Source organism: Pseudomonas sp. 18175 (assembly GCF_050432925.1).
Taxonomy (GTDB): Bacteria; Pseudomonadota; Gammaproteobacteria; order Pseudomonadales; family Pseudomonadaceae; genus Aquipseudomonas.
Genome location: NZ_JBKFTO010000003.1, coordinates 113,531 through 166,791, shown reverse-complemented (window position 1 = coordinate 166,791; position 53,261 = coordinate 113,531). Strand labels below are relative to the sequence as shown.

The window sequence follows — 53,261 nt, the reverse complement described above, 5'->3', positions numbered from 1 at the left end:
ATCAGTAGGTGAACAGCGTGTTTATTCATAGTCATCAATCGCACAATTGCAGGACATTGGCTCGAGTCTTTTCGCTGGGCGCGTTCTGGTCCTGTTGCAACCAGAACTGGCATTTGGGGTTGGACAGGTTGCGCGCGTTGTTGCGGGCCTGGTCCAGGGTTTGCTGTTGTTCCTGTTTGTGCAGGTTTTGCTGGTATTGCTCAAACATTGTGTTGGGCGGTTCAGGGGCCACAACGGTTGGTTTGCCCAATTGCTCAACCGCTTGGGCCACAGGCGCCAGGCTTTGCGGGAACAAGTAGCGCGAAGCCAGCCATGTGGTCAGTGCAATGGCGATAAACCCCAGCCAAACGCCCAGGGCGACGGCGATACAGAGCTTGAGCAGCGACAACGGACGATCAGACATGGCGGCATCCTGGCAGGCATTTACGGTGTGGTGGCGATTGTCGCACAGCCACTGTGCAGAATAATCGCGATCAAGCCTTCTGCATCCGCGCATTTATGCGGACAATCGAGCCTTTGAGTGTTGGAGCCCGGAATGAAAGCCCGCTGGGATATTTTTTGCAGCGTCGTCGACAACTACGGCGACATCGGCGTGACCTGGCGCCTGGCCCGGCAATTGGTGGCCGAGCACGGCTGTGAAGTGCGCTTGTGGGTCGATGACCTGCGCGCCTTCGAGCGTATGTGCCCCGAAATTGATGTGCACCTGAGCCAGCAAGGGCAGGAGGGCGTCGAAGTACGGCACTGGCCGGCCGAGTGGGAGAACGCGCCGGCGGCGGATGTGGTGATCGCCGCGTTTGCCTGCCAACTGCCGCCTGAGTATATGGAAGCCATGGCCGAGCGCGAACGCGTGCCCTTGTGGATGAACCTGGACTACCTGAGTGCCGAAGACTGGGTAGTGGGTTGTCATCGGCTGCCGTCGGTGAAATTCAAGGGTGTGCAGAAGTACTTTTTCTTTCCAGGCTTTCGCCCGGGTACCGGTGGCCTGCTGCGCGAGGCGGGGTTGTTGGAACAGCGTCGGGCGTTTCAGCAGGATGGGGCTGCACAGCGACGATTCCTGCAAACCCTTAGTGTGTTTCCTGCCGAGGGCGCACAGCTGATCTCACTGTTTGCCTACGAAAATGCCGGGCTGGCCGGTTGGTTGGACGTGTTATCGACGGACGGGCGTGCCACTCATCTATTGGTGCCGGAGGGGCGCATTCTCGGTGATGTGGGGCGCTGGCTCGGTGTCGAAGGGTTGGTGGCGGGTGATATCCACCAGCGCGATGCCTTGACCGTGCAGGTGTTGCCGTTTGTACGTCAGGAGCAATACGACCGCCTCTTGTGGTGTTGCGACTTCAACGCGGTGCGCGGCGAAGACTCGTTCGTGCGCGCCCAATGGGCCGGCCGGCCGTTGTTGTGGCACATCTATCGCCAGGATGAAGACATCCACCTCGACAAGCTCGATGCCTTTTTGGAGCTGTACACCGCCGCATTGTCGCCTGCGGCCAGCGCTGCATTGGTTACGCTTTGGCAGGCCTGGAACACGGAGGGCGATATGGCTCAAGCGTGGAAAATGCTGCTGGAGCACTGGCCGGAAGTGAACCAACACGCTGAAAACTGGTGTCTGGAACAGGCCTTGCAGGCCGATCTTGCGACGGCGCTGGTACAGTTTTATGAAAGTTGGATATGATACGCCACCTTGAATTTTGTAAATCCCATCCAAATTTCGGATATATGCAATGAAAACTGGTAAAGAACTGAAACCCGGTACAGTGATCCGTCTCGACAACGACCCTTGGCTGGTTCAGAAAGCTGAGTTCACCAAGTCTGGTCGTAACAGCGCAATCATGAAGACCAAGCTGAAGAACCTGCTGACCGGTTACAAGACCGAGATCGTTTACAGCGCCGACGACAAACTGGACGACGTGATCCTCGACCGCAAAGAAGCGACCCTGTCCTTCATCAGCGGCGACACCTACACGTTCATGGACACCACCGACTACACCATGTACGAGCTGAACGCCGAAGATATCGAAGCCGTTCTGCCGTTCGTTGAAGAAGGTATGGAAGACGTCTGCGAAGCTATCTTCTTCGAAGACCGTCTGGTTTCCGTAGAGCTGCCGACCACCATCGTGCGTCAGGTTGACTACACCGAAGGTTCCGCTCGCGGTGATACCTCCGGCAAAGTGATGAAGCCTGCCAAACTGAAAAACGGTACCGAACTGGCCGTTGCAGATTTCATTGAAATCGGCGACCTGATCGAGATCGACACCCGCGAAGGCGGTTCGTACAAAGGCCGCGCCAAGAGGTAATTCTGGCCCCGCCGATACGAAAAAAACCCGACCTTGAGTCGGGTTTTTTTATGGGCGTCTATCTGATCAGACGGTCACGTGCAGGCGCACATCCACATTGCCACGGGTGGCGTTGGAGTACGGGCACACTTGGTGAGCGGCGTCGACCAAGCTCTGTGCGTCGTCCTGATCCAGGCCCGGCAGGCTGATGTGCAGGTCGATATCCAGCCCGAAACCGCCGGGGATTTGACCGATGCCAACGTGGGCAGTGATCGATGCGTCATCCGGGATCTTGCGTTTGGTCTGGCTGGCGACGAATTTCAGCGCGCCGATAAAGCAGGCCGAGTAGCCGGCAGCAAACAGTTGTTCAGGGTTTGTAGCCTGGCCACCAGCACCGCCCAGTTCTTTAGGGGTGGAGAGTTTGACGTCGAGGATGTTGTCGCTGGAAACGGCACGACCATCACGGCCGCCGGTTGCGGTAGCTACTGCGGTGTAGAGAGTTTGCATGGTGGGGTCCTCTTGGGTGTTTTGCGCTAAATGTTTGCGCGCTAAGTAGTTGGTGAGGTGAATGTATAGCGCTAATGTTTAGTGCGCAAGATAAATTTATAAATATTTTCCTGTGCTGTGCAGAACCTAATGTGGGAGCGGGCTTGCTCGCGAAAGCGGTATATCAGTTCCCGATATTTCGACTGATCCACCGCATTCGCGAGCAAGCCCGCTCCCACATTTAGCTATTTGTCGGCTGGGCTACAGCGTCAGACGCTGGCCTGCAGATTGCCCCGCAAGGCAATCAAATCAGCCTGCAGCTTTCGCAGTTGATCCAGCTCCAGCCCGCTGGCACCCAAAATACACTGCGGAATCCCCATGGCCTTGTCTTGCAGTGCGCGCCCAGCGTCAGTCAATTCCACCACCACCACCCGTTCATCCTCCCGGCTGCGAGTCCGGCTCAGCAGACCTTCGGCCTCCAGACGCTTTAGCAGTGGCGTGAGCGAGCCCGGATCAGTCAACAGCCGGCTGCTGATTTCGCCGACGGTCAAACCATCCTCTTCCCACAACACCATCATGGCCAAGTACTGCGGGTAGGTCAGGCCAAGGGCTTGCAGCAGCGGCTTATAAACCTTGGTCATCAGCAGTGACGTGGAGTGCAGGGCGAAACATAGCTGGTTGTCCAGCATCAGGGATTCGCAGGGGGCGGGGTTCTTGCTCATGGTGGTACCTCGGGAAAGCGTGTCTGGGCTGGAATCTAGCGGGCAAATGTTTAATGCGCCAGATAATTCTGTCCGCGTGGTCAGATCAAGCCGCTTTGCAATGCCAGATCCCAGGGCGGCACCGGGCTGAAACGGGTTTTCAGGTATTCCAGCAATAACCGGCTGCGGGCGTTGGGTTGTTGTTCCAGGCGTAGGGCATAGATGCCGGTGGTTTCCGGGCTGGGTAGGCCATCTTCGCAAAACAGCGGGAGTAACTCGCCGCGCACCAAATATTCGCTGGCCAGCCAGGTGGGTAAGTGCGCGATACCCAGCCCGGCTAAAGCACCGGACAGCAAGGCTTCGGCGTTGTTGGCACTCATGCGGATGCGTTGCGGGCGATAAGTGGCACGGCGTCCGTCCAGCTCAAAGCGCCAGGCGAACATCGGCGCCAGGCCATCCCAGTCCAGGCCGTCGTGCTCGCTGAGTTCACGAGGGTGGGTGGGGGTGCCACGGCTTTTCAGGTAGGCCGGGCTGGCGCAAGCGATACGCACGATGCTGGCCAAGGGCGTGGCGATCAAGCGCGTATCGACGATATGCCCGGCCCGCAACACCAGGTCGACTTTACCCAGGTGCGCGCCCTGCATATCGACAAAGCTGTCGATCAAGTGCAAGTGCACATCCAGCCCCGGGTATAGGCTGAGGAAATCCGCAATCACCGGCGCCAGGTGCCGGCGGCCGAAGGCTGCGGGCGCATCCACGCGGATCAGGCCTTCCGGCGCATGGCTCAGCGACACCGCCTCGGCCCGCGCCAATTGCAACTCGTTGACGATACGTCGCGCCCGTTCGGCAAATGCCAGGCCTGCGGGGGTCGGCACCACCGCGTGGGTACTGCGCTGGAACAGGCGGCTGCCCACCGAGCTTTCCAGGCTGTCGATACGCCGTGCTACCGCCGAAGGTGTCAGCGGGTGGCGACGTGCGGCGGCGGAAAAACTGCCGGTTTCCAGTACATCCAGGAACAAGCTGAGTTGATCGGTCAAGGTATTGGGGTTCATCGAATACACGCTTATGCGAGATTGGCACAGCCATTGTGCGTTGCTGTGCGTTTCCATGCCATAGGCGACTGCGTAGCATGCAGGCCTTGGGATCGTGGAGTAGAGACAAGTGTTGGATTTAGCGCTGTACCTGGTATTGGGCGTGGCCTTGGGCACCGTCGGTGGCCTGTTCGGGATTGGCGGCGGGCTGATCGCGATCCCGGTGCTGGGGGTGTTTTTTGGTTTGGATCAACAGATCGCCCAAGGCACCGCATTGGTGATGGTGGTGCCCAATGTGATGTTGGCGCTGTGGCGTTATCACCAGCGTAACCCTATTTACCTGCGTCACGCGTTGCCGCTGGCGGTCATGGGGTTCAGCTTTGCGTGGTTGGGGTCGATCTGGGCAGTGGGCCTGGATGCGGGCCTGATGCGCATCGGTTTTATCGCCTTTCTTGTCGCGCTGTCGGCTTATAACCTGCTGCGCATGTTCACCCGCAATGCGCCGCCCAGCGCTGAGATGCGCTATTCCTGGCCCTGGCTTGGCGTGCTTGGGGCGGCGTCCGGGTCCATGGGCGGTTTGTTCGGCGTGGGCGGCGCGGTGATCGCCACGCCAGTGCTGACCAGCCTGTTCGGCACCACCCAGGTGGTCGCCCAAGGCTTGTCGCTCGCGCTGGCGCTGCCGAGCACTGGTGTAACCCTGGTCACTTACGCCTGGCACCACGAGGTGGACTGGCTGATCGGTGCGCCCCTCGCCGTGGGTGGCCTACTGAGCATCAGTTGGGGCGTGAAAGTCGCCCATGCTTTGCCGGAGCGGACCTTGCGCGGCCTGTTTTGCGCGTTCCTGATGGTGTGTGCGGTGATGCTGACGTTTAAAGTTTGAAGCCTTCGACGATGTAGTCCGCCAGGCACTCGGTGATCGGCGAAGCAATCCCGAGGTTGCGCAGCAAGCGCAGATTCATTGACGGCAGTGGTGGGAAGTCCTCATCGCGACCGAGTACCCGCAGGTCGGGAGTCACCAGGCTTTCCATGCTGATCATCACCGCAAGGCCCGCACTCACTACCGCCTGGATCGCCGCCCCGTTGGAGCTGTGATAGGCCAGGCGATAATCCCGCCCAGCCATCTCCAGTGCGGTACGTGCCCACTGTGTGTAGAGGCAGTCGGCGCCGGAAATCGCCAGGGGCAGAGCATCGTGTTCGTCCACGCAGAAGCTCGGTGCCGCGGCCCACACCATGCGTTCGGTGCGCAACAATTCGCCGATATCATTGCCGGGCTCGCGGCTGATTACGGTCAGCGCCAGGTCGCGTCGCTGCATCAGCACGGTGGAGGCCTCGCAGTGCATTTCGATCTGGATCAGCGGATACGCCTTGGAAAACTGCTTGAGAATCCCCGGTAAGAAACGCATCACGTAGTCATCCGGCGTGCCGATGCGCACCAGCCCCACCATATGCGGCTCGCGCAGGGTGTTGAAGACTTCGCTGTGCAGTTTCAGGATGCGCCGCGCATACCCCAGCAGCACCTGGCCTTCGGGTGTCAGCCGCACCTGGCGGCCATCGCGTTCGAACAGCTTGCGCTGCAACACGTCCTCCTCCAGGCGCTTCATCTGCATGCTCACCGCCGATTGGGTGCGGTTGACCTGCTCGCCGGCGCGGGTAAAACCGCCCTGGTCGGCGATGGCGACGAAGGTGCGCAGCACTTCAGTGTCGATGCTTGGGAAGCTGGTCAATTGATCAATCTCAGAGATGTATTGCATAAGAAACATTCGTTGGATTGATCTTAAGCCCGCGCTCAAACTTGCGCCATCCCCATGGGAGGGCGAGAAGATGAAAGGTCAAAGAGGTTTTGTATTGATGGCGAAGCGGCCGTTCACTGGGCTGTTGAACGCACTTTGCCGCTGGCACGAGCGCCAACTGCTGGCGAACTTGAGCGACGATGCGCTCAAGGATATCGGGCTCAATCGGGTCGATGTGGAACAGGAACGTCGCCTGCCTGTGTGGCAAGACCCCCTGCGAAAGTGACCCGGATGCAGTAGGGTGGTCGGCGCCCCCCCCCAGGAAGAATTCCATGCTCGCCGACCTGTCTTTTTCACTTAAACAAGCTCGACGCATGGCGCTGGCGGCCCAGGGATTTTCTGGGCGCCAGGCGCCAGCACAGATCAAGGCTGCGCACCTCAACCGCTTGATCGAACGCCTCGGTGTGTTGCAGATCGACTCGGTCAACGCGGTGGTGCGTTCTCACTACCTGCCGTTGTTTTCCCGCCTGGGCAATTACGCTCCCTTGATGCTTGAACAGGCGGCCTGGAGCCAGGGCCGACGGCGTTCGCTGTTCGAATATTGGGGGCATGAAGCCTCGCTGCTACCGATGGCGCTTTACCCGCTGATGCGCTGGCGCATGGAGCGGGCCAAGTTGGGGCAGGGGATTTATTCGCAGATGGCGCGTTTTGGGCGTGAGCAGCAGACCGTCATTCAGCGCGTGTTGAAGGCGGTCGAACAGCAAGGCGCGCTGGGAGCGGGCAGTTTGTCGACCCGCGAAGAACGCGCCGGCCCCTGGTGGGACTGGAGTGATGAAAAACATGCGCTGGAATGGCTGTTCGCGGCAGGCCTGGTGACGGTTGCCGGTCGGCGTGGGTTTGAGCGTTTGTATGATTTGCCGGAACGGGTGATCCCCGGCGACTTACTGCAAGCCTCTATCGGTGAAGCCGAAGCCCAGCGCGGGCTGTTGCTGCACAGCGCCACTGCATTGGGCGTGGCCACCGAAAAAGACCTACGCGATTACTTTCGCCTGGACCCGGCCGACAGCCGCAATCGCCTGGCTGAACTGGTGGAAGACGGCCAACTGCTGGCCTGTCGGGTGCAAGGTTGGAAGCAATCGGCGTACTGCCTGCCCGAGCCGAAAGTGCCGCGGAAAGTGTCGGCCAGTGCATTGTTGTCGCCGTTCGATTCGTTGGTCTGGGAGCGCAGCCGCACTGAGCGTCTGTTCGATTTTCGTTACCGCCTGGAAATCTATACACCGCAACACAAGCGGGTGTACGGCTACTACGTGCTGCCGTTTTTGCACAACGAGCGGATTGCTGCTCGCGTGGACCTGCGGGCCGAGCGGGCCAATGGCTGTCTGGCGGTGCATGCGGTGCATGAAGAAGAGCGGGGGCTGGATGAGGAGGGGATGTTGGCGCTGGCGTTGAATTTGCGGCAGATGGCCGATTGGCTGGGGTTGGAGCGGGTGCAGCTCAATTGCCAGAGGGTGAGTGCAGATCGGTTGAGAGGGGCAATGCTTAATTTTGATGTCGGTCTCTAGGGCCTCTTCGCGAGCAAGCCCGCTCCCACATTTGGAATGCATTTCAAATGTGGGAGCGGGCTTGCTCGCGAAGGCGTCAGTACAGGCAACAACAATCTCAGCGCTTAACCTGCTTCAACGTCTCGGCAATCAAAAACGCCAACTCCAGCGACTGATCGGCATTCATCCGCGGGTCGCAGTGGGTGTGATAGCGGTCCGACAAGCCATCTTCGGTAATCGGCCGTGCGCCGCCGATGCATTCGGTGACATTTTGCCCGGTCATCTCGATATGAATCCCGCCGGCATAGCTGCCTTCGGCCTGGTGCACCTGGAAGAACTCCTTCACTTCGCCGAGGATCTGCGCGAAGTCGCGGGTCTTGTAACCGCTGCTGGCCTTGATGGTGTTGCCGTGCATTGGGTCGGAACTCCACAGCACCTGCTTGCCTTCGCGCTGCACGGCGCGGATCAGGTTGGGCAGGTGGTCGCCGACCTTACCCGCGCCCATGCGGGCGATCAGGTTAAGGCGGCCTGGGTCGTTGCTTGGGTTGAGGATATCGATCAGGCGGATCAGGTCGTCAGGGTTCATGCTTGGGCCGACCTTGACGCCGATCGGGTTGTTCACTCCGCGTAGGAACTCGACGTGGGCGCCGTCCAGTTGGCGAGTGCGGTCGCCGATCCACAGCATGTGGGCCGAGCAGTCGTAGTAGTCGTTGGTCAGGCTGTCACGGCGCACAAACGCTTGCTCATAGTTGAGCAGCAAAGCTTCGTGGGCGGTGAAGAAGCTGGTTTCGCGCAGTTGCGGCGAGCTGTCCATGCCGCAGGCCCGCATGAAGGCCAGGGTTTCGTCGATGCGGTCGGCCAGCAGGCTGTATTTTTCGGCCAAGGCAGAGTTGGCGATGAAGTCCAGGTTCCACTTGTGCACTTGGTGCAGGTCGGCAAAACCGCCCTGGGCAAAGGCGCGCAACAGGTTCAGGGTGGCGGTGGACTGGTGATAGGACTGCAACAGGCGGTCCGGGTCCGGTACGCGGCTTTTTTCGTCGAAACCAATGCCGTTGACGATATCGCCACGGTAGGCGGGCAGGGTGATGCCGTCGATGGTTTCGTCATTGGCCGAACGCGGCTTGGCGAACTGACCCGCCATGCGCCCGACTTTTACCACCGGGCAACCGGCGGCGAAGGTCATCACAATGGCCATCTGCAACAGCACCTTGAAGGTGTCGCGGATCTTGGCGGCGGAAAACTCGGCGAAGCTCTCGGCGCAGTCACCGCCCTGCAACAGGAAGGCGCGACCCTGGGTGACTTCGGCAAACTGACGACGCAATTCGCGGGCTTCCCCGGCAAACACCAGCGGTGGGTAGCTGGCCAGGCTTTGCTCCACTTGCAGCAAGTGCGCCGCGTCCGGGTACTGGGGTTGTTGCTGGATCGGCAGGGCGCGCCAGCTGTCGGGGCTCCAGGGTTGGCTCATCATGAACTCGATAGGGTGATTGACGGTCGGGCGCCAATGTTATCAGCAATTAGTGCGTGACCTGTTGCCGCCGGTTGGCCGACAATCGCGCCTTTGGCGTACAGCAAACCCGTTAGGAGTAGTGATGACAGAGGAGCGTGTCGAGCGCCTGCTGGCCGAGGTCCATGATGACTTTGGCATGATCCGTGTGCTCGAAGTGGCCGATTACCGGTTTCTCGAATTCGGCGACGCCATCGAGCAAAGCTGTGTGTTCACCGCTGACCCGAGCTGGCTGGAATACGACTACACCCGCGCCATGTTGATCGGCGCGCTGTGCCATGAGCAGCCGGAGAGTGCGCTGTTCCTCGGCCTGGGTGCTGGCACGCTGACCCAGGCGTGTCTCAAGTTTCTGCCGCTGGAAGATGTGGAGGCCATCGAGCTGCGCCCGGATGTGCCGCGCCTGGCCATCGAGTACCTGGGGCTGGATGACGACCCTCGACTGTATATCCGTATTGGCGACGCGCTTCAGCTGCTTGAGACCGCTGAGTCGGCCGACCTGATTTTCGTCGATCTCTATACAGATGTCGGCCCAGGTGTCGGGCACCTGGCCTGGAGTTTCCTGGAAAACTGCCAGAAGAAACTCAACCCTGGCGGCTGGCTGGTGATCAACCAGTGGGCTACCGATGACGGCAAACCGTTGGGGGCGGCGTTGTTGCGTGGGTTGTATCACCGGCATTACTGGGAGTTGCCGGTGAAGGAGGGCAATGTGATTTTGCTGGTACCTTCGGAGTTGGATCAGGAATTGGACCTTGATGCACTGTCGAGCCGCGCCGAAGCGTTGGCGCCGCGGTTGGGGTATTCGTTGCAGGCGTTGATCAAGGCGATTCGGCCGGCGACTTGAGTTGCCTGGTCTGACGCTATCGGGGGCTTGCCCCCGATGAGGCCATCACTGCCTAGGCTCAAATACCCTTGAACACCCCCGGCCGCTTCTCAATCATCGCCCGCACACCTTCCTTGGCATCCTCGCTGTTAAGCAATTTATTCACCATCGGCGGCAGCGCAGCCGCCGCCACGGACTCGCCTTCCATGTGCGCCAAGCGTGCCGACATCAACGTCGCCTGCACCCCCAACGGCGCCTGGCGAGCAATGCGGTTGGCCAGCTCGACGGCGCGAGGCAACAAATCTTCGCTGGCCATCACCTCCTGCACCAGCCCCAGGCGCAGCGCCTCATGGGCATCGAACTCATCGCCAGTGAGCAGCCAACGCATCGCATTGCCCCAGCCGGCGATCTGATGAAAGCGCAATGTCGCTCCGCCAAACGGAAAGATCCCACGCTGCACTTCCATCTGCGCAAAGCGTGTGTTGCTCGCGCACAGATTGATGTCCGCCGCCAACATCAACTCGATACCGATGGTCAGGCAGTAGCCCTGAGCGGCGACAATCACCGGTTTGCTGACGCGCGGGCCGGCAAATACGCCCCACGGATCGCACCCGCCCAAGGGAGGTTGCCAGCCGCCGGCCATCACCGCGCTGACATTCGCCAGGTCCAGCCCGGCGGTAAAGTGTTCGCCATGGGCAAACACCACGGCAACACGCGCTTCGTCATTTCGATCAAATTCGCCATAGGCCAGGCTCAGCTCATTGAGCAAATCCAGGTCGAAAGCGTTGCGTTTAGCCACCCGATCCAGCCCCAACAGCAGGATATGCCCCTGTAATTCACGACTGACGCGACTGCTGCTGGCTTGATTCATCGGGTGTGCCCTCGGGCGCGGGGAAGGGTTTCGGACCAAAGGTCTCAACGTTTAGGTGAATCGTTTAAGCGTTATGACCAGCAGGGCCGGGCCTTTGAAAAATAGACCCTGGCGGTGTTATCTGCAAAGACTGTGACGCAGCGCGGTTTGTCGGCACTTTCCGATAAAAAAAGCTCCCTTTTTCAGGTATTTCCGGTATAGTGCGCGCCGGCCTTTAACCGGGCCGCGTTTAGGTAGCGCAATTCCCCGAAGTCAGCTTCGGCTGCACGTCCGCACAGCGGACTCTCCCTTGACGAATCTTTTTCATTCATTCGTTTTCGCAAATCCCCGCCGACAAAGCAGCCAGGGCGACTCTTGAGTCTCAACACGGCATGCGCAGCTTTGGAGCATGGGTCTTTGCGGATGCACTTAGAGGCAGACCCATGACCCAGGAAACCGGCGGCTTCGCCGCTTTTAATCTTAACCCGAACATTCTTGCAGCCGTCGCAGCGACCGGCTACGAAGAACCTTCGGCGATTCAGCAGCAATCGATCCCGATCATCATGGCCGGCAAGGACATGATTGGCCAGGCGCAAACCGGTACCGGCAAAACCGCCGCGTTCGCTCTGCCTATCCTGCACTGCATCGATCCTGCCAAGCGCGAGCCGCAAGCCCTGATCCTGGCGCCAACCCGTGAGTTGGCGCTGCAAGTAGCAACCGCTTTCGAAACCTACGCCAAGCAAATGCCAGGCGTAACCGTTGTGGCCGTTTACGGCGGCGCGCCTATGGGCCCACAACTGAAAGCCATCCGTAATGGCGCACAAATTGTTGTCGCAACCCCAGGTCGTCTGTGCGACCACCTGCGTCGTGACGAGAAAGTACTGTCGACCGTGAACCACCTGGTTCTGGACGAAGCTGACGAAATGTTGAAGCTGGGCTTCATGGATGACCTGGAAGTCATCTTCAAGGCACTGCCACCGACCCGTCAGACCGTACTGTTCTCGGCCACCCTGCCACAGTCGATCCGTGCCATTGCCGAGCGTCACCTGCGTGACCCAGAGCACGTCAAGATCCAGACCAAGACTCAGACCGTTACCGCGATCGAACAGGCTCACCTGTTGGTTCACGCTGACCAGAAGACCTCGGCTGTATTGAGCCTGCTGGAAGTCGAAGACTTCGACGCCCTGATCATGTTCGTGCGCACCAAGCAAGCGACCCTTGACCTGGCCAGTGCCCTGGAAGCCAAAGGCTACAAAGCCGCTGCGCTGAACGGTGACATCGCCCAGAACCAACGTGAGCGCGTAATCGACTCCCTCAAGGATGGCCGTCTGGACATCGTTGTGGCGACCGACGTTGCCGCGCGTGGCCTCGACGTTCCACGTATCACCCACGTGTTCAACGTTGACATGCCTTACGATCCAGAGTCCTACGTTCACCGTATCGGCCGTACCGGCCGTGCCGGTCGCGAAGGTCGTGCACTGCTGCTGGTGACTCCACGTGAGCGCCGCATGCTGCAAGTGATCGAGCGCGTAACCGGTCAGAAAGTTGCCGAAGTCCGCCTGCCGGATGCCCAGGCTGTTCTGGATGCTCGCATCAAGAAACTGACCAACAGCCTGTCGCCACTGGTGGCTGACGCTGAATCGACCCACGGCGACCTGCTGGACCGCCTGACTGCCGATATCGGTTGCACCCCACGTGCCCTGGCTGCAGCCTTGCTGCGCAAAGCTACCAACGGTCAGGCCCTGACCCTGGCAGCCATCGAGAAAGAACGTCCACTGGTTCCGAACAGCGCGCCACGCGGTGATCGTCCAGAGCGTTCCGGCGACCGTCCAGACCGTGGTGATCGTGAGCGTCGCGCTCCGGTTCCATTGGCTGAAGGCCGTGCTCGTTGCCGTACCGCGCTGGGCGCGCGTGATGGTATCGCTGCCAAGAACCTGCTGGGCGCTATCCTCAACGAGGGTGGCCTGGCACGTGAAGCCATCGGTCGCATCCAGGTCCGTGACAGCTTCTCCCTGGTGGAGCTGCCGGAAGACGGTCTGGAAAAACTGCTGGCCAAGCTGAAAGACACTCGCGTTGCCGGTAAGCAGCTGAAGCTGCGTCGCTACCGCGAAGATTGATCCGCCTTTGGGCTGATTGATCGCACATAAAAAATCCCCGACTGGTTCGGGGATTTTTTTGCCTGATATTTTTGGATCAATACTCGGTCAGCCGAAGCGGTAAATGTCCATGCCCAGCGCGCCCATGGTAAAGCCCTGATGCGCCACACTGAAATCACCCCCCGCACCACGCGCAAAGTACAGCGGCAACAAATGCTCATCACTCGGATGGCTGCGCGCCGCATGGGGCGCCTGGCGCCGATAGTCGTGCAAGGCTGCTTCATCATTGGCTGCGAGCTTCTCCACCACCCAATCGCGAAAATCCCGTGCCCAGGGCTCGATGCTCTCGGGGCCCGCATGCCAGTCCAGCTCGCCCAGGTTGTGGGTGATGCTGCCGGAACCGATCAGCAGCACGCCCTGATCGCGCAAGCTGGCCAGTGCATGCCCGACCCGGGTTTGCAGGGCAGGGCCCATGCGGCTGGGCAGCGAGACCTGCACCACCGGGATATCCGCCGTCGGGTACATCAACGACAGCGGCACCCAGGTGCCGTGGTCAAAGGGGCGAAGCTCATCGATACGGGCATTCAAGCCGTCGGCGTGCAGTAGCTCGATAATCTCCGCGGCCAGTTGCGGCTCGCCTGGGGCCGGGTATTGCACGGCAAACAATTCGCGGGGGAAGCCGCCGAAGTCGTGCCAGGTTTCGGGGGCGCTACTGCCGCTGACCAGCAATTCATGGCTTTCCCAGTGCGCCGAAACCACCACGATCGCTTTGGGACGTGGTATTTCGGCCGCCAGGCGTTGCAGCGCCGGGCCGCTGGCGCCGGGCTGCAGGGCAAGCATGGGCGAACCGTGGGAGATAAACAGGCTAGGGAACATAAGTAGGGTCCTGAGCGTTAACATGGGCCCATCTTTAATCAGATCATTGATCTAAATCTAATATAAGTTTTAGCGCCATATGATCGAATTTCTTGGGGTTATCCATGGAGCCTAAGTTTTGGCAGGAGCGCTGGGCGCGCAACCAAATCGGCTTTCACTTGCCTGAGGTCAACCCATACCTGCAACGGCACTGGCCGCCGCTGCCCGAGGGCGCCAAAGTACTGGTGCCGTTGTGTGGCAAGAGCCTGGACCTGATGTGGCTCGCCAGCCAGGGCCTGCAGGTACTGGGTGTAGAGCTTTCGGAGCAGGCAATCGAGGCGTTCTTCGGCGAACAGAACCTTACGCCGCGGGTCACCGAGCGAGGTGTGTTCAAGGTGTACCAGGCGGGTTTGATCGAGATTTGGTGCGGAGATTTTTTTGCCTTGGACGCCGATGCGCTGACGGACTGCGTTGCACTCTATGACCGTGCCGCGCTGATCGCCTTGCCGCCGCTGATGCGCACGCGATACACCGAGCAACTGAATCGTTTGCTGCAACCTGGTTGTCAGGGCCTGTTGATTACCCTGGACTACGACCAGACACAAAAAGCCGGGCCGCCATTCGCCGTGCCTGATGAGGAGGTGCGTGTACTACTGGGTGAGTTGTGGGCGCTGGAGGTGCTTGAGGAGCAGGACATCCTGGGTGAGAGCTGGAAGTTTGTGCAGGATGGCGTCACGCGGCTTGGAGAGCGGGTGTATCAGTTGATTAAGCGCTGATAAATCCATCGCCATCGCGGGCAAGCCCGCTCCCACATTTTGATTTGTGAATACATTTAACTGTGGAAGCTGGCTTGCCTGCGATGACGGCAGAAGCCTTTACGCAAAAACAACAGGCAAAAAAAGGGGCGATCAGATCGCCCCTTTTTTGTGTTGCGGGTTTCAGCCCCGACGACGCAGCGCGTCGATACGCTCTTCCAGCGGCGGGTGGCTCATGAACATGCGAGCCAGGCCCTGCTTGATGCCGCCGTTGATGCCAAAGGCGGTCAGGCTGTCGGGCATATGTACCGGCAGGCCCTGTTCCGAACGCAGGCGTTGCAGTGCACCGATCATGGCGCTGGTGCCCGCCAGGCGTGCGCCGGCTTCGTCTGCACGGAACTCGCGTTTACGCGAGAACCACATCACGATCGCGCTGGCCAGGAAGCCCAGGATCACTTCGGCAAAGATGGTCGCCACGAAGTAGGCAATCCCGCGGCCTTCTTCGTTCTTGAAGATCACCTTGTCGACAAAGTTGCCGATGATCCGTGCAAAGAACATCACGAAGGTGTTCACCACGCCCTGCACCAGCGCCAGGGTGACCATGTCGCCATTGGCTACGTGGCCGATTTCGTGCGCCAGTACGGCCTTGACTTCATCGGGCGAAAAACGCTCCAGAAGCCCTTGGCTGACGGCGACAAGCGCGTCGTTTTTGTTCCAGCCGGTGGCGAAGGCGTTGGCCTCATAGGCCGGGAAAATCCCCACCTCGGGCATTTTGATGCCGGCTTCCCGAGACAACTGCTCCACGGTTTGCATCAGCCATTGTTCATGGCGGGTGCGTGGTTGGGTGATGATCTGGGTGCTGGTACTCATCTTCGCCATCCACTTGGAGATGAACAGCGAGAACAGCGAGCCGGCAAAACCAAAGACCGCACAGAAGATCAGCAGCTGATTGAGGTTGAGATCAACCCCATTGGCCGCCATGAACCCGTTGAAGCCGAAAAGGCTCAGGGTGATGCTGGCAATCAGCACGACCGCCAGGTTAGTGGCCAAGAACAGCAGGATGCGCATCATGGTTGTAGAGTTCTCCTCATGCTTAATATGTCGCGTACTGCGGGGTATATAAGGTGCGGCATGGGGTGATTCAACCGGACGACTATTTCAAACTGTGTCCTACAGCCTGAATGTAGAGCCTTGAAGGGTTTTTCCGACAAGGAAAAGGCCGGTTGATCAACCCGCCACTGGCGTGCGGCCCTGTAATTATAGGGGGCAAGTGGACAAGAGAGGGGCGCCATCGTAAAAGGGCAGGGCAAACCCAGAGAAGTGTTGCCAGATACGCGCTGTACGACCGAATGTCGGTCGTACAGCGCCACATGCATTACTGGCGATAGGACTTGAGGAAATTGCCGATGCGACCAATGGCCATGTCCAAGTCATCCACGCGCGGCAATGTCACCACGCGGAAGTGATCCGGCCACGGCCAGTTGAACGCCGTGCCCTGGACCACCAGCAGTTTTTCCGAGAGCAGCAGGTCGAGCACGAACTTCTCGTCGTTGAAGATCGGGCACACTTTTGGGTCGATGCGTGGGAAGGCGTACAGCGCACCCATGGGTTTCACGCAGCTGACGCCCGGGATCGCATTGAGCAACTCCCAGGTGCGGTTGCGCTGTTCCAGCAAACGGCCCTGTGGCAGCACCAGGTCGTTGATGCTCTGGTAGCCGCCGAGGGCGGTCTGGATGGCATGTTGGCTCGGCACGTTGGCGCACAAGCGCATGTTGGCCAGCATGTCGATGCCCTCGATGTAGCTCTGGGCGTTGTGCTTGGGACCGGAAATGGCGATCCAGCCGGAGCGAAAACCCGCCACGCGGTAGGACTTGGACAGGCCGTTGAAGGTCAGGCACAGCAGGTCCGGCGCCAGGGAGGCGGTGCACACGTGCACGGCGTCATCGTAGAGGATCTTGTCGTAGATTTCGTCGGAGAACACCACCAGGTTGTGCTGGCGTGCCAGCTCCAGCATGCCCAGCAGCACTTCCTTGGAATACACCGCGCCCGTCGGGTTGTTCGGGTTGATGATCACCAGGGCCTTGGTGTTCGGAGTGATCTTGGCCTTGATGTCGGCCAGGTCCGGGAACCAGTCGGCGCCTTCGTCACACAGGTAGTGCACTGGGTGGCCACCGGCCAGGGTCACGGCGGCGGTCCACAGTGGGTAGTCCGGGGCCGGCACCAGCACTTCGTCGCCATTGTTGAGCAGGGCCTGCATGGACATCACGATCAGCTCGGACACGCCGTTGCCCAGGTAGATGTCTTCGATGCCGACGCCTTCCACCTGTTTCTGCTGGTAGTACTGCATCACCGCTTTGCGCGCGCTGAACAGACCTTTGGAGTCACTGTAGCCCTGAGCGGTCGGCAGGTTGCGGATCACGTCTTGGAGGATTTCGTCCGGCGCTTCGAAACCAAACGGCGCCGGGTTGCCAATGTTCAGCTTGAGGATGCGATGACCTTCCTCTTCCAGGCGCTTGGCGTGCTTGAGCACTGGGCCGCGAATGTCGTAGCAGACGTTGGCGAGCTTGTTCGATTTGCTGACCTGCATGGCGATGTGATCCTGAAAATGAACGATCCAGACGGTAGGGGCACTACCGTACTGTGAATCCTGCGGGGCCCGCACCCATAAATACGTTTGAATGCCGGTAGCGCGGGTGCCAGACTGGCGTTTTGAAGAGGCGCAATCATACGTGCCACCTGATCCAGCGAAAAGATACAGATCAGGGTTTTTCAGTTGCCGAGGTGTACCGATGGAAAAGTTGCAGAAAACCCTTCAGGAATGGCAAAACATGCTCGACCCGGCGCAGTACCAGGTGTGCCGTCTCAAGGGCACCGAGCGCCCGTTCTCCGGCAAGTACAACGCCACCACCGCCGATGGTGTGTACCACTGCATTTGCTGCAACGAGCCGTTGTTCGACTCCAAGACCAAATTCGATGCCGGTTGCGGCTGGCCCAGTTTCTATGAGCCGATTGCCGAGAGCGCAATGATCGAGATCCGCGACGTCAGCCACGGCATGATCCGCACCGAAGTCACCTGCGCCAAGTGCGATGCGCACCTGGGCCATGTCTTCCCGGACGGGCCGCCCCCGACTGGCTTGCGCTATTGCATCAACTCGGTGTGCCTGGACTTCGTGCCGCGTTAAACCGGATGATCGTTCCCGCCCAGAGCGTGGGAACGATCTATGAGGCGCTATCATTTTTATCAATTAAATTGCACACAATTGAATTGCTAACTATGTTTGCCTTCTTTCCCATTCCTTGAGGCACTGCCATGAGCAACACGCTGCTGAGCATCCCTTGCACCACCATCAAAGGTGAGCAAAAGACCCTGGCCGACTTCTCCGGCAAAGCCATCCTGGTGGTCAACACGGCCAGCAAATGTGGCTTCACTGCGCAATACAAGGGCCTTGAGCAACTCTGGCAGGACTACAAGGACCAGGGCCTGGTGGTGCTGGGCTTCCCCTGCAACCAGTTCGGCAAGCAGGAACCCGGTAACGAAGGCGCGATTTCCGAGTTCTGCGAGCTGAACTTCGGCGTCAGCTTTCCGCTGTTCAAGAAGATCGATGTGAACGGCAGTGATGCCCACCCGTTGTTCGTGCAGTTGAAAAAACAGGCACCTGGCCTGCTGGGCTCCAAGGGCATCAAGTGGAACTTCACCAAGTTCCTGATCGGTCGCGATGGCCAGGTGGTCAAGCGCTTTGCCCCGACCACCAAGCCCCAGGACCTGACCCAAGAGATCGAAGCCCTGCTCAAATGACCGTATCCCTGGCCCTCGACAATCAGTTGTGTTTCAAACTCTATGCTGCCTCCAGGGCGGTGACTCGCGCCTACAAGCCGATGTTGGACCCATTGGGCCTGACCTACCCCCAATACTTGGTGATGCTGGTGCTGTGGGAATGGCACGCCGCTGCCCCGGCACACCCCACGGTCAAGGCCTTGGGCGAACGCCTGATGCTCGACTCGGGCACGCTGACGCCTCTGCTCAAGCGTCTGGAGCAGCTTGCGCTGGTACGCCGCCTACGCAGTGCCAGGGATGAGCGGGAAGTGCACTTGAGCCTCAGTGAGTCCGGCGAGCAACTGCGCGATCAGGCCCATGCCCTCAAGACCCGATTGCTGTGCGACAGCGGAATCGACCTGGGCCAGGCCGATGCCTTGCGCTCGGGTCTGGACCAGTTGCTCCAGCAGATCAAAGACTTGTCGTCTTCGGCACCCACAGATCCAGCAGCCCGCTGAGTTCTTCGCGCCGAAACGGTTTGGCCAGGTAGTCATTCATCCCCGCCGCCCGGCAACGTTCGCGTTCTTCGGACAGGGCGTTGGCGGTCAGGGCCACAATGGGCAGGTCTGGCCAACGGCCGCTGCGGCGAATCTGCCGGCTGGCTTCATAGCCATCCATCACCGGCATATTGCAATCCATCAACACCATGTCAAAGCGTTGTTCTTCCAGGAACTTGAGCGCTTCACCGCCGTGGGCCGCCACGATCACCTCACACCCCAGTTTGCCGAGCATGCCCTTGGCCACCAGCTGGTTGACCGGGTTGTCCTCCACCAGCAGGATGCGCGCGCGATGGGCCAGGGGCGCGGCCTCCATCTGGATGGGGTCGAGGATCAGTTGCGCGTCGCTGCGCAAATTGCGCTGCAAAATCTGGTACAGCGCGTTGCGGCTCAGGGGGCGTGCCTGCTGCTGCAGCGGCGCGAGTGCCGCGACCTCTTCGCTGGGCATGAAATTGCCATAGGCCGTCACCAGCAGGATCGGCGCGTTGAGGGTGGGGCGCAGGCGGAACAGGCACTGCGGGCAGTCGGTGATCAGCAGGTCTGGGTGTTGCCCGCTCACGTCCTCATCGCGAGGGTAGCACCGTGGTGTCAGCCCCCAGTGGGTTAGCAGGCTGGTGAGCAACTCTGTCAGGCCGCTGTCGGCGCGGGTAACGGCGATCACCTCGCCCTTGAGCGGTGGCAGCCGCACAGCAGGCAAATGGGTGGGCAGCGGCAGTTCGGCGCAGAACTGGCTGCCAAAACCCACCTCTGAACTGATACTCAAGCGGCCCTTCATCGCCTCACACAGGTTATGGGTGAGCGCCAGGCCCAGGCCGGTGCCGCCGAATTGGCGGGTGATACCGGCGCCGGCCTGGGTGAATGGTTGGAAGATTTTTACCTGGGCTTCCTGCGCGATACCGATGCCGGTGTCACACACCTCAATACGTACCCGGCCCTCGACGCTGCTAAGGCGCACATCCACCCGGCCAAAACGGGTGAACTTCAAGGCGTTGGACAGCAGGTTGCTGACGATCTGCCGCACCCGTGTTGGATCGCCCAGTACCTGGGCCGGGAACTGCGGGTCGATCAGGCAGGTCAGCTCGACGTCTGGCGCCGCGTTCTGCGACAGCAGGTTGGCGGTGTCTTCCACTTGCGCGCCCAGGTCGAAGGGGATGCGTTCCAGCTCCAACTGGCCGGCGTCAAACTTGGACAGGTCGAGAATATCGTTGAGCAATTCCACCAGCACTTTGCCCGAGTCATGGGCGATGGACAGCTGCTGGCGCTGCTCGGCGTTCAGCGGGCTGTCCAGCGACAGGGCGATCATGCCCAGCAGGCCGTTGAGCGGGGTGCGGATCTCATGGCTCATGTTGGCCAGGAACGCCGCCCGTGCCTGGGCCATGCCCAGTGCGTTCATCTTCGCTGCTTCCAATTCATCGTTGGACTGGCTCAGGCGCTGGTTGCTGGCCTTGAGCTCCAGGGTGCGCGCAGAAACAATGTCTTCCAGTTGGCCCAGATACTCGGTCAGGCGGTCTTCGGCGTGCCGGCGCTGCTGGATCTCTGTTTCCATGTTTTCAAATTGCTGGTTGGCGACGTTGACCAATACACCGATTTCGTCATGTTCGTGGCCGGGGGGGCAGTCCAGGCGGGACTGTTTGCGGTTGCTCAGCTCGCGAATAATGCGCACCAGTGGCTGAGTCAGCATCACGTAGAACAGCGCCAACAGAATGCCGGTCAGCAGCAGGCTGCGGGCAAAGCCGTTCAGCAGGGTGATCTCTGCGCGGCGCAGGAAACGGCTGCCAAAGGCGTAGGTGTCTACGTCCAGGCGCAGCACGCCCAGGGAATCGTTGGGCATGTGGCTCAGGTACAACCGGTCTTCGAACTGGCGGTTGGCGCCGAACAAAAAGTCGCTGACGGGGCGGTAGGCGCTTTCTTTGCGCGGGCGGTCGACATCCGCGAGTACCACGCCGTTGTTGTCGATCAACTGCGCATGAATGATCGCGGGGGAGCGCAGCAGGCCGAGGGTCAGCTCTTGGGCCAGTTCGGCGTCGATGTTGTAGGCGATGCGTGATGCAGGGTTGTGGCTGATTTCCAGCAGCGAAGCAATTTCACGGTTGATGGATGCGTCTTCGCTGGCATAATCAATGCCGATTTGGATCAGGCTGAGCAAGGTTCCCAACACGAAACCGACCAGCACAGTCAATCTGGCTTGTTTATAAGACAAGCGGTGGGCGAACTTGATATCCATCGAGTGTTGAACCACTTCACGTTTCCCTTCGCCCGGCAAGCATAGCTGAACATCCACAGGCTCTGGCTTGCCCGGCCTTAATCGTTTTTTATGCAGCCTCTGCGCTCTGCCGCAGGGCTGCCAATACGCCATCTTTTGCAAGAACTTGCCAGAGGAATCATCGTGGATAGTCGATTGAATGCCTTTCTTGAACGGGCCGACGCCGTGCTCGCCCGTCTGGAACCCCTATTGCCCGCGCCACGCCAAGCCATCGACTGGAACCAGTGCCTGGCCGCCCGCTGGCAACGCGAAGGCCGCGCAGGCTTCCTGTTACCGCTGGACGTCAGTTTGGACATGCGCCTGTCCGACTTGATCGGTGTGGACAAACAACGTGAGCAATTGGCCCGCAATACTCAACAGTTTCTCGATGGCCTGCCCGCCAACCACGCCTTGCTGTGGGGCTCGCGCGGCACAGGTAAGTCGTCGATGGTGCGCGCCTTGCTGGCCCAACATGCCAAGGCCGGTTTGCGCTTGATCGAAATCGAGCGCGATCACTTGGCCGATTTGCCGCGTGTGGTCGAGCAATTGCTCAAGCTGCCCCAGCGCTTCATCTTGTTCTGCGACGACCTGTCGTTCGAAGCGGGCGAGGGCGACTACCGTGTGCTCAAAAGCGTGCTGGACGGCTCCTTGGAGCAGGCACCGGAAAACGTCCTGTTGTATGCCACCTCCAACCGCCGCCATCTGGTGCCGGAAAACCAGAGCGACAACGACAATTGGAAGCGCGTGGATGGGGAGCTGCACCCCAGCGAAGCGGTGGAGGACAAGATTGCCTTGTCTGACCGTTTTGGCCTGTGGTTGTCGTTCTATCCATTCACTCAGGAACACTTCCTGGACGTGGTGGAACACTGGATCGGCGAGCTTGCCAGCAAGGCCGGTTTGCAATGGCAGCGCGATGAAGCCCTCGACATTCTCGCCGTACGCTGGGCCACTGGCCGCGGCAACCGCAACGGCCGTTGCGCGTATCAATTCGCCCGTTACTGGGTGGGCCTCAAATTGCTGGAGCGTCAACCATGATCGACTTACAACAGGCCGGGACCGGCCTTGATGGCTACGCCATGCTGTGCGCGCAGTTAGAATCGCTGCTGGCCGACGAGCGTGATTTCATTGCCAACAGCGCGCAGTTTTCCGCGTTCCTGTTCAACCAACTGGACGACCTGAACTGGGCGGGTTTTTACCTCAACCGCAACGAAGAACTGGTGTTGGGACCGTTCCAGGGCCAGATCGCGTGTGTGCGTATCCCCTTCGGTCGGGGGGTGTGCGGCGCGGCGGCGGCGTCGCGGCAAACCCAGCGGGTCGAGGACGTGCACGCGTTTCCCGGGCATATCGCCTGTGACAGCGCTTCGAACAGCGAACTGGTGGTGCCGCTGGTCAAGGACAACAAACTGGTTGGCGTCCTTGACCTCGACAGTCCATCACTGGCCCGCTTTACCGCGCAGGACCAGGCGGGCATCGAACAGTTGGCGGCGATCTTCCTGCGCTTGACCGACTGCTGATGCAGTCAAGGGGCGTCTAACGCCCCTTACTGGTTGTCCAACGCCTGGAGCTGCGCGCGCAGCGTTCTTTCCAGTTCCAGCATGAGTTTTTCCAGGGACTTCACACCGGCTTCAATCACCCCCCGGTCTTCGTCTCGGGCACAGGCTTGCTCCAAGGCTTCGCACTGCTTGGCCAGTGCGATCGCCTGAACGATACGGGCGGCGCCCTTGATCTTGTGGGCCTGTTCGATGATGTCCTGGGGCGAAGCCTGGCGGCTGCTCAGCGCGACCAGTTCCTGGCGATCATGGTGGCTGCTGCTCAATAGTTCTTCCAGTAGGCGCCGGCTCATCAGAGGGTCGCCGCCGGTCAGCGCTTCGAAGTTGCGCAGGTCCAGGCACTGGCTCGCAGGTTGCGGGGCGATCCGTGCCAGTTGCCGTTCCAGCGCAGTGAGGCTGATGGGTTTGAACAGGCAGTCGTTCATCCCTGCCTGTACGCAGCGCAGTTTCTCTTCGGGTTGGGCGTTGGCGGTGAAGCCCAGTACCACGCAGGGCGCCAGTTGCTCGCGTTGTTCGTATTCGCGGATCGAGCGACTCAAGTCGTAGCCGTTCATGATGGGCATGTTGCAGTCGGCAATTACCAAGTCAAAGCGTTCCTGACGCCAGGCTTGAAAACCCGCCGCGCCGTTTTGGGCAGCGGTGAACTGGTGCCCCAGATAGCCCAGTTGCTGGCACATCAATAAGCGGTTCGCTGGGTGGTCATCCACGACCAGCACATTCAACACCGGTGCCGTTACCAACACCTCGGGGGGGGCATCATCGACGACCTGCATTGGCTGAAGGCGGGGCATTTTCAGGCTGACATGCACCTGGGTGCCCACCATGGGCACGCTGCTCAGGCTCAGTTGCCCACCCATCATGGCGCACAGGTTGCGGCAGATCACCAACCCCAGCCCGGCGCCACTCCTGGCCAACTGGCCGGAGTTGTCCGCCTGGGCAAAGGGTTCGAACAGGCGCAACTGGTCATCTCGGCTGATGCCAATCCCGGTATCTTCCACCACCAACCGCATCTCGACTTGCTGCGTCAGTTCGGTGGGCAGCACCTCCACCCGAATTTTTACCTGGCCGCGATCGGTGAACTTGATGGCGTTGCTGATGAGGTTGGACAGCACCTGCTTGAAGCGCAGCGGGTCGATCAATACGTCGGTATCGTCGAGGGGGGGCTTGAATTCCAGCAGCAGGCTGAGGGTTTTCTGGCGTGCCAGGCCATCGAACACACGCACCACCGACTCAATCACCTCCCGCAGGTTGACGCGCTCTGGCGCCAGGCTCAGGCGGCCGGACTCGATGCGCGCAATGTCGAGGATGTCGCCGATCAGCTCCAGCAAATCCTTGGCCGAGTTGTACGCCACTTCGATGGCCGGGCGGTCGAGGTGGCCCTGGTCGGCACGCTTGAGCGTCAGTTCGAGCATGCCGATCACCGCGTTCATCGGTGTGCGGATTTCATGGCTCATGGTGGCGAGGAACGTACTCTTGGCGCGATTGGCTTCATCGGCACGTTCCTTGGCGGCGCGAATTTCGTCGAATAGCTGGCGCCTTTCACTGATGTCGATCCAGCCGCCGATGATGCCTTGGACTTCGCCGACAGAGTCGCGGTAGGGCAGGGTCCAGTGGTAGATCGTGAGTTTTTTGCCGCGAATGGTCAGGGTGCGATCCATGATCAGCGGGTTGCCCTCGGCCATCACCCGTTGATAGTCGGCGTTGTATTGGGTTGCATCCGTCTCAAGGGCCGCGCTCATCTGGAGCGCACTTTTACCGATGACGTCCTCGCGCTTGATGTCGAATACTTGCAGGTAACTGTCGTTACAGGTCTGCAACAGGCCTTTGCGATCACGTACGTAGATCGGGTGCGGGGTTTCATTGACCAGCGCGCGCATGAACTCCAACTGGTCATTGAGGGCGCGCTCGGCCATTTTTCGGTGTTTGATCTGGCGCCGCATATAGGCGTTCCAGGTCAGGGAAATCAGTAACAGTAACCCGGTGCCGATGATGATCCGGGTAATCAGTTCGTGGTAGTTGCGCCAGTAGCTGTCGGAGGCGGCGGTGTAGCCACGCCATCGACTGTTGATCACACCCAGCTCATCCGGGGCAATGCTGAGCAGGGCCTTGTCCAGAATCGAGGTGAGTTCGGTGGCTCTGCGAGAGGTGGCCAGGGAAAAGGCGGCGGGTAACGTGCCGATGCTGAAGCTGATCTGCACCTTGTCCTGAAATACAGGGGAGGTCAGGTAGTAATTGGCGATTACCAAGGTGTTCACTGCGCCATCGACGTGCCCTTGCATAAGCAATTCTGCGGCTTTGAAGTTGTCTCCAGTGTCGACCAACTCAATCTTCGGAAAATTGTCGCGCAAGAATGTTGTCAGCGGGCTGCCCTGGGTGATGGCCACGCGCTTGCCTTGCATTTCCTCCAGGCTGGTGGGGGCCTGGTTCTCTTTGCGTGTCAGCATCACGTACGAGTTTTCCAGGTAAGGGCGACTGAAGTTCAACCGCGTTTCCCGATCTGCACTGGGAACGACGGCACCAATGATGTCGGCCTTTCCGGCCTCGACCTGATCGATCATGGCCTGTACAACGCGCTCACGCTGAATCTCAAACCGCAGTCCCGTACGTAGGCGGACCAACTCCAGCAGGTCGGCGGTCACGCCGCGGAAATTGCCATCTGCGTCGAAAAACGTCAGGGGTGCGAGCGTTTCGTTGACGACCACTTTGACCACCGGGTGATCTTTCAGCCAACGCTCTTCCCGTTGGGTCAATTGCAGCTTTTGGTCGGTCAGCAAGATATCGCTGCCAGCGCTCCAGCGTTTGGCAATTGTTTCCCGCTCATTGGTGGGCACGGCAGCCAGGACCGTATCGACGATACTTAAGAGGGTCGTTTGGTGGTTGAGCATCGCAAAGCTGAATCCGTAGGCCTCATGCTTGCCGAAGTTGGCCATGCGGATGTTTTTCAGGTAGCCCTTGTTGATCATGTAATGGGTGGAAATGGTATCGCCGAGAAACACATCGGCCTGCTCGAACGCCACCGCATTCAAGGCGTTCTGGTAAGAGGGGTAGGCGCGGATGATCGCCTCAGGGTACAGCTTTTCTACCTCATCCAGCGGCAGGTAGTGGTAGACCAACGCCAGGCGCATCCCGGCCAGGCCGTCGCTCAGGCTGCGGCTCTCACCTTCGCGGGTGACCAGAACCGGTTGGTCCACGGCGTAGGGCTCGGACAGCGAGAGATTGGGGTTGGCCGCCTCGTAGCCGTTGGAGGAGCCCAGCAGGTCGATCTCGCCCGCTTCCAGGGCATGTATGGCGGCCTCTCTTGAGGAGTAGCGCAGCACCTTGACCGGTAGGGCGAGTGCTTTGGCCAGTAGGCCTGCGTAGTCGGCGGTCAGCCCCTCATAGTCCAAGCCGCTGGAGGTGAGGTCGAAGGGTGGGTAGTCAGGCGACGCAGTGCCCAGCACCAATTCGCGCTTGTTTTGCAGCCATTGGCGTTGAGCCTTGTTCAGGTGGGTCTCCAGTTGAACGGAGCCCGCACGGCTCAATAAGGTGAAATGTTCTGGGCCCGCTTGATGGTTCGCGAGCACGGCCGTGCACATGCACAAACCAGCACTCAATGTAATCAGGTAGTCCTTTATACGCCTGGGCATCCGTTTTCTCACACTAGCGCGTTTCGTTTTGCCATCTCGATAAGTTCTACCAAGGACTTGGCTTCAAGTTTTTGCATCAGCCTCTTTTTATAAGTGCTCACGGTCTTGTTGCTCAGAAACATGCCTTTTGCAATTTCCTTATTGGTGCGGCCTTGTGCAAAAAGTTGCAATACCATGAGTTCCCGGTCGTTGACGGTCTTGAACAGTTCAAGTTCCTGTGCGTCCGCACCGTCGACACCGTTGCTGCTCAAGGCTTGGCTGGGGAAGTAGTTGTACCCGGACAATACGGCACGAATGGCACTCAGCAATTCGCTCAGGTCGCCCTCTTTGCACACGTAGCCATCGGCGCCCGAGCGCATGCAGCGTGTGGCGAAAAGGGTTGGGGACTGTGCCGTGAGTATCAGCGTCTTCATGGGGGTGTTCATCGCGTTGAACCGACAAAGCACTTCCAGTCCATCCAGTTTCGGAATACTGATATCGAGAATAATGAGGTCTGGAAGACATTCGCGAACCATTTGAATGGCGTCGCATCCGTTATCGGTTTCGCCCACCACTTTATAACCTTCGTGCTCCAATAACATTCGGATGGCGAGCCTTATAACCGGATGGTCATCGATAATAAAAACTGAGTTCATGATCCTATTCCATGCAAGTGCAAATAAAGCGGGCACATTAGCTCAGAAGCGGTGGGGGGAGCATGAGCGTAAGGGGGAGTAGATATAAAACAGGAAAATTCCTACCCTAAAAAAGGTAAAAGCCTACCGGCTGCTAAGGCTTTATCACGTGATGAGGCTGTGTATGCACTAAAAAATGGTGTCAGGGATTTGGCTCACATCACATGTGCATGTTTCGTCGGGTTTAAATGTTTAAAGTCCTACATTTATAGTGTTAGTAACGGGCGAACCAGACGTGCAAGTTCTTCTTTATTTAACGGCTTTGATAAGTAGCCAAGCATGGGTAAGCCGCGATGCAGGGCTTGGGAGATCAAGTTGGCGAGTTCCTGTGTGGGCAGTCCGCTTAGCAGAATGGCGGCAGTGGTAAAGCGTCGGCGACTGGCAATTTCAATCAGTTCGAGCCCTGGCAGGTCAGGCAGGCACTGGTCGCACAGCAGCAGGTCGAAGGGGCTCAAGGCCTGGCTCATCAAATGGATCGCCTGCTCGGCGTTTTCGGCTGGGGTCAGCCGTTCGAACCCGAAACTTCTGAGCAGGCACTGGGTGGCCAGGAGCTGAAAGGGATGATCCTCCACCAATAGGATACGAAGAGGGTAACTGGGCATTGAGGGCACACGATGAGTCAAGCGTCGAAGGGGGGGCGCGTAGGAATGCCTCGCCCGGGGCGTGCGCGATTATTCATTGGGTATTTGTGCGAACTCGATCAGGCCGCTCTGTTCCATTCGTAGGTAGATTCCTTTCAGGGAACAGGCAGCTTGATCGCTCTGTTTATTGAGGGCTGGAACGCCCAGTCATTTCACGCGCCATCTCGGTGGCATAGCTGTCGGTCATGCCGGCGATAAAGTCGATCATACGCAGGAATGAGGCGTGTAACGGCCAGGCCGGGTTGGGGGCGTTGTTGCCCAGCAAATCCAGAATGCGCCGGTTCTTGAACGACGGCGTACGCCCGCCATGCTGTTCCAGAGCCGCCCCGCAGAAGGCGTTCAAGAGGATTTCCAGGGTGGTGTAGGCGCCGATTTCATGCAGGGTCTTGCGCTTGTCCTGGAAGATCTTCTTGCGGGCCATGTCCTTGGCGTCCAGCACGCAACGCTTGGCCGGGCCGTGCATATGTTCCACCAGATCGCCCGGCAGGGTACCGGCCAACAAAGCGTCTTGCTGCTCGACGAAAGCCCTGGCCGCAGCGTTGGTCAGGTGTTCGATGGCTTTGCCGCGCAGGATTGCCAATTTGCGCCGGCGTGAATCCTGGGAGCCCAGTTGCCGATAGGTCTGGGGCAGGTCATCGCCCACTAGGTCGAGCAGCAGCGATTCGACTTCGGCGTACTCCAGCAACTCCATTTCCAGGCCGTCCTCCAGGTCGATCAAGGCGTAACAGATGTCGTCCGCCGCCTCCATCAGATACACCAAGGGGTGACGGGCCCAGCGTTGTTCCTCAAGTTGAGGCAGGCCCAGCTTGTGGGCGATTTGCTCAAGAATCGGCAGCTCGCTCTGGTAGCAGCCGAACTTGTGTTTCTTGTAGCCCAGAGAATCGGCGTGGCGAGCGGTCCAGGGGTATTTCAGGTAAGTCCCAAGGGTGGCGTAGGTCAGCCGCGTGCCGCCGTCGAACTGGTGGTATTCCAGCTGGGTCAGCACCCGGAAGCCTTGGGCGTTACCTTCGAAATTGAGGAAGTCATTGCGCTCGGCGCTGCTCATGTCGTCCAGCCAGCCACGTCCTGCCGCTTGTTGGAACCAATGGCGGATGGCGTCTTCGCCGGAGTGTCCGAAGGGCGGGTTGCCGATGTCATGGGCCAGGCAGGCCGATTGCACCACCATGCCCAGGTCGCTCGGGTCGCACCAGTCGGGCAGGGCGTTACGCAGGGTTTCGCCCACGCGCATGCCCAGGGAGCGCCCCACACAGCTGACTTCCAGCGAGTGGGTCAGGCGGGTATGGATATGGTCGTTGCTGGACACCGGGTGCACCTGGGTCTTGCGGCCCAGGCGGCGGAACGCGCCGGAGAAGATAATGCGGTCATGGTCTTTGTGAAACGGGCTGCGGCCCAGTTCTTCCGGGCTGTGCAGGGGCTTTCCAAGACGTTCGCGGGTAAGCAGGGTGGGCCAATCCAAGGCGGGTACTCTCCGTGCGGTGAATGACCCCCCCAGCTTCCCGGTTCGGCGCGGCCTGGGCAAGCGAAAATCTACAGCCCGGCCGCGTCGATATCGATTAACAGCAAGCGCTGACCGTTATCGAAGAATTGTCCGGCCGTGAGGCAGTACTGGTTGGTCGTGGCATCGCGGTAGGTCGAGGACAAGGTCAGGCGCCGCTCCTCCCAGCCTTCGGCCAGCAGGTGATAAAAATACGGGCGCCACGACCAGTTATGCCCCAGGTAGCGGCTGTCGGCCTGCCAGGCGTCCTGGCGCCATTCGAAGTTTGGGGTCAGTTGGGTGCCATGGCGGTCGCACTGGTAAAACCGCAGCAGCCATGGGAAGGCTGGCAGTTGGGGTAATTGGCTCAGGGGAGCCTGGGTCTGAGCCCAGGTTTGCAGAATTCTCATCAGTTCGGCCAATTGCTGGCGCAACTGCATGATGCGCCCGCGTTCCGCCAGTTTTTGCTGTACATAGGTTTTACGCAGTTGGGCAAAGCGTGGCACGAAGGCGTCGTCGGCGAACCAATCCAACTGCGCTTGGGCAAACAAGTAGCCCTGCACATAACGCGAGCCGCACTCCAGGGCAAAGCTCAACTGGGCTTCGGTTTCCACACCTTCGGCGATAATCCAGCAGCCAGTCTTCTCGGCCATTTGTGCGAGGGCCCGCACCACCTCACTGCTCGGCCCACCACGGGCGGCTTCCTGGAACAGGCGCATGTCCAGCTTGAGAATATCCGGCTGCAAGGCCAGCACGCGATCAAGCTGGGAATAGCCGGCGCCAAAATCATCGATGGCGATCCGCGCCCCGGCTTCGCGATAACGTGCCACCACGTCAGCCAGGCGCCGGATATCGCCGCCCAGTTCAGTAATCTCGAACACGATGCGCCGTGGGTCGACCCCATGGCTGTGGATCTGCTTGAGGCTCGGCAGTGCCTGGCCGGGGCGCAGGCGGTTGATCCAGCGCGGTGAGATGTTCAGGCTCAGGAACCAGTCTTCGGGCGCTTCGTGCAGGCGGCTCAGGGCGTTGTCGCGAATCTGCCGGTCGAGGCGGCGCAAGGACACGCCTGGCGTGCGAGGGTCGGCGAACAGCGGGCCCACCGACTGCAGGCGCCCGTCGGCTTGGCGTAGACGGCCCAGGGCCTCGACGCCAGCGATGCGGCCGGTGGCAGTGTCGATAAACGGCTGGAAGCAGGCGAGCGGTTGCCCGTCGATCACGGGGCCTCCTTAAAAGAGAGCTGGCGAAAAAAAGGCCCGGTCCTTCAAAACGAAGACCGGGCCGATTCTGTTAGCAAGAATGCAGCCAGCCAGGCTCAACTTTTGCGCGAAGAGCCTTGCATGGCCAATTTGATCAGCGGGATCAGGCCCGCGCCGAGCCGTACCAGGCGGGTGAGGCTGCTGATACTGCCGCCCTTGGCGCCCTTGCCGGTAAAGAAGCCCATCAGCGTCACGGCGGCCACGCCCCACAGCGGCGCGTGCTTGATGCCCAGGCTGTCCTGCCAGTTCTGGCCCAGGTTGCGCACCTTGGTCAACGGCACCAGCAATTGCTGGGATTCGTGACGGATCTCCTGGCGGTGCATTTCCATGCGCAGGCGAATCAACGCCTTGCGCATTTCCCGCCGTGAAGTGTTGTGTGGCAATTCAGTCAGGCTCATGGCAACAGGCGCTCCCGGTCATTGGCCAACTCTTCGAGGGTGGCGTGGAACGGCGTGGACTCGTCGAACACCGCCGCTTTCAAACGCACCCCGCAGAACGCTGCGGCCAGGGTGTAGAACACGCAGAGGCAGATGATGCCGGTCAAGCGGTAGCCGGTGTCCCACACCAGGATCATCACCAGGGTCGACAAGCCCACCAGCAACAACAGGGCGAACACCAACGCCAAGCCTGCAAACAACAGCAGGCTGACCGTGCGGGCTTTTTGCTCCTGCAATTCGATGCCAAACAGTTCGACGTGGCTGTGCAGCAAGCCCAGTACGGCCGCGCCCAGACGCCTTGAGGTTGTGCCCGTAGACGAGCCGGTTTCGCCGATAGACATAGGGTTAGCGCCTTGTGGCCAGCAGGCCGATCAGAAAGCCGACGCCGGCGGCAATACCCACCGACTGCCAAGGGTTGGCCTGCACGTAATCTTCGGTGGCGGTGACCGCCGCCTGGCCGCGTTCGCGTAGGGAGTCTTCGGTCAGTTGCAGGGTTTCACGGGCCTTGAGCAGGCTGTCGTGAATCTTGGTGCGCAGTTCATCGGCTTGGTCGCCGGCCAGCACCTTGGTGTCGTCCAGCAACTTTTCAGTGTCACTGACCAGGGTTTGAAAATCCGCCAGCAGTATTTCTTGAGCAGTCTTTGCAGTTCTTCTGGCCATGGTTATCTCCGTGATTGGCTGAATCTGTACATGTGTTTTCGAGTCACCGGTATCGGTGAAGGTTCAGTGCAATTGTCTGGTACAGCTTTTGCTTTGCCTTGGTGCGCATGCCTCGGGGCTTGCGCTGAATCCGGGCGGTGGGGCAGGAAGCCTTCAAAAACCTTACCCTAAATAACTGAAACTCGCGGAAAAACCCTGTCGGCAACGGCTTGTGGAGTTGATCGCTGCGCTAAAGCGGTTCACGCCCTCTGAAGAGGGGCGGAGCCGAGAGTGCCAATTTAGTGCGCGCAACCCTGGCTTGAACCGCTTTGGTGCTTTTTGCCTTTATTACAGGCCTGCCAACCTCCATGGAAAACCTGCAAAGTGCGGTGGACACCCTCGTCCATAGTTCCAACACCCTGTTTATCCTGATTGGCGCGGTCATGGTCCTGGCCATGCACGCCGGCTTCGCGTTCCTGGAAGTCGGTACGGTGCGCCAGAAGAACCAGGTCAACGCCTTGTCGAAGATCCTCAGCGACTTTGCCATCTCCACATTGGCCTATTTCTTTATAGGCTATTGGATCTCCTATGGCGTGACCTTCATGCAACCGGCGGCGGTGATCAGTGCCGACCACGGATATGGCCTGGTGAAGTTCTTCTTCCTGCTGACCTTTGCAGCGGCGATTCCGGCGATCATCTCCGGTGGCATCGCCGAGCGTGCACGTTTTGTTCCGCAGTTGTGCGCCACCGCGCTGATCGTGGCGTTTATCTACCCGTTCTTCGAAGGCATGGTGTGGAACGGCAATTTTGGCCTGCAAGCCTGGTTACTGGCGACCTTTGGCGCCAGCTTCCATGATTTTGCCGGTTCCGTGGTGGTGCACGCCATGGGCGGCTGGCTGGCGTTGGCGGCGGTGTTGCTGTTGGGGCCACGCAATGGGCGCTACCGTGAAGGGCGCCTGGTGGCCTTTGCACCGTCGAGCATTCCGTTTCTGGCGCTGGGCTCGTGGATTTTGATCGTGGGCTGGTTCGGCTTTAACGTGATGAGCGCGCAAACCCTCGATGGCGTAAGCGGCCTGGTGGCCGTCAACTCGCTGATGGCGATGGTCGGCGGTACCGTCGCAGCCTTGATCATCGGCCGCAATGACCCAGGCTTCCTGCACAACGGCCCGTTGGCCGGGCTGGTGGCGATCTGTGCCGGTTCCGACCTGATGCACCCGGTGGGCGCGCTGGTTACCGGTGTGGTGGCGGGCGGCCTGTTTGTGTGGTGCTTTATTGCGGCTCAAGACCGCTGGAAGATCGATGACGTGCTCGGCGTATGGCCACTGCACGGGCTGTGCGGCGTGTGGGGCGGTATCGCCTGCGGTATCTTCGGCCAGACCGCGCTGGGCGGCCTGGGTGGCGTCAGCCTGATCAGCCAGTTGATCGGCACCGCCCTTGGCGTGGTGGTGGCGCTGGGCGGTGGCTTGCTGGTGTACGGCGCGATCAAGCGCGTGCACGGGCTGCGCCTGAGCCAGGAAGAGGAATACTACGGCGCGGACCTGTCGATCCATAAGATCGGTGCGGTCAGTCAGGATTGATCGGCGGTTCGGCCGGTTGATAAAAGCCGTGCAGCAGGCGATAGCGGTTCTGCCGCACTTCATCGACCCGCGCCTGCACCTGTTGGTCCGGCAGGCCCAGCAGGACCAAGGCGTGGGAGGCGAGCATCAGGCTCGACTCCAAGAGTTCGGGCACCACCTCGCTGGCGCCCGCGGCTTTTAGTTCAGCCAATTGGCTGTCATCGCGGGTGCGTACCAGGATCGGCACTACGGGGTTGATCCGCCGCGCCTCCTTCAGCACCACCAGCGCCACGTCGGTGTCGTCCACGGCAATCACCACCAACCGGGCCCGCTCCAAGCCCACGGCACTGAGCAGCGCCCCCCGCCGGCAATCGCCGTAATGCACGCTGCTGTCTTCGCTGGCGGCTTCCTGCACCCGTTCCGGGTCATCGTCCAGGGCGATAAAAGCCTGTTGTTCACGCCGCAAAAAGCGCCCGATGGACTGGCCTACGCGGCCATAACCGCAGATCACCGCATGCCCGCGCAACTCGGCGTTGAGTGCGGTGATTTCCTCCAGTTGCACCTGCTGGTTGGGTTTACGGTGCAGGCGCAGGGCAATGCCCGGCGCGGCGCGCAACAGCAGGGGGGTGAGCAGCATCGAACAGAAGGTGGCAGCCAGCAGCAAGCCATTAAACTCATCCGGAATCAGCCGGCTTTGTTGCATCTGCGCCATCAACGCGAAACAGAACTCGCCGCCCTGGGCCAGGGCGAGGCCGCTGCGCCAGGCGGTTTCGCTGTCGCTACCGCGCCACTTGACCAGCGCGGCCACCACGCAGCCTTTGACCAGCATCAAGGTGAGGGTCAGGCCGAGGATCAACAGGCTGTGGCTGACGAACAATTGCAGGTCGATCAGCATGCCGATACTGACGAAAAACAGCCCCAGCAGAATGTCGCGAAAGGGGCGGATATCGGCCTCGATCTGATGCCGATAATGGCTTTCTCCCAACAGCATGCCGGCCAGGAAGGCGCCGAGGGCGGGGGACAGGCCCAGCAAGTGCGTGAGCCACGCGGTGAGCAACACGATCACCAGCGCCAGCAGCACAAACAACTCCGCCGAGTGGGAGGCAGCCACCTCACGGAACAAGCGCGGCAACAACCAGCGGCTGGCCAACAGCAGGCCGACAAACAGCACCACGGTCTTGCCCAAGGTCAGCGGCAGTGCCCAATACCAGGCCTGCTCGCCGGTGCCGGCAAATACTGGCACCAGGGTCAGCAGCAATACCGCCACCACATCCTGGAACAGCAGTACGCCAATCGCGTTCTGGCCATGGCTGCTGAAAATCTCCCCAAGGCTGGTCAGCTCCTTGCTGACGATCGCCGTAGAGGACAACGCCAGCCCGGCCCCCAGCAACAGGGCGATGCCGGGTGCCACACCGAGGACCATCAACAGAAACCCCAGCAGCGCCCCGCAGCCCAACACCTGCAAACTGCCCAGGCCAAACACTACGCGGCGCAGGGCGAGCATCTTGGTCAGGGAAAATTCCAGGCCCAGGGAGAACAGCAGGAACACCACCCCCAACTCTGCCAGGTCGGGCAGTTCTTCGCTGTCGTTCACCCAGTCCAGCGCGGTGGGGCCCACGGCCAGGCCCACGCACAGGTAGCCCAGCACAGGCGGCAATTGCAGGCGCCGAAACAGCGCAATCACGACCAGGGATGAGGCCAGGATGATCAGCAGATTGGCAAACACGCGCATCTCCATTGCAAAGGGGCGGGCAAAAAGCGGCGAGGATCGCTGAATCAGTTATAGGCCATGGTGACCTGGATCAGGGTTTATGGGCTGTTGGGCGTTGAGGTGTGAGCATAGAATGATGGCCTACTTCCGATCAGGTCACGTTGTCATGCCGTCTGAATGCCAGTTGTTTACCACGCTGGGCTGCCATTTGTGTGAACTCGCCGAAGAAGAAATCATGCCGCTCGTCGAACACGGGCTGATGGTCGAGCTGGTGGATATCGCCGACTCCGAAGCCCTGTTCGAGACCTACGGCCTAAGGATTCCGGTGCTTCGCCGGGTCGATACCGGTGCGGAACTGGATTGGCCATTTGATACCGGGCAGGTGGTGTCCTTCCTTCTCTGACGTTTACGCGATGGCGGGTTTCCAAATATTACGTTACTGTATGTTTGTACAGCGATTGAATAGAGGGAACGCCCGTGGTGAATGTTGAACAACTGAAAAGCAGCGTCAATCGCATGTCTGCCGATGTCGTGCGCGACGCGGTGAACGAGCTGCGCCTCGACGGCCTGGTCACGGAAGGCAAGACGCCGTTTAACAAAGTGCATTTCAACACCTGCTTTGCCGAGATCGAGGCGTTGTTCCAGCGCGCGGGTTATCACAAGCAGTTGGATGTGGTGGGTTACCAAGGCTTGTTGTACGCCTTGTACGACCCGGGCCGCTGGGAAGCGGTGGACGTTCTGCGCTGGCTCAAGGAATTCACCGAGGCTGCCAGTGCCTCGCCGGTGTTGCGGGCGCAATTGGCCAAGGCCTGAGCCATGCGGGATAATGCCCGCCGGTTTTCTCCAGGCTTTACCCATGTCCACTTCGATTTTTATCCCGTCCGAGCACCAGGCCAGCACCTTGTACCTGCCACCCGGGCCTTGGGCCACGGTGCTGGACTGCCTGTGCGAGCACTTCCCTGCGATCAGCCGTGAACACTGGCTGGACCGCATCGGCCGTGGCCGGGTGCTGGACATCAACGGTAGCCCTATCAGCGTCGGCCTGGCCTACAAGGAAGGCCTGTGCATCTACTACTTTCGCGAAGTGCCGAACGAAAAGGTGATCCCGGTGCAGGAAACCATCCTGTACGCCGACGAGCATCTGGTAGTCGCCGACAAGCCCCACTTTTTGCCCGTAACGCCGGCCGGTGAATACGTCGAGCAAACCCTGTTGCGCCGCCTGATTCGCCGCCTGGACAACCCCGCGCTGGTGCCCCTGCACCGCATCGACCGGCACACGGCGGGGCTGGTGTTGTTCTCGGCCAACCCGGCAAGTCGTTCGGCCTATCAGCAGTTGTTTCCCACGCGCAAGATCGACAAATTCTACGAAGCCATCGCTCCAGCCTTACCCAACCTTACGTTTCCCATGGTGCATAAAAGCCGCCTGGTGGATGGCGAGCCGTTCTTTCGCATGCAGGAAGGGCCTGGCGCCAGCAACACCGAAACGGCCGTGGAGGTTCGCGAGAAAAATGGCGAGCTATGGCGCTACGGCCTGTTCCCCGTGACCGGCAAGAAGCACCAGCTGCGTGTGCATATGACTGCGCTGGGGGCGAGTATCTGTAACGACCCGTTTTACCCGGACGTGATCAAGGATGCCATGGACGACTACGCCAACCCGCTCAAACTGCTGGCCCAGGGCGTACGTTTTATCGACCCGGTCAGTGGCCAAGAGCGCCAGTTCCGCAGCCAGATCACCCTCGATTGGTAACCCCGGAAACGACAAGGCCCGCGCGAGGCGGGCCTTGTTGGCATACGCTAAGATTTACAAGTCTTTAACGGTGCGGACCTGATCCTTGTTGATACGGGTCTGCTTGCCGTCCAGTTGTTCGAACTCGTAGAAGCCCGAATCCTTATCGAATTTAGGGGTGTCGACGGCCTGGATTTCGCGACCGTCATTCAGGGTGATCACTGTTGGCGAGGCGCAACCGGCGAGGGTAGCGAGGCCCAGTGCAAGCATGAGAGCGGCGATGGTCCGTTGAGTCATGGTGTTGTCTCCGAGAGAATTCTTTTGAAATGCTGACCTTGTGACGCGCGAGGCGTCGACAAAGTTCCGGCTGCGAGGTTCATTCTGACACGCCCGGCCTCGGGAGCAACAGCTCGGGTGTATTCAGGTTGGCCAGGCGTGGATCATCCCCCGGGCACTCCAGGCCCACGCCGCCCAGTTGCAGGAAAACCTTGCGCGGGCTGCGTTCACCGGCGTGCCAGGCACTGTCCACCGCGTCGCGCAGGGCCGTGGGGAGGATGCAGATCAGCGGCTCCCAGAACTCACCATGACGCACCATCACTGGCAGCAGCGGGTTGCGCTGCGCCGTCTCACGCAGCTCGGCCAGCAGTCCGGCATCGATAGTGGGCACATCGCACGGCAATATCAGTAGATGCCCATGCTGCGCAGCGCCGAGGCCTGCGCGGATACCGGCGAGGGGGCCGGGAAAGTCCGGGCTGTCGTCGCTCACCAGTTGGTCGGCATACGCTGCATAGCGCTCATGGTTGCGGTTGCACGAGATGATCAGGTCATCGGTCAGCGGCCGGGCCAGGCGTTGCAAATGGGCGATCAGCGGCTCGCCCCGCCAATCCAGCAGGCCCTTGTCCTGGCCGCCCATGCGTTGGCCACGGCCACCGGCCAGCAGCAAAATGGAACAGGGCAGGGGCGAAGAATCGAAGGACATGGCAGTTCCGCAGCGGCAGGCAAATGGGGCCCTGTGATATAACACCGGCCTGTTTCTTCGACAACCGGACCGTGCCATGAAAGCCAAGGCTGATGCGCCCTTCGTACCCCTGAATATCGCTGTATTGACCGTCAGCGACACCCGCACCCTGGACACCGACACCTCGGGCCAGGTCTTCGTCGACCGTCTAACCGCCGCTGGCCACAACCTGGCCGAGCGCGTATTGCTCAAGGACGACCTCTACAAAATCCGCGCCCAGGTCGCCCATTGGATCGCCGAAGACGTGGTGCAAGTGGTGCTGATCACCGGCGGTACCGGCTTTACCGGCCGCGACAGCACCCCCGAAGCCGTGAGCTGCCTGCTGGACAAGCAGGTCGACGGTTTTGGCGAACTGTTCCGCCAGATCTCCGTGGCCGATATCGGCACCTCCACTGTGCAATCGCGCGCCCTGGCCGGGTTGGCCAATGGCACCTTGGTGTGCTGCCTGCCGGGCTCCACCAATGCCGTGCGCACCGGTTGGGACGGCATCCTCGCCGAGCAACTGGACAACCGCCATCGCCCGTGCAACTTCGTGCCGCACTTGAAGCAGGCCGAACCCTGTGAATCCCGTGGGTAAGCCGGGCAAGACCGGCGCCTTGATGCCGGTAGAGCAGGCCTTGCAGCAACTGCTGGACATGGCCGCAGCCGCGCCGATCCGCGAGCAGCAAACGTTGCCACTGGCTGATTGCGATGGCCGCGTATTGGCCCAGGACCTGGTCTCCACGCTCGATTTGCCGCCGTGGCCCAACAGCGCCATGGACGGTTACGCCCTGCGCGTCGCGGACTGGACCGGCGAGCCGCTGCTGGTCAGCCAGCGCATCTTCGCCGGGCAGGCGCCACAGCCCCTGGCCGCCGGTACCTGTGCGCGCATCTTCACCGGCGCGCCAGTCCCCGAAGGTGCCGACTGCGTAGAGATGCAGGAAAACGCCGTGGTCCACGCCGACGAGCGTGTGAGCTTTACCGAGCCGTTGCACATTCAGCAGAACATCCGCCCCCAAGGGCAGGAAACCACTATCGGCGAGTTGGTATTAACCGCCGGCACGCGCCTGGGCCCGATTGAACTCGGCCTTGCCGCGTCCCTCGGTCACGACCGGCTGGCCGTGGTGCGTCGCCCGCGTGTGGCGGTGCTGTCCACCGGTGACGAGTTGATCGAACCCGGCCTGCCGCTGGGCCCTGGCCAGATCTACAACAGCAACCGCCGCGTGCTGTGTTCGTGGCTTGAACGCATGGGCTGTGAAGTGATGGATGCTGGCATCCTGCCTGATGACCTGGAACAGACCCGCACACGCCTGGGGGATTTGGGCAGCGTCGACTTGATTCTATCCACCGGCGGTGTGTCGGTGGGCGAAGCGGACTTCCTCGGCATCGCCCTGCGCGAAGAGGGCGAGCTGGCGCTGTGGAAACTGGCGATCAAACCTGGCAAGCCGCTGACCTTTGGGCATTTTCGTGGTGTGCCGGTGATTGGCCTGCCGGGTAACCCGGCCTCGACGCTGGTGACCTTTGCACTGTTGGCGCGGCCCTACCTGTTGCGCCGCCAAGGCGTGGCGGATGTCGAGCCGCTGCGCTTCGAAGTGCCGGTGGGCTTCGAGTGGCCAAAACCGGGCAACCGCCGCGAGTACCTGCGCGGGCGTATCGAACAGGGCAAGGCGATCATCTACCGCAACCAAAGCTCCGGCGTGCTGCGCAGCGCGGCATGGGCGGAAGGGTTTGTGGAGGTGTTGGAGGGGACGACGTTGACAACGGGGGATACCGTCAACTTCATCCCCCTCAGCGAGGTCTTGAACTAAACATCGATTCAAATGTGGGAGGGGGCTTGCTCCCGATAGCAGTGCACCAGTCAACATTTTCATTACTGACCCACTGCAATCGGGAGCAAGCCCCCTCCCACATTTGGATCTCTGTATGCCTGTGGCTACTCAGTAGTCGTCCCCACGTTCCGTCACGTCCCGCTCCACCGGCCCCGCATCCGGGTCATACCCCACCGGGAACTTGCCCTTCAACGTCCAGGCAAACGCGATGATCTCCGCTACCGTGCGGTACAACTCTTCGGGAATACTGTCCCCCAGTTCCATGCGCGCCAGCAGCTTCACCAGCTCGGCATTCTCATAGATCGGCACTTCATTTTCCCGCGCCAATTTCAGGATCGCTTCGGCCAACGCGTCGTCGCCCTTGGCCGTTAACGTGGGTGCTTGTTGGCCATCGTACTTGAGGGCAATTGCCTGGCGCGGCGGTGTGGGGTTCTTCATGCGGTTTCATCCACCCAGCGTTGCTCCAGTCCGGTCTTCGGCCCGCGTGGCGGGGTGCCGAGGTGGCAATCGAGGTCGCCGACGTTGATGCCCGAGGTCACCAGGCGCTCACGCAGGTTGCCTAGGTGGCTTTCGATCAAGCTCGCAGTAAACGCCCGTGTCGCCCATAACTGGCTCGACAACTTGCCCTGGCTCAGTTGCGCCTGGACCTGCAATGGCCCCAGGGGCTCCATGTCGAAAGCCAATTCGACACGCCAGAGCATTTGCTTGGGGTCTTTCCTGTCTTTGCGTTCGGGCTGGTCTTTATCGGGCGCCGGCTCTTCGCGCTGGAACTTGACCTGCAGCGGCACGATGTCCTGCAAGGTGCGCAGGGGGATTTCCAGCTGCCAGGTGGTTTGCAGGCGGCCGTCGGCGGTGGTGCCGGTCTGTTCCAGGCTCGACAGCTGATGGCTTTGCAGGCGCGAGATAGCGCCAGCGGCCAGGCGCAGCAGGTTTTCCAGGTCGCCTTCGCCTTCCAGTTTGGCCATCAGCCGTTCGGGCAGCGGGAAACCGGCCGGTGCCTGGCGGGCGCTGACCTGGCCGAGGGTGTTCAGCGGGCTGCGCACAAAGTTGGGTAGCACCTGGGCCAGGGTGTTGGCGGCCAGGATCGCATTCAGGTTGGTGCTGGCGGGCAGGGTGGGCAGCAAGTCGGCCACCAGGCGCAATAGGGCGCCTTTCATGTCCAGCGGTGGAACCCCAGGGTTCTGCCCGGCGAGCAACTTGGCTTCAAGAAAGGCTCCGCTATTTTGCACAACCTGCGCCAGCACCTTGGGGTTACTGACTTGGGCCAAATCGGGCAGGGCAGCCAGTAAACGGTCGGCGGCGCTGCGCAGTTCGGCGGAGGTGCTTTCGTTGCGCGGCAGGTTTTGAAGGGCAGTGAAAACCGCGTCCAGCGAGCCCTGGCGGCTTTGCTGGGTGGACAGTTGCTGGGTAACCGCCAACTGATCCTTGAGCCCGCTCAGCGGCACAAAATTCAGGCTTTGCGCGTCCTGCACCACGGCGCTGAGCAGGCTTCCAACCCGCAACGGCTGCGGACTCTCCAGCGTCAACGTCGCGCCAGCCAGGGCGTTGTTGAGTACGGTGACCAATGAGCGATAGATCGCCGGTTGCCCCGTGCCTTGGGGCAGCATCTGGGTGGTCAGCACCTTGGCCTGCAACAGCGTGCCCACGGGCATCTGGTGGGTATCGATGCGGGTGAGGGCGGCCACATTGGCGCTCAAGGCTTGTTGCAGGGTGAGGGTCAGGTTGCCCGCAGGCGTCTGGCTTACAGCCACGTTGCTGCCCAACGGCAACGGTTGTGCGCTGCTGGCTTGCACCAGCGTTTGACGGCCGCCGTCCAGGGTCAACTTGAGCAATAGCTGAAAGGCTTCACCGCCTTGTTTCAGGGCGATCACTTCGGCGTTCGCGGTTTTCCCGGGCGCGATCAGGCCGATTTGCGGCTCCAACAGTTTCAGCAATTCACCGCTGGCAGACAGCGAGGCAGGCCCGGTGGCCTGGGCAGGTGCAAGCGTAGGAAGGTTGATCTCACCGGTCATCGTGCGCGCCGTCTTGAAGGAAATTGCCCTCTTTAGAGTAGGGCATCGCATGTATAATGCGGCCCGTCTGCAAAGAGAGCGTTAAAAACTACACAACTATTTGATCCAGCTCTCTAAAACCGGTCGCCAAAGCCGTTATTGTGCATTTCTCTTTAACGGCCGCTGCACCGCCGACTTGAACCGTAAAGGCCCGCGATCTTTTGACCAGCCCTCTTCTTGAAGCCGTAGCGCTCTCCTGTGAACGCGACCTGCGCCTGCTGTTCGAACACCTCGAACTGCGGCTGACGGGCGGCGACATGGTGCAGGTCAGCGGGCCCAACGGCAGCGGCAAGACCAGTTTGCTGCGGCTGCTGGCCGGGTTGATGCAGCCGACGGCCGGTGGGGTGCGACTCAACGGCAAGCCCCTCAGCGAGCAACGCACGGAGCTGGCCCGCAACCTGGTGTGGATCGGCCACGCCGCGGGTATCAAGGACGTGCTCACCGCCGAAGAAAACCTCAGCTGGCTCAGCGCCCTGCATCACCCGGCGTCCCGTGAAGCCATCTGGCAGGCCCTGGCCGTCGTGGGTCTCAAGGGTTATGAAGATGTACCCTGCCACACCTTGTCCGCCGGCCAGCAGCGCCGCGTGGCGTTGGCCCGTTTGTACTTGCCGGGCCCGCCGTTGTGGATTCTCGACGAACCCTTCACCGCCCTCGATAAACAAGGCGTCGTCCAGTTGGAAGAACACTTGGCCCAGCATTGCGAGAAGGGTGGCCTGGTGGTCCTCACCACCCACCACACCCTGAACCGTATGCCCGCCGGTTACCGTGACCTGGATCTGGGGCGGTGGTCAGCATGAGTGTGTTCGCCCTGTTGGTGGCCCGCGAAGCGCGGTTGTTGTGCCGTCGCCCGGCGGAGTTGGCCAACCCGCTGGTGTTTTTTGCCATCGTCATTGCGCTGTTCCCGCTGGCCGTTGGCCCCGAGACTAAACTGTTGCAAACCTTGTCTCCGGGACTGGTGTGGGTCGCCGCACTGTTATCGGTGTTGCTCTCGCTGGACGGGCTGTTTCGCAGTGATTTCGAAGACGGTTCCCTCGAACAGTGGGTCCTTTCGTCGCACCCTCTGCCACTACTGGTGCTGGCCAAGGTACTGGCACACTGGGCTTTTTCCGGACTGGCGCTAGTCTTGCTCTCGCCGCTGTTGGCGATGATGCTGGGTTTGCCCACCGAGTGCCTGCCGGTGCTGCTGGTATCCCTGTTGCTCGGCACGCCAACCCTCAGTTTATTGGGTGCAGTGGGGGCGGCGCTGACGGTGGGTTTGAAGCGCGGTGGCCTGTTGCTGGCCCTGCTGATTCTGCCCTTGTATATCCCGGTGTTGATCCTGGGCAGCGGTGCGTTGCAGGCCGCGCTCATGGGCATGCCGGCCACCGGTTACCTCTTGTGGCTTGGTAGCCTGACCGCCCTGGCGGTAACCCTGACACCTTTTGCTATAGCGGCCGGCCTGAAGATCAGCGTCGGCGAATAATGAGGTCTGGCCAAGCGTTACGCGCTTAGCCAGTAAAGACCCTACGCTGCTTGCATCGCCAAGCAGCAACCGTGATGGAAACAGCAATGAACTGGACCTGGTTTCACAAGCTCGGCTCGCCCAAATGGTTCTACGGCATCAGTGGCAAGCTGCTGCCGTGGTTGAGCATCGCCGCCGTGTTGCTGATCGGCATCGGCCTGGTCTGGGGCCTGGCCTTCGCGCCGCCGGACTACCAGCAAGGCAACAGCTTTCGCATCATCTATATCCACGTGCCCGCCGCGATGCTGGCTCAGTCCTGCTACGTGATGCTGGCCGTGTGCGGCATCGTCGGCCTGGTGTGGAAGATGAAACTGGCGGACGTGGCCCTGCAATGCGCGGCGCCCATCGGCGCGTGGATGACCGCCGTGGCGCTGGTCACCGGCGCCATTTGGGGCAAGCCGACCTGGGGCTCGTGGTGGGTGTGGGATGCGCGACTAACGTCCATGTTGATCCTGTTGTTCCTGTACTTCGGTCTCATTGCCTTGGGCAACGCCATCAGTAATCGTGACAGCGCCGCCAAGGCCTGCGCAGTGCTGGCGATTGTCGGCGTGATCAACATCCCGATCATCAAGTACTCGGTGCAGTGGTGGAACACCCTGCACCAGGGCGCCACGTTCACCCTTACCGAAAAACCGGCGATGCCCGTGGAAATGTGGGCGCCGCTCTTACTGATGGTGCTGGGGTTCTACTGCTTCTTCGGCGCCGTGCTGCTGATGCGCATGCGCCTTGAAGTGCTCAAGCGTGAAGCCCGCGCCAGTTGGGTCAAGGCCGAAGTCCAAGGCAGCCTGGGGGCGCGCGCATGAGTTTTGCTTCGTTCAGTGATTTTCTCGCCATGGGCCATCACGGCCTGTACGTCTGGACGGCCTATGGCATCTGCCTGGCGGTGCTGGCCCTCAACGTTGCCGCGCCGATCCTGGCCCGCAAGCGTTACCTGCAACAAGAGGCGCGTCGTCTGCGCCGGGAGACCGAAAAGTGAATCCGCTGCGTAGAAAGCGTCTGTTGATCATCCTTGCCATTCTGGCCGGCGTCGGCATTGCCGTGGCCCTGGCCTTGAGCGCGTTGCAGCAGAACATCAACCTGTTCTACACCCCCACCCAGATCGCCAATGGCGAAGCCCCGCTGGACACGCGCATTCGCGCCGGTGGCATGGTGGAGAAGGGCTCGCTCAAACGCTCTTCCGACTCCCTCGACGTGACCTTCGTGGTCACCGATTTCAGCAAATCCGTGACCATCACGTACCGCGGCATCCTCCCGGACCTGTTCCGCGAAGGCCAGGGCATCGTCGCCCTGGGCAAACTCAATGCCGACGGCGTAGTGGTGGCCGATGAAGTGCTGGCCAAGCACGATGAAAAATACATGCCGCCGGAAGTCACCAAGGCCCTGAAAGACAGCGGCCAGTCCGCACCCACCCCCGCCAAGGAGGGCTAAGTGATGACGTCCGCACTGTTTATTCCCGAGCTGGGCCAATTGGCGATGATCCTCGCCCTGTGTTTTGCCGTGGTGCAAGCCGTGGTGCCGTTGCTCGGCGCGTGGCGTGGCGACCGCCTGTGGATGAGCCTGGCGCAGCCCGCTGCCTGGGGCCAATTCGCGTTCCTGCTGTTTGCCTTCGGTTGCCTGACCTACGCCTTTATGACTGACGACTTTTCCGTTGCGTATGTGGCCAATAACTCCAATTCTGCCTTGCCCTGGTACTACAAGTTCAGCGCCGTGTGGGGCGCCCATGAAGGCTCGCTGCTGTTGTGGGCGTTGATCCTCGGCGGCTGGACCTTCGCCGTGTCGGTGTTTTCGCGCCAACTGCCGCAAGTGATGCTGGCGCGGGTGCTGGCGGTGATGGGCATGATCAGCATCGGCTTCCTGCTGTTTTTGATCATGACCTCCAACCCGTTCAGCCGCATCCTGCCGCAGATCCCGCAGAACGGACATGACCTCAACCCGTTGCTGCAAGACATCGGTTTGATTGTGCACCCGCCGATGCTCTACATGGGTTACGTGGGTTTCTCCGTGGCCTTCGCCTTCGCTATTGCTGCCTTGCTGGGCGGGCGTTTGGATGCCGCGTGGGCACGTTGGTCGCGGCCCTGGACCATCGTCGCCTGGGCCTTTCTCGGCATCGGTATCACCCTGGGTTCCTGGTGGGCCTATTACGAACTCGGCTGGGGCGGCTGGTGGTTCTGGGACCCGGTGGAAAACGCCTCGTTCATGCCGTGGCTGGTGGGCACCGCGCTGATTCACTCCCTGGCTGTCACCGAAAAGCGCGGTGTGTTCAAGAGCTGGACCGTGCTGCTGGCCATCGCAGCGTTTTCCCTCAGCCTGCTGGGCACCTTCCTCGTGCGTTCGGGTGTGCTGACCTCGGTGCATGCGTTTGCATCTGACCCGGCGCGCGGTGTGTTCATCCTGATTTTCCTGCTGTTTGTGGTGGGCGGTTCCCTGACGTTGTTCGCGTTGCGCGCACCGGTGGTCAAGAGCCAGGTCGGGTTCAACCTGTGGTCACGGGAAACCCTGCTGCTGGGCAATAACCTGGTGCTGGTGGTGGCCGCGTCGATGATCCTGCTGGGCACGCTCTACCCGTTGGTGTTGGATGCGCTGAGCGGCGCCAAGTTGTCCGTTGGGCCGCCGTACTTCAACGCGTTGTTTATCCCGTTGATGGGCCTGTTGATGGTGGTGATGGCGGTCGGCGTGCTGGTGCGCTGGAAAGACACCCCGGTGAAATGGCTGGTGGGCATGCTGATGCCGGTGCTGCTGGGCAGTGTTGCCTTGGCGGTGATCGCCGGTGTCGCCTACGGCGACTTCAACTGGGCGGTGTTGGCCACCTTCCTGCTGGCGGCCTGGGTGTTGTTGGCCGGTGTGCGCGATATCGCCGACAAAACCCGTCACAAAGGTTTGCTCAAAGGCCTGCCAACCTTGACCCGCAGCTACTGGGGCATGCAGATCGCCCATATCGGCATCGCCGTGTGCGCCCTGGGCGTGGTGTTGTCCAGCCAGAACAGCGCCGAGCGCGACCTGCGCCTGGCGCCGGGCGAGTCCATGGACCTGGCCGGTTACCACTTCATCTTCGAAGGCGCCAAGCACTTCGAAGGCCCGAACTTCACCTCCGACAAAGGCACCGTGCGCGTGGTGCGCAACGGCAAGGAAGTGGCCGTGCTGCACCCGGAAAAACGCCTGTACACCGTGCAGAGTTCGATGATGACCGAAGCCGGTATCGACGCCGGTTTCACCCGCGACCTCTATGTGGCGCTGGGTGAACCGTTGGGCGACGGCGCTTGGGCGGTACGGGTGCATGTGAAGCCGTTTGTACGCTGGATCTGGTTTGGCGGTTTGCTCACCGGCTTTGGTGGTTTGCTGGCGGCGCTGGATCGGCGCTACCGGGTCAAGGTCAAGAGCCGGGTGCGTGAAGCCCTCGGCATGCAAGGAGCGGCGGTATGAAGCGTTGGTTGATGGTGTTGCCGCTGGCGGCGTTCCTGGTGGTGGCGGTGTTCCTCTATCGCGGTTTGTACCTGGACCCGGCTGAGTTGCCCTCGGCGATGATCGGCAAACAGTTCCCGGCCTTTAGCCTGCCCACCGTGCAGGGCGACAAGACCCTGACCCAGGCGGACCTGCTGGGCAAACCGGCGCTGGTCAACGTGTGGGGCACTTGGTGCATCTCCTGCCGCGTTGAGCACCCGGTGCTCAACAAGCTGGCCGAAAAAGGCGTGGTGATCTACGGCATCAACTACAAGGATGACAACACCGCCGCGCTGAAGTGGCTGGCGGAGTTCCACAACCCCTACCAGTTGGACATCCGCGATGAAGACGGCAACCTGGGCCTGAACCTCGGCGTATACGGCGCCCCGGAAACCTTCTTTATCGACGCCAAGGGTGTGATCCGCGACAAGTACGTCGGCGTGATCGACGAAGTGGTATGGCGCGAGCAATTGGCCGCCAAGTACCAGGCCCTGGTCGATGAGGCCAAGCCATGAAGCGCCTGCTAGCTGCTGCTGTCCTGGCGCTCGGCTTGGTGGGCATCGCCCACGCCGCCATCGACACCTACGAATTTGCCAGCGACGCCGAGCGCGACCGTTTCCGCGACCTGACCAAGGAACTGCGCTGCCCCAAGTGCCAGAACCAGGACATCGCCGACTCCAACGCGCCCATTGCCGCCGACCTTCGCAAAGAGATCTTCCGCATGCTGGGGGAGGGCAAGGACAACCAGCAGATCATCGACTTCATGGTCGACCGCTACGGTGACTTCGTGCGCTACAAACCGGCCCTCACCGGCAAGACTGCACTGCTGTGGTTTGGCCCCGCTGGCCTGTTGTTGACCGGTGTAGTGGTGATGGCCGTGATCGTGCGCCGCCGCCGTGGCGCACCGACTGATGGTTCCGACGCGCTGTCCCCTGAAGAGCGCAAACGCCTCGACCAATTGCTGGACACCAAGACTGATGATTGATTTCTGGCTCGCAGCCGGCTTGCTGCTTCTGATTGCCCTGAGTTTCCTGTTGATCCCCGTACTGCGCGACCGCCGCGCCCAGCGTGAAGAGGACCGCACCGCGTTGAACGTGGCGCTGTACCAGGAACGTGTCGCCGAGTTGCAAATGCAGCAAGACGAAGGCGTGCTCGACGCCGCCCAACTCGACGCAGGCCGCGCCGAAGCCGCCCGTGAATTGCTGGCCGACACCGAAGGCGTGGAAAAGCCTCGTGAGTCGCGCCTGGGCAAGCCGCTGCCGTTGATCGCTGCGCTTCTGGTGCCGGTATTGGGCGTGGTGCTGTACCTGCATTTTGGCGCCAGCGACAAGGTTGAACTGACCCGTGAGTTCTCCCGGCCGCCAGTGTCCATGGAAGACATGACCCACCGCCTGGAGCGCGCCGCCGCTGCCCAGCCGGACTCGGCCGAAGGTTTGTACTTCCTGGGGCGCGCCTACATGGCCCAGGACCGTTCCGCTGATGCGGCCAACGTGTTCGAACGCACCGTGGCCCTGGCCGGTCGCCAGCCGGAACTGCTCGGCCAGTGGGCCCAGGCGCAATACTTTGCCGATAACAAACAGTGGTCACCCAAGGTCCAAGCCCTGACCGACGAAGCCTTGAAGCTGGACCCGAAGGAAGTCACCAGCCTCGGCCTGCTGGGTATCGCCGCGTTTGAAGGCCAGCGTTATCAGGAAGCGATCGACTACTGGAATCGCCTGCTGGCCCAACTGCCGCCGGAAGATGGTTCCCGCGCAGCGTTGCAAGGCGGTATCGACCGTGCCGCCGACAAGCTCAAGGAGAGCGGTGGCACGGTTGCTCAAGCGCCTAAGGCAGGTCTGAAAGTGCGCGTGGATTTGTCGGCGGACGTGAAGGCCAAATCCCAGCCGGGCGACAGCGTATTTATCTTTGCCCGCGCCGTCTCCGGCCCGCCGGCGCCTCTGGCGGCCAAGCGCGTCACCGTCGCCGATTTGCCGGTAACCGTCACACTTGGCGATGCCGACGCGATGATGCCGCAGTTGAAACTGTCGAACTTCCCCGAAGTCCAACTGGTTGCGCGCATATCCCGGGCCGGTCTTCCGACCGCTGGCGAGTGGATCGGCCGCAGCCAACCCTTGGCCAGCACCACCACTGCCTTGCAGCAGCTGACCATCGACAGTCCGGATAAGTAATTTCGAGGAAACGCCCATGACCGCATTCGCACGTATCACCTTGCTCAGCCTGATAGTGGGTTTGAGTGCTTGTGCGGTCCACCGGCCACCTCCGGCGCCAACCGGCCCGACCATACCACCGTCGGGCCCGGCGACCCAGCCGAGCACCAAACCCACCGGCCCGGTTATCGCTCCGCCGAAAAAACCCGTGCCGACGTCTTCGCCCACCTTCGCCCCACCACCGGGTGCCGCGAGCCATTGGGACGGCAACATGAAGGTCTATGTGCTGGAAGACCAGCCCGACACCTTCTACCGCCAGCGCACGTATTACCGCTGGAGCAACGGCTGGAGCCGCTCCATCAGCCCCAACGGGCCGTGGGAAGAAACCAATGTGCAGGGCGTGCCGCCGGGGCTCAGTAAAAAGTACGCGCAATGACAAAAGGCGACCTTCGGGTCGCCTTTTGTCACTTTTCACGATTTTAACGTTCCTTTAGAGGGTGGAAACCGAACGTCTGGTGATGAGCATTGGCATGTTCAAAAATTTTTAAATCAGCGCCGGAGATCATGCCTGCCAGTGACGGACTTAGTACGTTAATGTTGTATACAACTGAACATCGAGGAGTCGGAAGGGTAAAGTTAATCACTGCGTGATAGGTCGGAGCGATTTTCCCTTCCGATAGAAGAGTCAGAAGTGATCCGGGAATGACAATGGCTTGATCGCGCGCAACGTCTACCAAACACTCTCTATCGTCAATATATAATACTAGGCCAGGACTGTTAGGTTTTATGATGGTTAGCAGGTGGCCATCTTCGTGTTGCTGCTGTAAATATTTCAGTCCGTTGCTGCGAAGGTCCTCGCGATAGTAGTTAAACTGCAAGAAGGAGTCGTCGCGTACTGAGATTTTAGTTGGGTAGTCAAATTTTTTTAAAATCTCATTTATCAAGGTTTGGCCATAAATAGATATCTGGCTCTCGTAGCTATCTATGTGCGAATAAAAGGCGTGATTGCTGAAAGGGTAGTTTTTATGTTCGTTCTTGTGTTTTTTCCAATAGTTAAAGGTCTCGCATAAGTCTGTGTTTTGTTGTTCTTTTGTATGGGAGTATCCAATAGGGGTAAAGCCATCGCTACGGTCAACAAAACTAAATTCAGTGCGGTCATGAAAAGGAATTTGTCCAATCAGTTTCTGCATTTCTATGAAATCAATTTGAAGTGAGGGCGTGAGCGTTATGATGGAATATCCCTCTTGAATGATTTCATCTGCCCATTGCTCCCAAGGCAAGGGTACTATTCTTTTTCTGTCAATTAAAAATAACTCCCCGCTGTTCAGAGGGTTGTTGGGGGGGGTAGTATTTTTGGCGTTATTTATATTCATGTGAGTATTCCTGTAGGTTATTGTTGTGGGCGTTTACTCTGAGGGTCGTGAAATTTTCCTATTGTTTTAATTTTTAAACCTGTTTCAGATATGATCATGCCAGTAATAATTAAAAGTGCGCCGGCCATATTGATTGTGCTTAATCGGTCGCCGCCAAGAAAATATCCAAATATTCCTCCGAATACAGGTTCTAAAACGAGAATTAATGCAATCGTTGACGGAGAAGCTGTCGTTTGGGCTTTTGTCTGGATAAAGAAAGCTAGGGCTGTACCTACGATTCCGATAATTAAAATTGAGTAAGTCACAGACAAGCTTTTCGGCAGTTTGAACTCGCCTGCTGATACTGACCAGATCAGCGAAAGTATGGCGACAGTCGATATTTGTAAAAAGGCCAGAGCCGCCGTGTCCGTTCTTTTGCTTATGACATACAGCGTGACGATGTGAAGGGCTGTAAAGGCTGCGCATATCAAGACTAGTAAGTCGCCAAGGTGAATAGAAAGGCCTTTGAGTGTCAATAGTGCGAGGCCCGCGGTGGCAGTCAATCCGCCAAGTAGTTGTTGTTTTGAAGGTCGCAGCTTTAGAAATAAAAACGCAAATAATGGGGTGAACAAAATTGCCAGTCCGGTAATAAAGCTTGCGTTGGATGCTGAAGTGTAATTAAGTCCGCTGGTTTGGAAAGTAAACGCCAGGAAAAGTACAGCTCCTGCAAACACGCCATTACCAACTTCTTTGAGGCTGAGGGCCTTCAATCTAGGTATGAAAATAACCATTGCTATGGTTCCAGATAAGAAGCGGAGTGCGTTGAATGAGGATGCAGTTAGCGTAGATAACGCATCATGAATTGCGACGAAAGACCAGCCCCATAGTGCTGTTATTCCTATTAGTGCCAAACACCAGGCGGTTGAGGGGTACATTGCTAAGGCTCCATTGTTAATGCTTGTACCGAGCATTAATTAATGGGTAGGTTAGGCGGTACCCGAGGTTGAAGTTTTAGTTAGGTCAGGGTGGGGGTGAGCGAAATATAGTTCTGTTCGTTTTCTAGGGCAATATGTCACGTGTGGTTGTGCTTCTGAAACTATTGTGGGAGTTGTACTACAAGGTTGTGGAGTGATTAAAACTTATTGTTTTTCAGTTGGTTGGGCGGCAGGGAGAGAAAGAGGCCTAAGCGTTTAGGATGGCGAGCCGCACGCAGGCAAGGCGACCAGGGGATGGAAACCCGGTTGGGGTATGCCTGCCTGCGTACAACTCGCCCGGCATAGTGAAGTCAAAGTGAAGGTGGCGGCGTAGGGAAAGTCCGGTATTAAAATGCTGATGGGCACGCCGAACGTGGTGCGAGGTGGGCCGCACTCGGGTAATGTGGCCGCCGCCGGCCTGGTGCAAGTCCGCAGCCGCTAGGGGGCTTACTGCAGTGCAACACGTGTGGCGACAAGCGAAGAGGGTGTTTTGATGGCAGGCAGGTTGATCTATCTCATCGGGCCATCCGGTTCGGGCAAGGACAGCCTGTTGGATGCTGCACGCCCACGTTTGGCCGAGCGCCGCTGCCGCATTGTACGCCGCGTGATCACCCGCTCGGCGGAGGCGGTGGGCGAGGCCGCGCACGGGGTGAGCCCGGCGCAGTTTGCCGCGATGGAAGCCGAGGGCGCCTTCGCCCTCAGTTGGCGAGCGAATGGGTTGTGCTATGGCATTCCCCGCGAGATCGACGCGTGGCTGGCGGCGGGGGACGATGTGCTGGTCAACGGTTCCCGCGCCCATCTGGCGCAGACCCGCGAGCGTTATCCGACGGCATTGGTGCTGTTGCTGACGGTTGACCAGGCGGTATTGCGCCAGCGTTTGATCGCACGCGGGCGTGAGTCCCTGGCGGATATCGAAGAGCGATTGGCGCGCAATGCACGCTTCACCGCCGAATTGATCGCGGACAATCGTGAGGGTGTGTTCGTATTGGATAACTCTGGCCCGTTGGCGCTTACCGTCGAGCGCCTGCTGTGCTGTCTGGATTAGGCTGGGAGCGAGGTTCTCAGGTTTTATCCCTGACACGCACTAAGCCAGTAGCCCTTCCACATATTCCACAAACGCCCGCGCCTTGGCGCTGGCCATCCGGCCGGTGGGGAACACCGCCCATAAATCCCGGGCTGGCAGTGTCCAGTCGGTGAGCACGGCTTTTACTTCGCCGCTGGCCAGTTCCGGGGCAAACATCCAGGTGGACGACAACGTCAGCCCCAGATGGCTCAGCACGCCCGCGCGCACGCCTTCCGCCGCCGTCACGCGCAGGCGGCCGTGGGCGACCAGCGGGTAGTGAGTATCGCCCTGGGTGAAGGTCCAGTGTGAGCCTTCGACGCGGGTGTAGATGACCGCCTCGTGTTGCAGTAAATCCGCCGGGGTCATGGGTTCGCCGAACCGCTCGAAGTAGGTGGGCGTGCCGAGGATGACGCACGGCGATTCGCCGATCTTGCGCGCCGTGAGGCTTGAGTCATTCATGTTGCCCATGCGCAGGGCCACGTCGATGCCTTCTTCCACCAGGTTGAGGCTGCGGTCGTCGAGCACCACGTCCACATTCAAATCCGGGTACTGCGCCAGGAAGGCACCCAGGTGAGGAATGATGTGCATGCGGGCGAAGGTGACCGAAGCGCTGATACGCAGGTTGCCGGTGAGCCCGGCCCCCGCGCCACGGGCGGCATCGTCGGCCGCGTCGGCTTCATCGATGGCGCGCCGGGCCTTCTCGAAAAACGCCAGGCCCGCTTCGGTCGGCGTCAGGCCCCGGGTGGAACGCAGTACCAAGCGCACCGCCAGGCGTGCTTCCAGTTGCGCAATGCTCTTGGAGACAGCGGGTTGGCCGATGCCCAGGCGTTTGGCCGCAGCCGAAAACGAGCCGGTTTCGACCACGTGCACAAAGGTTTCCATGGCGGTGAGGCGATCCATCGGGTGTTCCTGTTCGGCTGGGCGGCGCTCAAGCCTAAGGCGATGAACGATAGGTGTCATGCGATTCCAGCGCGGGGTGGGCAGGTCTTCAATATTCAGTAAAACAGCCGTCAGTCAGCCTTGCGTATTTTGTGCTTGAGTAAATATAACTCTAGGGTTACTTTTGTTCAGGCCAAGCCAAGGAGGCTGCGGTGCAAAGCAGGTTATTGATCAAGGAACTGCAAGAGGCAGGTTGGGTGTTGGATCGGGTCACGGGCAGTCACCACATTTTTACTCATCGCTATAACCCGTACACCATTCCTGTTCCGCACCCCAAAAAGGATCTGCCCTTGGGCACCGTCAGAAGCATCAGGAAACGCGCTGGCTTGTTTGAGTTTTAAGGAGAGCATTCATGCAATACCCAATCTGTATCGAATGGGGCGATGACTTTACCGCCACCGGCATTCAGATCCCCGATATTCCAGGGGCCGTCACCGCCGGGGACAGTTTTGAAGAGGCCTACAACGCTGCGGTGGAAGTCGCGCACA

At 60.1% G+C, this 53,261-nt stretch carries 60 protein-coding genes and 1 pseudogene (2 of these 61 running past the window's edge); 33 read left to right on the top strand and 28 right to left on the bottom strand.

The window, feature by feature from the left end:
- A protein-coding gene (locus ACLD1Y_RS05780) for a GreA/GreB family elongation factor (protein WP_429476570.1) crosses the window boundary here: on the bottom strand, positions 1–29 show its start. The gene continues 454 nt to the left of window position 1, outside the view; 29 of the gene's 483 nt are visible here — the first part of the coding sequence; its start codon is at positions 27–29; the stop codon falls past the left edge of the window.
- A 5-nt stretch (positions 30–34) separates the two neighbouring features.
- A complete protein-coding gene (locus ACLD1Y_RS05775) occupies positions 35–403 on the bottom strand; it encodes a hypothetical protein (protein ID WP_429476244.1) in 369 nt (122 codons plus the stop codon).
- Between the two features lie 132 nt (positions 404–535).
- Here ACLD1Y_RS05775 and earP point away from each other — a divergent pair, with 132 nt between their 5' ends.
- Together earP and ACLD1Y_RS05765 are read left to right on the top strand one after the other, a co-directional pair.
- Positions 536–1,669: an elongation factor P maturation arginine rhamnosyltransferase EarP gene (gene earP / locus ACLD1Y_RS05770; protein ID WP_429476242.1), complete on the top strand. Its 1,134-nt coding sequence runs from the start codon at positions 536–538 to the stop codon at positions 1,667–1,669.
- Between the two features lie 49 nt (positions 1,670–1,718).
- Positions 1,719–2,291: an elongation factor P gene (locus ACLD1Y_RS05765; RefSeq protein WP_429476241.1), complete on the top strand. Its 573-nt coding sequence runs from the start codon at positions 1,719–1,721 to the stop codon at positions 2,289–2,291.
- A 66-nt stretch (positions 2,292–2,357) separates the two neighbouring features.
- On the opposite strand, the gene ACLD1Y_RS05760 is transcribed toward ACLD1Y_RS05765, so the two are convergent.
- The 3 genes from ACLD1Y_RS05760 to ACLD1Y_RS05750 form a co-directional block, all read right to left on the bottom strand.
- Positions 2,358–2,777, bottom strand: a complete 420-nt coding sequence (locus ACLD1Y_RS05760; protein ID WP_017734413.1) for an organic hydroperoxide resistance protein — start codon at positions 2,775–2,777, stop codon at positions 2,358–2,360.
- Between the two features lie 248 nt (positions 2,778–3,025).
- Positions 3,026–3,478, bottom strand: coding sequence for a MarR family winged helix-turn-helix transcriptional regulator (locus tag ACLD1Y_RS05755; RefSeq protein ID WP_429476239.1), 453 nt, complete (start codon positions 3,476–3,478; stop codon positions 3,026–3,028).
- Positions 3,479–3,558: 80 nt separating this feature from the next.
- Positions 3,559–4,509, bottom strand: a complete 951-nt coding sequence (locus ACLD1Y_RS05750; RefSeq protein WP_429476237.1) for a LysR family transcriptional regulator — start codon at positions 4,507–4,509, stop codon at positions 3,559–3,561.
- 109 nt (positions 4,510–4,618) lie between these two features.
- On the opposite strand from ACLD1Y_RS05750, the gene ACLD1Y_RS05745 reads away from it, so the two are divergent.
- Positions 4,619–5,368: a sulfite exporter TauE/SafE family protein gene (locus ACLD1Y_RS05745; protein WP_429476236.1), complete on the top strand. Its 750-nt coding sequence runs from the start codon at positions 4,619–4,621 to the stop codon at positions 5,366–5,368.
- Here the strand turns inward: ACLD1Y_RS05745 and ACLD1Y_RS05740 are convergent.
- Complete coding sequence (locus tag ACLD1Y_RS05740) at positions 5,358–6,239, bottom strand: LysR family transcriptional regulator (RefSeq protein ID WP_429476234.1); 882 nt, start codon at positions 6,237–6,239, stop codon at positions 5,358–5,360. The two genes, ACLD1Y_RS05745 and ACLD1Y_RS05740, sit on opposite strands and share 11 nt — an antisense overlap.
- 70 nt (positions 6,240–6,309) lie before the next feature.
- Here ACLD1Y_RS05740 and ACLD1Y_RS05735 point away from each other — a divergent pair, with 70 nt between their 5' ends.
- Together ACLD1Y_RS05735 and ACLD1Y_RS05730 are read left to right on the top strand one after the other, a co-directional pair.
- The gene (locus ACLD1Y_RS05735; protein WP_429476232.1) at positions 6,310–6,504 is read left to right on the top strand and encodes a DUF1127 domain-containing protein; all 195 of its coding nucleotides are present in this window, start codon (positions 6,310–6,312) and stop codon (positions 6,502–6,504) included.
- A gap of 46 nt (positions 6,505–6,550) precedes the next feature.
- Complete coding sequence (locus tag ACLD1Y_RS05730; RefSeq protein ID WP_429476231.1) at positions 6,551–7,780, top strand: winged helix-turn-helix domain-containing protein; 1,230 nt, start codon at positions 6,551–6,553, stop codon at positions 7,778–7,780.
- Positions 7,781–7,877: 97 nt separating this feature from the next.
- Here ACLD1Y_RS05730 and ACLD1Y_RS05725 read toward each other — a convergent pair whose 3' ends face one another.
- Positions 7,878–9,224 carry a class II 3-deoxy-7-phosphoheptulonate synthase gene (locus ACLD1Y_RS05725; RefSeq protein WP_429476229.1) on the bottom strand — a complete coding sequence of 449 codons (1,347 nt, stop codon included), beginning with the start codon at positions 9,222–9,224 and terminating at the stop codon, positions 7,878–7,880.
- 124 nt (positions 9,225–9,348) lie between these two features.
- On the opposite strand from ACLD1Y_RS05725, the gene ACLD1Y_RS05720 reads away from it, so the two are divergent.
- Entirely contained in the window at positions 9,349–10,104 is a 756-nt protein-coding gene (locus tag ACLD1Y_RS05720; RefSeq protein WP_429476228.1) for a spermidine synthase, read from the top strand.
- A gap of 58 nt (positions 10,105–10,162) precedes the next feature.
- Here ACLD1Y_RS05720 and ACLD1Y_RS05715 read toward each other — a convergent pair whose 3' ends face one another.
- Positions 10,163–10,954, bottom strand: coding sequence for a crotonase/enoyl-CoA hydratase family protein (locus ACLD1Y_RS05715; protein WP_429476226.1), 792 nt, complete (start codon positions 10,952–10,954; stop codon positions 10,163–10,165).
- A 422-nt stretch (positions 10,955–11,376) separates the two neighbouring features.
- Between ACLD1Y_RS05715 and ACLD1Y_RS05710 the strand changes: the two genes are divergently transcribed.
- A complete protein-coding gene (locus tag ACLD1Y_RS05710; protein WP_010211841.1) occupies positions 11,377–13,050 on the top strand; it encodes a DEAD/DEAH box helicase in 1,674 nt (557 codons plus the stop codon).
- A gap of 87 nt (positions 13,051–13,137) precedes the next feature.
- Here the strand turns inward: ACLD1Y_RS05710 and ACLD1Y_RS05705 are convergent, their stop codons facing one another.
- Positions 13,138–13,905 carry a DODA-type extradiol aromatic ring-opening family dioxygenase gene (locus ACLD1Y_RS05705; protein WP_429476224.1) on the bottom strand — a complete coding sequence of 256 codons (768 nt, stop codon included), beginning with the start codon at positions 13,903–13,905 and terminating at the stop codon, positions 13,138–13,140.
- Positions 13,906–14,009: 104 nt separating this feature from the next.
- Between ACLD1Y_RS05705 and ACLD1Y_RS05700 the strand changes: the two genes are divergently transcribed.
- Complete coding sequence (locus tag ACLD1Y_RS05700) at positions 14,010–14,660, top strand: thiopurine S-methyltransferase (RefSeq protein WP_429476222.1); 651 nt, start codon at positions 14,010–14,012, stop codon at positions 14,658–14,660.
- Between the two features lie 162 nt (positions 14,661–14,822).
- On the opposite strand, the gene htpX is transcribed toward ACLD1Y_RS05700, so the two are convergent.
- Positions 14,823–15,710, bottom strand: a complete 888-nt coding sequence (gene htpX, locus ACLD1Y_RS05695; protein ID WP_105698507.1) for a protease HtpX — start codon at positions 15,708–15,710, stop codon at positions 14,823–14,825.
- 304 nt (positions 15,711–16,014) lie between these two features.
- On the bottom strand, positions 16,015–17,226 hold the full coding sequence (locus tag ACLD1Y_RS05690) for a pyridoxal phosphate-dependent aminotransferase (protein WP_017734399.1): 1,212 nt from the start codon (positions 17,224–17,226) through the stop codon (positions 16,015–16,017).
- 202 nt (positions 17,227–17,428) lie between these two features.
- Between ACLD1Y_RS05690 and msrB the strand changes: the two genes are divergently transcribed.
- The 3 genes from msrB (at position 17,429) to ACLD1Y_RS05675 (ending at position 18,911) form a co-directional block, all read left to right on the top strand.
- The gene (gene msrB / locus ACLD1Y_RS05685; RefSeq protein ID WP_429476219.1) at positions 17,429–17,821 is read left to right on the top strand and encodes a peptide-methionine (R)-S-oxide reductase MsrB; all 393 of its coding nucleotides are present in this window, start codon (positions 17,429–17,431) and stop codon (positions 17,819–17,821) included.
- Positions 17,822–17,949: 128 nt separating this feature from the next.
- Positions 17,950–18,435, top strand: coding sequence for a glutathione peroxidase (locus tag ACLD1Y_RS05680; RefSeq protein WP_429476217.1), 486 nt, complete (start codon positions 17,950–17,952; stop codon positions 18,433–18,435).
- Positions 18,432–18,911 (top strand): MarR family winged helix-turn-helix transcriptional regulator, encoded by a 480-nt coding sequence (locus tag ACLD1Y_RS05675; protein WP_429476216.1) that lies wholly within the window; start codon positions 18,432–18,434, stop codon positions 18,909–18,911. The genes ACLD1Y_RS05680 and ACLD1Y_RS05675 overlap by 4 nt, the downstream gene beginning before the upstream one ends.
- Here the strand turns inward: ACLD1Y_RS05675 and ACLD1Y_RS05670 are convergent.
- Entirely contained in the window at positions 18,865–21,174 is a 2,310-nt protein-coding gene (locus ACLD1Y_RS05670; RefSeq protein ID WP_429476214.1) for a response regulator, read from the bottom strand. The two genes, ACLD1Y_RS05675 and ACLD1Y_RS05670, sit on opposite strands and share 47 nt — an antisense overlap.
- Before the next feature lie 162 nt (positions 21,175–21,336).
- Between ACLD1Y_RS05670 and ACLD1Y_RS05665 the strand changes: the two genes are divergently transcribed.
- Together ACLD1Y_RS05665 and ACLD1Y_RS05660 are read left to right on the top strand one after the other, a co-directional pair.
- The gene (locus ACLD1Y_RS05665) at positions 21,337–22,227 is read left to right on the top strand and encodes an ATP-binding protein (protein WP_429476212.1); all 891 of its coding nucleotides are present in this window, start codon (positions 21,337–21,339) and stop codon (positions 22,225–22,227) included.
- Positions 22,224–22,706, top strand: coding sequence for a GAF domain-containing protein (locus ACLD1Y_RS05660; protein ID WP_429476211.1), 483 nt, complete (start codon positions 22,224–22,226; stop codon positions 22,704–22,706). Before ACLD1Y_RS05665 ends, ACLD1Y_RS05660 begins: the two co-directional genes overlap by 4 nt.
- A gap of 26 nt (positions 22,707–22,732) precedes the next feature.
- Here the strand turns inward: ACLD1Y_RS05660 and ACLD1Y_RS05655 are convergent, their stop codons facing one another.
- From ACLD1Y_RS05655 to ACLD1Y_RS05620, 8 genes are all read right to left on the bottom strand, one after another.
- On the bottom strand, positions 22,733–26,368 hold the full coding sequence (locus ACLD1Y_RS05655) for a transporter substrate-binding domain-containing protein (RefSeq protein ID WP_429476209.1): 3,636 nt from the start codon (positions 26,366–26,368) through the stop codon (positions 22,733–22,735).
- 8 nt (positions 26,369–26,376) lie between these two features.
- On the bottom strand, positions 26,377–27,003 hold the full coding sequence (locus ACLD1Y_RS05650; protein ID WP_429476207.1) for a response regulator: 627 nt from the start codon (positions 27,001–27,003) through the stop codon (positions 26,377–26,379).
- A 245-nt stretch (positions 27,004–27,248) separates the two neighbouring features.
- Complete coding sequence (locus tag ACLD1Y_RS05645) at positions 27,249–27,644, bottom strand: response regulator (protein ID WP_429476205.1); 396 nt, start codon at positions 27,642–27,644, stop codon at positions 27,249–27,251.
- Positions 27,645–27,807: 163 nt separating this feature from the next.
- Positions 27,808–29,139 carry a deoxyguanosinetriphosphate triphosphohydrolase gene (locus ACLD1Y_RS05640; protein ID WP_429476203.1) on the bottom strand — a complete coding sequence of 444 codons (1,332 nt, stop codon included), beginning with the start codon at positions 29,137–29,139 and terminating at the stop codon, positions 27,808–27,810.
- A 71-nt stretch (positions 29,140–29,210) separates the two neighbouring features.
- Positions 29,211–30,374, bottom strand: coding sequence for an EAL domain-containing protein (locus ACLD1Y_RS05635; RefSeq protein ID WP_429476201.1), 1,164 nt, complete (start codon positions 30,372–30,374; stop codon positions 29,211–29,213).
- A gap of 95 nt (positions 30,375–30,469) precedes the next feature.
- Entirely contained in the window at positions 30,470–30,811 is a 342-nt protein-coding gene (locus tag ACLD1Y_RS05630; RefSeq protein ID WP_429476199.1) for a hypothetical protein, read from the bottom strand.
- On the bottom strand, positions 30,808–31,191 hold the full coding sequence (locus ACLD1Y_RS05625) for a phage holin family protein (protein ID WP_033901397.1): 384 nt from the start codon (positions 31,189–31,191) through the stop codon (positions 30,808–30,810). Before ACLD1Y_RS05625 ends, ACLD1Y_RS05630 begins: the two co-directional genes overlap by 4 nt.
- 4 nt (positions 31,192–31,195) lie before the next feature.
- The gene (locus tag ACLD1Y_RS05620) at positions 31,196–31,510 is read right to left on the bottom strand and encodes a DUF883 family protein (RefSeq protein WP_185708820.1); all 315 of its coding nucleotides are present in this window, start codon (positions 31,508–31,510) and stop codon (positions 31,196–31,198) included.
- A 347-nt stretch (positions 31,511–31,857) separates the two neighbouring features.
- On the opposite strand from ACLD1Y_RS05620, the gene ACLD1Y_RS05615 reads away from it, so the two are divergent.
- Positions 31,858–33,066 carry an ammonium transporter gene (locus ACLD1Y_RS05615; protein ID WP_429476196.1) on the top strand — a complete coding sequence of 403 codons (1,209 nt, stop codon included), beginning with the start codon at positions 31,858–31,860 and terminating at the stop codon, positions 33,064–33,066.
- Here the strand turns inward: ACLD1Y_RS05615 and ACLD1Y_RS05610 are convergent.
- Entirely contained in the window at positions 33,053–34,777 is a 1,725-nt protein-coding gene (locus tag ACLD1Y_RS05610) for a cation:proton antiporter (RefSeq protein WP_429476194.1), read from the bottom strand. The genes ACLD1Y_RS05615 and ACLD1Y_RS05610 overlap by 14 nt on opposite strands.
- A 145-nt stretch (positions 34,778–34,922) precedes the next feature.
- Between ACLD1Y_RS05610 and ACLD1Y_RS05605 the strand changes: the two genes are divergently transcribed.
- The 3 genes from ACLD1Y_RS05605 to ACLD1Y_RS05595 all read left to right on the top strand — a co-directional run bounded on the left by ACLD1Y_RS05605 (position 34,923) and on the right by ACLD1Y_RS05595 (position 36,503).
- A complete protein-coding gene (locus ACLD1Y_RS05605; protein ID WP_429476192.1) occupies positions 34,923–35,159 on the top strand; it encodes a glutaredoxin family protein in 237 nt (78 codons plus the stop codon).
- Positions 35,160–35,233: 74 nt separating this feature from the next.
- Positions 35,234–35,569: a hypothetical protein gene (locus ACLD1Y_RS05600; protein WP_003189932.1), complete on the top strand. Its 336-nt coding sequence runs from the start codon at positions 35,234–35,236 to the stop codon at positions 35,567–35,569.
- A 43-nt stretch (positions 35,570–35,612) separates the two neighbouring features.
- Positions 35,613–36,503: a pseudouridine synthase gene (locus ACLD1Y_RS05595; protein ID WP_429476190.1), complete on the top strand. Its 891-nt coding sequence runs from the start codon at positions 35,613–35,615 to the stop codon at positions 36,501–36,503.
- A 54-nt stretch (positions 36,504–36,557) separates the two neighbouring features.
- Here ACLD1Y_RS05595 and ACLD1Y_RS05590 read toward each other — a convergent pair whose 3' ends face one another.
- Entirely contained in the window at positions 36,558–36,779 is a 222-nt protein-coding gene (locus tag ACLD1Y_RS05590) for a YgdI/YgdR family lipoprotein (RefSeq protein WP_016978480.1), read from the bottom strand.
- A gap of 79 nt (positions 36,780–36,858) precedes the next feature.
- A complete protein-coding gene (mobA, locus tag ACLD1Y_RS05585; RefSeq protein ID WP_429476188.1) occupies positions 36,859–37,461 on the bottom strand; it encodes a molybdenum cofactor guanylyltransferase MobA in 603 nt (200 codons plus the stop codon).
- Between the two features lie 76 nt (positions 37,462–37,537).
- Between mobA and moaB the strand changes: the two genes are divergently transcribed.
- Both moaB and ACLD1Y_RS05575 read left to right on the top strand, forming a co-directional pair.
- On the top strand, positions 37,538–38,077 hold the full coding sequence (moaB, locus tag ACLD1Y_RS05580) for a molybdenum cofactor biosynthesis protein B (RefSeq protein WP_056857153.1): 540 nt from the start codon (positions 37,538–37,540) through the stop codon (positions 38,075–38,077).
- Positions 38,061–39,287 (top strand): molybdopterin molybdotransferase MoeA, encoded by a 1,227-nt coding sequence (locus ACLD1Y_RS05575; RefSeq protein WP_429476185.1) that lies wholly within the window; start codon positions 38,061–38,063, stop codon positions 39,285–39,287. Before moaB ends, ACLD1Y_RS05575 begins: the two co-directional genes overlap by 17 nt.
- Positions 39,288–39,416: 129 nt before the next feature.
- Here ACLD1Y_RS05575 and ACLD1Y_RS05570 read toward each other — a convergent pair whose 3' ends face one another.
- The gene (locus ACLD1Y_RS05570) at positions 39,417–39,746 is read right to left on the bottom strand and encodes an EscU/YscU/HrcU family type III secretion system export apparatus switch protein (protein ID WP_025857891.1); all 330 of its coding nucleotides are present in this window, start codon (positions 39,744–39,746) and stop codon (positions 39,417–39,419) included.
- Entirely contained in the window at positions 39,743–41,320 is a 1,578-nt protein-coding gene (locus ACLD1Y_RS05565) for a flagellar hook-length control protein FliK (protein WP_429476183.1), read from the bottom strand. Before ACLD1Y_RS05565 ends, ACLD1Y_RS05570 begins: the two co-directional genes overlap by 4 nt.
- Before the next feature lie 200 nt (positions 41,321–41,520).
- On the opposite strand from ACLD1Y_RS05565, the gene ccmA reads away from it, so the two are divergent.
- From ccmA to ACLD1Y_RS05515, 10 genes are all read left to right on the top strand, one after another.
- Positions 41,521–42,156 carry a cytochrome c biogenesis heme-transporting ATPase CcmA gene (gene ccmA / locus ACLD1Y_RS05560; protein ID WP_429476181.1) on the top strand — a complete coding sequence of 212 codons (636 nt, stop codon included), beginning with the start codon at positions 41,521–41,523 and terminating at the stop codon, positions 42,154–42,156.
- Complete coding sequence (ccmB, locus tag ACLD1Y_RS05555) at positions 42,153–42,821, top strand: heme exporter protein CcmB (protein WP_429476179.1); 669 nt, start codon at positions 42,153–42,155, stop codon at positions 42,819–42,821. The genes ccmA and ccmB overlap by 4 nt, the downstream gene beginning before the upstream one ends.
- An 86-nt stretch (positions 42,822–42,907) precedes the next feature.
- Positions 42,908–43,663: a heme ABC transporter permease gene (locus ACLD1Y_RS05550; RefSeq protein WP_429476177.1), complete on the top strand. Its 756-nt coding sequence runs from the start codon at positions 42,908–42,910 to the stop codon at positions 43,661–43,663.
- Positions 43,660–43,836 (top strand): heme exporter protein CcmD, encoded by a 177-nt coding sequence (gene ccmD, locus ACLD1Y_RS05545; protein ID WP_003172771.1) that lies wholly within the window; start codon positions 43,660–43,662, stop codon positions 43,834–43,836. The genes ACLD1Y_RS05550 and ccmD overlap by 4 nt, the downstream gene beginning before the upstream one ends.
- On the top strand, positions 43,833–44,288 hold the full coding sequence (ccmE, locus tag ACLD1Y_RS05540; protein WP_429476175.1) for a cytochrome c maturation protein CcmE: 456 nt from the start codon (positions 43,833–43,835) through the stop codon (positions 44,286–44,288). Before ccmD ends, ccmE begins: the two co-directional genes overlap by 4 nt.
- Before the next feature lie 3 nt (positions 44,289–44,291).
- Positions 44,292–46,280 carry a heme lyase CcmF/NrfE family subunit gene (locus tag ACLD1Y_RS05535; RefSeq protein ID WP_429476173.1) on the top strand — a complete coding sequence of 663 codons (1,989 nt, stop codon included), beginning with the start codon at positions 44,292–44,294 and terminating at the stop codon, positions 46,278–46,280.
- Positions 46,277–46,813 (top strand): DsbE family thiol:disulfide interchange protein, encoded by a 537-nt coding sequence (locus ACLD1Y_RS05530; protein WP_429476171.1) that lies wholly within the window; start codon positions 46,277–46,279, stop codon positions 46,811–46,813. Before ACLD1Y_RS05535 ends, ACLD1Y_RS05530 begins: the two co-directional genes overlap by 4 nt.
- Complete coding sequence (locus tag ACLD1Y_RS05525; RefSeq protein WP_429476169.1) at positions 46,810–47,283, top strand: cytochrome c-type biogenesis protein; 474 nt, start codon at positions 46,810–46,812, stop codon at positions 47,281–47,283. The genes ACLD1Y_RS05530 and ACLD1Y_RS05525 overlap by 4 nt, the downstream gene beginning before the upstream one ends.
- On the top strand, positions 47,276–48,466 hold the full coding sequence (gene ccmI / locus ACLD1Y_RS05520; RefSeq protein WP_429476167.1) for a c-type cytochrome biogenesis protein CcmI: 1,191 nt from the start codon (positions 47,276–47,278) through the stop codon (positions 48,464–48,466). Before ACLD1Y_RS05525 ends, ccmI begins: the two co-directional genes overlap by 8 nt.
- Before the next feature lie 16 nt (positions 48,467–48,482).
- Positions 48,483–48,881: a hypothetical protein gene (locus ACLD1Y_RS05515; protein WP_429476165.1), complete on the top strand. Its 399-nt coding sequence runs from the start codon at positions 48,483–48,485 to the stop codon at positions 48,879–48,881.
- A gap of 43 nt (positions 48,882–48,924) precedes the next feature.
- Here the strand turns inward: ACLD1Y_RS05515 and ACLD1Y_RS05510 are convergent, their stop codons facing one another.
- Entirely contained in the window at positions 48,925–49,818 is an 894-nt protein-coding gene (locus tag ACLD1Y_RS05510; RefSeq protein WP_429476163.1) for a hypothetical protein, read from the bottom strand.
- Positions 49,819–49,835: 17 nt separating this feature from the next.
- Entirely contained in the window at positions 49,836–50,732 is an 897-nt protein-coding gene (locus ACLD1Y_RS05505; RefSeq protein ID WP_429476161.1) for a DMT family transporter, read from the bottom strand.
- Between the two features lie 382 nt (positions 50,733–51,114).
- Here ACLD1Y_RS05505 and ACLD1Y_RS05500 point away from each other — a divergent pair.
- Together ACLD1Y_RS05500 and phnN are read left to right on the top strand one after the other, a co-directional pair.
- Positions 51,115–51,198 (top strand): annotated as a pseudogene (locus ACLD1Y_RS05500) (hypothetical protein); the annotation flags it as partial.
- A gap of 66 nt (positions 51,199–51,264) precedes the next feature.
- On the top strand, positions 51,265–51,816 hold the full coding sequence (phnN, locus tag ACLD1Y_RS05495) for a phosphonate metabolism protein/1,5-bisphosphokinase (PRPP-forming) PhnN (protein ID WP_429476159.1): 552 nt from the start codon (positions 51,265–51,267) through the stop codon (positions 51,814–51,816).
- A gap of 39 nt (positions 51,817–51,855) precedes the next feature.
- Here the strand turns inward: phnN and ACLD1Y_RS05490 are convergent, their stop codons facing one another.
- Positions 51,856–52,734 carry a LysR family transcriptional regulator gene (locus ACLD1Y_RS05490; protein WP_429476157.1) on the bottom strand — a complete coding sequence of 293 codons (879 nt, stop codon included), beginning with the start codon at positions 52,732–52,734 and terminating at the stop codon, positions 51,856–51,858.
- Positions 52,735–52,925: 191 nt separating this feature from the next.
- Here ACLD1Y_RS05490 and ACLD1Y_RS05485 point away from each other — a divergent pair, with 191 nt between their 5' ends.
- Complete coding sequence (locus tag ACLD1Y_RS05485) at positions 52,926–53,114, top strand: type II toxin-antitoxin system HicA family toxin (RefSeq protein WP_026136468.1); 189 nt, start codon at positions 52,926–52,928, stop codon at positions 53,112–53,114.
- Between the two features lie 11 nt (positions 53,115–53,125).
- Positions 53,126–53,261, top strand: partial view of a type II toxin-antitoxin system HicB family antitoxin gene (locus ACLD1Y_RS05480; RefSeq protein ID WP_016978509.1) — the start only. It continues 269 nt past the right edge of the window; only the first 136 of its 405 coding nucleotides appear in the window; it begins with the start codon at positions 53,126–53,128; its stop codon lies beyond the right edge, outside the window.

Bases quoted from the DNA above. Each gene is read 5' to 3' on its own strand.
- ACLD1Y_RS05775 (WP_429476244.1), bottom strand. From the start codon at position 403: ATGTCTGATCGTCCGTTGTCGCTGCTCAAGCTCTGTATCGCCGTCGCC.
- earP (WP_429476242.1), top strand. From the start codon at position 536: ATGAAAGCCCGCTGGGATATTTTTTGCAGCGTCGTCGACAACTACGGC.
- ACLD1Y_RS05765 (WP_429476241.1), top strand. From the start codon at position 1,719: ATGAAAACTGGTAAAGAACTGAAACCCGGTACAGTGATCCGTCTCGAC.
- ACLD1Y_RS05760 (WP_017734413.1), bottom strand. From the start codon at position 2,777: ATGCAAACTCTCTACACCGCAGTAGCTACCGCAACCGGCGGCCGTGAT.
- ACLD1Y_RS05755 (WP_429476239.1), bottom strand. From the start codon at position 3,478: ATGAGCAAGAACCCCGCCCCCTGCGAATCCCTGATGCTGGACAACCAG.
- ACLD1Y_RS05750 (WP_429476237.1), bottom strand. From the start codon at position 4,509: ATGAACCCCAATACCTTGACCGATCAACTCAGCTTGTTCCTGGATGTA.
- ACLD1Y_RS05740 (WP_429476234.1), bottom strand. From the start codon at position 6,239: ATGCAATACATCTCTGAGATTGATCAATTGACCAGCTTCCCAAGCATC.
- ACLD1Y_RS05735 (WP_429476232.1), top strand. From the start codon at position 6,310: ATGAAAGGTCAAAGAGGTTTTGTATTGATGGCGAAGCGGCCGTTCACT.
- ACLD1Y_RS05730 (WP_429476231.1), top strand. From the start codon at position 6,551: ATGCTCGCCGACCTGTCTTTTTCACTTAAACAAGCTCGACGCATGGCG.
- ACLD1Y_RS05725 (WP_429476229.1), bottom strand. From the start codon at position 9,224: ATGAGCCAACCCTGGAGCCCCGACAGCTGGCGCGCCCTGCCGATCCAG.
- ACLD1Y_RS05720 (WP_429476228.1), top strand. From the start codon at position 9,349: ATGACAGAGGAGCGTGTCGAGCGCCTGCTGGCCGAGGTCCATGATGAC.
- ACLD1Y_RS05715 (WP_429476226.1), bottom strand. From the start codon at position 10,954: ATGAATCAAGCCAGCAGCAGTCGCGTCAGTCGTGAATTACAGGGGCAT.
- ACLD1Y_RS05710 (WP_010211841.1), top strand. From the start codon at position 11,377: ATGACCCAGGAAACCGGCGGCTTCGCCGCTTTTAATCTTAACCCGAAC.
- ACLD1Y_RS05705 (WP_429476224.1), bottom strand. From the start codon at position 13,905: ATGTTCCCTAGCCTGTTTATCTCCCACGGTTCGCCCATGCTTGCCCTG.
- ACLD1Y_RS05700 (WP_429476222.1), top strand. From the start codon at position 14,010: ATGGAGCCTAAGTTTTGGCAGGAGCGCTGGGCGCGCAACCAAATCGGC.
- htpX (WP_105698507.1), bottom strand. From the start codon at position 15,710: ATGATGCGCATCCTGCTGTTCTTGGCCACTAACCTGGCGGTCGTGCTG.
- ACLD1Y_RS05690 (WP_017734399.1), bottom strand. From the start codon at position 17,226: ATGCAGGTCAGCAAATCGAACAAGCTCGCCAACGTCTGCTACGACATT.
- msrB (WP_429476219.1), top strand. From the start codon at position 17,429: ATGGAAAAGTTGCAGAAAACCCTTCAGGAATGGCAAAACATGCTCGAC.
- ACLD1Y_RS05680 (WP_429476217.1), top strand. From the start codon at position 17,950: ATGAGCAACACGCTGCTGAGCATCCCTTGCACCACCATCAAAGGTGAG.
- ACLD1Y_RS05675 (WP_429476216.1), top strand. From the start codon at position 18,432: ATGACCGTATCCCTGGCCCTCGACAATCAGTTGTGTTTCAAACTCTAT.
- ACLD1Y_RS05670 (WP_429476214.1), bottom strand. From the start codon at position 21,174: ATGGATATCAAGTTCGCCCACCGCTTGTCTTATAAACAAGCCAGATTG.
- ACLD1Y_RS05660 (WP_429476211.1), top strand. From the start codon at position 22,224: ATGATCGACTTACAACAGGCCGGGACCGGCCTTGATGGCTACGCCATG.
- ACLD1Y_RS05655 (WP_429476209.1), bottom strand. From the start codon at position 26,368: ATGCCCAGGCGTATAAAGGACTACCTGATTACATTGAGTGCTGGTTTG.
- ACLD1Y_RS05650 (WP_429476207.1), bottom strand. From the start codon at position 27,003: ATGAACTCAGTTTTTATTATCGATGACCATCCGGTTATAAGGCTCGCC.
- ACLD1Y_RS05645 (WP_429476205.1), bottom strand. From the start codon at position 27,644: ATGCCCAGTTACCCTCTTCGTATCCTATTGGTGGAGGATCATCCCTTT.
- ACLD1Y_RS05630 (WP_429476199.1), bottom strand. From the start codon at position 30,811: ATGAGCCTGACTGAATTGCCACACAACACTTCACGGCGGGAAATGCGC.
- ACLD1Y_RS05625 (WP_033901397.1), bottom strand. From the start codon at position 31,191: ATGTCTATCGGCGAAACCGGCTCGTCTACGGGCACAACCTCAAGGCGT.
- ACLD1Y_RS05620 (WP_185708820.1), bottom strand. From the start codon at position 31,510: ATGGCCAGAAGAACTGCAAAGACTGCTCAAGAAATACTGCTGGCGGAT.
- ACLD1Y_RS05615 (WP_429476196.1), top strand. From the start codon at position 31,858: ATGGAAAACCTGCAAAGTGCGGTGGACACCCTCGTCCATAGTTCCAAC.
- ACLD1Y_RS05610 (WP_429476194.1), bottom strand. From the start codon at position 34,777: ATGCGCGTGTTTGCCAATCTGCTGATCATCCTGGCCTCATCCCTGGTC.
- ACLD1Y_RS05605 (WP_429476192.1), top strand. From the start codon at position 34,923: ATGCCGTCTGAATGCCAGTTGTTTACCACGCTGGGCTGCCATTTGTGT.
- ACLD1Y_RS05595 (WP_429476190.1), top strand. From the start codon at position 35,613: ATGTCCACTTCGATTTTTATCCCGTCCGAGCACCAGGCCAGCACCTTG.
- ACLD1Y_RS05590 (WP_016978480.1), bottom strand. From the start codon at position 36,779: ATGACTCAACGGACCATCGCCGCTCTCATGCTTGCACTGGGCCTCGCT.
- mobA (WP_429476188.1), bottom strand. From the start codon at position 37,461: ATGTCCTTCGATTCTTCGCCCCTGCCCTGTTCCATTTTGCTGCTGGCC.
- moaB (WP_056857153.1), top strand. From the start codon at position 37,538: ATGAAAGCCAAGGCTGATGCGCCCTTCGTACCCCTGAATATCGCTGTA.
- ACLD1Y_RS05570 (WP_025857891.1), bottom strand. From the start codon at position 39,746: ATGAAGAACCCCACACCGCCGCGCCAGGCAATTGCCCTCAAGTACGAT.
- ACLD1Y_RS05565 (WP_429476183.1), bottom strand. From the start codon at position 41,320: ATGACCGGTGAGATCAACCTTCCTACGCTTGCACCTGCCCAGGCCACC.
- ccmB (WP_429476179.1), top strand. From the start codon at position 42,153: ATGAGTGTGTTCGCCCTGTTGGTGGCCCGCGAAGCGCGGTTGTTGTGC.
- ACLD1Y_RS05550 (WP_429476177.1), top strand. From the start codon at position 42,908: ATGAACTGGACCTGGTTTCACAAGCTCGGCTCGCCCAAATGGTTCTAC.
- ccmD (WP_003172771.1), top strand. From the start codon at position 43,660: ATGAGTTTTGCTTCGTTCAGTGATTTTCTCGCCATGGGCCATCACGGC.
- ACLD1Y_RS05535 (WP_429476173.1), top strand. From the start codon at position 44,292: ATGACGTCCGCACTGTTTATTCCCGAGCTGGGCCAATTGGCGATGATC.
- ACLD1Y_RS05530 (WP_429476171.1), top strand. From the start codon at position 46,277: ATGAAGCGTTGGTTGATGGTGTTGCCGCTGGCGGCGTTCCTGGTGGTG.
- ACLD1Y_RS05525 (WP_429476169.1), top strand. From the start codon at position 46,810: ATGAAGCGCCTGCTAGCTGCTGCTGTCCTGGCGCTCGGCTTGGTGGGC.
- ccmI (WP_429476167.1), top strand. From the start codon at position 47,276: ATGATTGATTTCTGGCTCGCAGCCGGCTTGCTGCTTCTGATTGCCCTG.
- ACLD1Y_RS05515 (WP_429476165.1), top strand. From the start codon at position 48,483: ATGACCGCATTCGCACGTATCACCTTGCTCAGCCTGATAGTGGGTTTG.
- ACLD1Y_RS05510 (WP_429476163.1), bottom strand. From the start codon at position 49,818: ATGAATATAAATAACGCCAAAAATACTACCCCCCCCAACAACCCTCTG.
- ACLD1Y_RS05505 (WP_429476161.1), bottom strand. From the start codon at position 50,732: ATGTACCCCTCAACCGCCTGGTGTTTGGCACTAATAGGAATAACAGCA.
- phnN (WP_429476159.1), top strand. From the start codon at position 51,265: ATGGCAGGCAGGTTGATCTATCTCATCGGGCCATCCGGTTCGGGCAAG.
- ACLD1Y_RS05490 (WP_429476157.1), bottom strand. From the start codon at position 52,734: ATGGATCGCCTCACCGCCATGGAAACCTTTGTGCACGTGGTCGAAACC.